The organism is Streptomyces sp. NBC_01016 (assembly GCF_026341035.1).
Classification (GTDB): Bacteria; Actinomycetota; Actinomycetes; order Streptomycetales; family Streptomycetaceae; genus Streptomyces.
On the sequence record NZ_JAPEOQ010000002.1, the window covers coordinates 3,717,986 to 3,774,747 of the forward strand.

Annotated in this window: 53 protein-coding genes (2 of these 53 running past the window's edge); 35 read left to right on the plus strand and 18 right to left on the minus strand. The window is 70.9% G+C overall.

What is annotated here, in order from left to right; genetic code table 11:
- Positions 1–235 carry the 5' portion of a nuclear transport factor 2 family protein gene (locus OG746_RS43665; RefSeq protein WP_266724905.1) on the minus strand. 167 nt of this gene lie to the left of the window's left edge, so 235 of the gene's 402 nt are visible here — the first part of the coding sequence; its start codon is at positions 233–235; its stop codon lies beyond the left edge, outside the window.
- Positions 236–326: 91 nt separating this feature from the next.
- Between OG746_RS43665 and OG746_RS43670 the strand changes: the two genes are divergently transcribed.
- A complete protein-coding gene (locus OG746_RS43670) occupies positions 327–938 on the plus strand; it encodes a PadR family transcriptional regulator (protein ID WP_266724907.1) in 612 nt (203 codons plus the stop codon).
- Here the strand turns inward: OG746_RS43670 and OG746_RS43675 are convergent.
- On the minus strand, positions 887–1,564 hold the full coding sequence (locus OG746_RS43675) for a TetR/AcrR family transcriptional regulator (RefSeq protein ID WP_266724909.1): 678 nt from the start codon (positions 1,562–1,564) through the stop codon (positions 887–889). The genes OG746_RS43670 and OG746_RS43675 overlap by 52 nt on opposite strands.
- An 80-nt stretch (positions 1,565–1,644) precedes the next feature.
- Positions 1,645–2,586 (minus strand): alpha/beta fold hydrolase, encoded by a 942-nt coding sequence (locus OG746_RS43680; protein ID WP_266724910.1) that lies wholly within the window; start codon positions 2,584–2,586, stop codon positions 1,645–1,647.
- A gap of 160 nt (positions 2,587–2,746) precedes the next feature.
- Between OG746_RS43680 and OG746_RS43685 the strand changes: the two genes are divergently transcribed.
- From OG746_RS43685 to OG746_RS43730, 10 genes are all read left to right on the plus strand, one after another.
- A complete protein-coding gene (locus tag OG746_RS43685) occupies positions 2,747–4,141 on the plus strand; it encodes an MFS transporter (RefSeq protein ID WP_266724912.1) in 1,395 nt (464 codons plus the stop codon).
- Complete coding sequence (locus OG746_RS43690) at positions 4,138–4,941, plus strand: enoyl-CoA hydratase-related protein (RefSeq protein WP_266724914.1); 804 nt, start codon at positions 4,138–4,140, stop codon at positions 4,939–4,941. The genes OG746_RS43685 and OG746_RS43690 overlap by 4 nt, the downstream gene beginning before the upstream one ends.
- Positions 4,942–5,125: 184 nt before the next feature.
- The gene (locus tag OG746_RS43695) at positions 5,126–6,631 is read left to right on the plus strand and encodes a long-chain-fatty-acid--CoA ligase (RefSeq protein WP_266724916.1); all 1,506 of its coding nucleotides are present in this window, start codon (positions 5,126–5,128) and stop codon (positions 6,629–6,631) included.
- A gap of 112 nt (positions 6,632–6,743) precedes the next feature.
- Positions 6,744–7,556: an SDR family oxidoreductase gene (locus tag OG746_RS43700; RefSeq protein WP_266724918.1), complete on the plus strand. Its 813-nt coding sequence runs from the start codon at positions 6,744–6,746 to the stop codon at positions 7,554–7,556.
- Positions 7,553–8,182 (plus strand): HAD family hydrolase, encoded by a 630-nt coding sequence (locus OG746_RS43705; protein ID WP_266724920.1) that lies wholly within the window; start codon positions 7,553–7,555, stop codon positions 8,180–8,182. The genes OG746_RS43700 and OG746_RS43705 overlap by 4 nt, the downstream gene beginning before the upstream one ends.
- 32 nt (positions 8,183–8,214) lie before the next feature.
- Positions 8,215–9,435: an acyl-CoA dehydrogenase family protein gene (locus OG746_RS43710; RefSeq protein ID WP_266724921.1), complete on the plus strand. Its 1,221-nt coding sequence runs from the start codon at positions 8,215–8,217 to the stop codon at positions 9,433–9,435.
- Positions 9,432–10,193 (plus strand): SDR family oxidoreductase, encoded by a 762-nt coding sequence (locus OG746_RS43715; protein WP_266724922.1) that lies wholly within the window; start codon positions 9,432–9,434, stop codon positions 10,191–10,193. Before OG746_RS43710 ends, OG746_RS43715 begins: the two co-directional genes overlap by 4 nt.
- Positions 10,194–10,247: 54 nt before the next feature.
- The gene (locus OG746_RS43720) at positions 10,248–10,598 is read left to right on the plus strand and encodes a luciferase domain-containing protein (protein ID WP_266724923.1); all 351 of its coding nucleotides are present in this window, start codon (positions 10,248–10,250) and stop codon (positions 10,596–10,598) included.
- A gap of 34 nt (positions 10,599–10,632) precedes the next feature.
- Entirely contained in the window at positions 10,633–11,211 is a 579-nt protein-coding gene (locus OG746_RS43725) for a dihydrofolate reductase family protein (RefSeq protein ID WP_266724925.1), read from the plus strand.
- A gap of 71 nt (positions 11,212–11,282) precedes the next feature.
- A complete protein-coding gene (locus OG746_RS43730; protein ID WP_266724927.1) occupies positions 11,283–11,657 on the plus strand; it encodes a helix-turn-helix domain-containing protein in 375 nt (124 codons plus the stop codon).
- A gap of 7 nt (positions 11,658–11,664) precedes the next feature.
- Here the strand turns inward: OG746_RS43730 and OG746_RS43735 are convergent, their stop codons facing one another.
- Positions 11,665–12,066 (minus strand): DUF488 domain-containing protein, encoded by a 402-nt coding sequence (locus tag OG746_RS43735; RefSeq protein ID WP_266724928.1) that lies wholly within the window; start codon positions 12,064–12,066, stop codon positions 11,665–11,667.
- Positions 12,067–12,193: 127 nt separating this feature from the next.
- Here OG746_RS43735 and OG746_RS43740 point away from each other — a divergent pair, with 127 nt between their 5' ends.
- On the plus strand, positions 12,194–12,820 hold the full coding sequence (locus tag OG746_RS43740; protein WP_266724930.1) for an HdeD family acid-resistance protein: 627 nt from the start codon (positions 12,194–12,196) through the stop codon (positions 12,818–12,820).
- An 86-nt stretch (positions 12,821–12,906) separates the two neighbouring features.
- Here OG746_RS43740 and OG746_RS43745 read toward each other — a convergent pair whose 3' ends face one another.
- From OG746_RS43745 to OG746_RS43760, 4 genes are all read right to left on the minus strand, one after another.
- On the minus strand, positions 12,907–13,971 hold the full coding sequence (locus OG746_RS43745) for a hypothetical protein (RefSeq protein ID WP_266724932.1): 1,065 nt from the start codon (positions 13,969–13,971) through the stop codon (positions 12,907–12,909).
- A gap of 129 nt (positions 13,972–14,100) precedes the next feature.
- Positions 14,101–14,598, minus strand: coding sequence for a response regulator (locus OG746_RS43750; RefSeq protein WP_266724934.1), 498 nt, complete (start codon positions 14,596–14,598; stop codon positions 14,101–14,103).
- Between the two features lie 66 nt (positions 14,599–14,664).
- Positions 14,665–14,823, minus strand: coding sequence for a hypothetical protein (locus OG746_RS43755; protein WP_266724936.1), 159 nt, complete (start codon positions 14,821–14,823; stop codon positions 14,665–14,667).
- A gap of 111 nt (positions 14,824–14,934) precedes the next feature.
- Positions 14,935–15,336: a VOC family protein gene (locus OG746_RS43760; protein ID WP_266724938.1), complete on the minus strand. Its 402-nt coding sequence runs from the start codon at positions 15,334–15,336 to the stop codon at positions 14,935–14,937.
- A 134-nt stretch (positions 15,337–15,470) separates the two neighbouring features.
- Here OG746_RS43760 and OG746_RS43765 point away from each other — a divergent pair, with 134 nt between their 5' ends.
- Positions 15,471–17,270 (plus strand): thiamine pyrophosphate-requiring protein, encoded by a 1,800-nt coding sequence (locus OG746_RS43765; protein ID WP_266724940.1) that lies wholly within the window; start codon positions 15,471–15,473, stop codon positions 17,268–17,270.
- A gap of 56 nt (positions 17,271–17,326) precedes the next feature.
- Complete coding sequence (locus OG746_RS43770) at positions 17,327–17,566, plus strand: hypothetical protein (RefSeq protein ID WP_266725807.1); 240 nt, start codon at positions 17,327–17,329, stop codon at positions 17,564–17,566.
- A gap of 12 nt (positions 17,567–17,578) precedes the next feature.
- Here the strand turns inward: OG746_RS43770 and OG746_RS43775 are convergent, their stop codons facing one another.
- The gene (locus OG746_RS43775) at positions 17,579–18,514 is read right to left on the minus strand and encodes a cation diffusion facilitator family transporter (RefSeq protein WP_323179750.1); all 936 of its coding nucleotides are present in this window, start codon (positions 18,512–18,514) and stop codon (positions 17,579–17,581) included.
- 72 nt (positions 18,515–18,586) lie between these two features.
- Here OG746_RS43775 and OG746_RS43780 point away from each other — a divergent pair, with 72 nt between their 5' ends.
- The 5 genes from OG746_RS43780 to OG746_RS43800 all read left to right on the plus strand — a co-directional run bounded on the left by OG746_RS43780 (position 18,587) and on the right by OG746_RS43800 (position 22,961).
- Positions 18,587–18,757, plus strand: a complete 171-nt coding sequence (locus tag OG746_RS43780) for a hydrophobic protein (RefSeq protein ID WP_266724941.1) — start codon at positions 18,587–18,589, stop codon at positions 18,755–18,757.
- A 181-nt stretch (positions 18,758–18,938) separates the two neighbouring features.
- Entirely contained in the window at positions 18,939–19,931 is a 993-nt protein-coding gene (locus OG746_RS43785) for an LLM class F420-dependent oxidoreductase (protein ID WP_266724943.1), read from the plus strand.
- Positions 19,932–19,950: 19 nt separating this feature from the next.
- Positions 19,951–21,078 (plus strand): enolase C-terminal domain-like protein, encoded by a 1,128-nt coding sequence (locus OG746_RS43790; protein ID WP_266724945.1) that lies wholly within the window; start codon positions 19,951–19,953, stop codon positions 21,076–21,078.
- Positions 21,079–21,233: 155 nt separating this feature from the next.
- On the plus strand, positions 21,234–21,662 hold the full coding sequence (locus tag OG746_RS43795) for a four-helix bundle copper-binding protein (RefSeq protein ID WP_266724947.1): 429 nt from the start codon (positions 21,234–21,236) through the stop codon (positions 21,660–21,662).
- 120 nt (positions 21,663–21,782) lie between these two features.
- A complete protein-coding gene (locus tag OG746_RS43800) occupies positions 21,783–22,961 on the plus strand; it encodes an acyl-CoA dehydrogenase family protein (RefSeq protein ID WP_266724949.1) in 1,179 nt (392 codons plus the stop codon).
- On the opposite strand, the gene OG746_RS43805 is transcribed toward OG746_RS43800, so the two are convergent.
- Complete coding sequence (locus tag OG746_RS43805; RefSeq protein WP_266724950.1) at positions 22,918–23,946, minus strand: endonuclease/exonuclease/phosphatase family protein; 1,029 nt, start codon at positions 23,944–23,946, stop codon at positions 22,918–22,920. The two genes, OG746_RS43800 and OG746_RS43805, sit on opposite strands and share 44 nt — an antisense overlap.
- Before the next feature lie 115 nt (positions 23,947–24,061).
- Here OG746_RS43805 and OG746_RS43810 point away from each other — a divergent pair, with 115 nt between their 5' ends.
- Genes OG746_RS43810 through OG746_RS43820 form a run of 3 tightly spaced genes read left to right on the plus strand, consistent with a single transcriptional unit; the run spans position 24,062 to position 28,893 of the window.
- Positions 24,062–24,943, plus strand: coding sequence for an oxygenase MpaB family protein (locus OG746_RS43810; RefSeq protein ID WP_266724952.1), 882 nt, complete (start codon positions 24,062–24,064; stop codon positions 24,941–24,943).
- Positions 24,944–24,969: 26 nt separating this feature from the next.
- Complete coding sequence (locus tag OG746_RS43815) at positions 24,970–27,282, plus strand: serine/threonine-protein kinase (RefSeq protein WP_266724954.1); 2,313 nt, start codon at positions 24,970–24,972, stop codon at positions 27,280–27,282.
- Positions 27,283–27,333: 51 nt separating this feature from the next.
- Positions 27,334–28,893 (plus strand): phytoene desaturase family protein, encoded by a 1,560-nt coding sequence (locus OG746_RS43820; RefSeq protein ID WP_266724956.1) that lies wholly within the window; start codon positions 27,334–27,336, stop codon positions 28,891–28,893.
- A gap of 49 nt (positions 28,894–28,942) precedes the next feature.
- Here OG746_RS43820 and OG746_RS43825 read toward each other — a convergent pair whose 3' ends face one another.
- The gene (locus OG746_RS43825; protein WP_266724958.1) at positions 28,943–30,757 is read right to left on the minus strand and encodes a serine hydrolase domain-containing protein; all 1,815 of its coding nucleotides are present in this window, start codon (positions 30,755–30,757) and stop codon (positions 28,943–28,945) included.
- A 180-nt stretch (positions 30,758–30,937) separates the two neighbouring features.
- Here OG746_RS43825 and OG746_RS43830 point away from each other — a divergent pair, with 180 nt between their 5' ends.
- Together OG746_RS43830 and OG746_RS43835 are read left to right on the plus strand one after the other, a co-directional pair.
- Positions 30,938–32,038, plus strand: coding sequence for an NAD(P)H-dependent flavin oxidoreductase (locus OG746_RS43830; protein WP_266724960.1), 1,101 nt, complete (start codon positions 30,938–30,940; stop codon positions 32,036–32,038).
- A gap of 9 nt (positions 32,039–32,047) precedes the next feature.
- Positions 32,048–33,628, plus strand: a complete 1,581-nt coding sequence (locus OG746_RS43835) for an acyl-CoA synthetase (protein ID WP_266724962.1) — start codon at positions 32,048–32,050, stop codon at positions 33,626–33,628.
- Positions 33,629–33,655: 27 nt separating this feature from the next.
- On the opposite strand, the gene OG746_RS43840 is transcribed toward OG746_RS43835, so the two are convergent.
- Positions 33,656–36,067: a penicillin acylase family protein gene (locus OG746_RS43840; RefSeq protein ID WP_266724964.1), complete on the minus strand. Its 2,412-nt coding sequence runs from the start codon at positions 36,065–36,067 to the stop codon at positions 33,656–33,658.
- Between the two features lie 375 nt (positions 36,068–36,442).
- On the opposite strand from OG746_RS43840, the gene OG746_RS43845 reads away from it, so the two are divergent.
- Positions 36,443–37,990, plus strand: coding sequence for an acyl-CoA synthetase (locus OG746_RS43845; RefSeq protein WP_266724966.1), 1,548 nt, complete (start codon positions 36,443–36,445; stop codon positions 37,988–37,990).
- 27 nt (positions 37,991–38,017) lie between these two features.
- On the opposite strand, the gene paaK is transcribed toward OG746_RS43845, so the two are convergent.
- Both paaK and OG746_RS43855 read right to left on the minus strand, forming a co-directional pair.
- A complete protein-coding gene (gene paaK / locus OG746_RS43850; protein WP_266724968.1) occupies positions 38,018–39,319 on the minus strand; it encodes a phenylacetate--CoA ligase PaaK in 1,302 nt (433 codons plus the stop codon).
- Between the two features lie 108 nt (positions 39,320–39,427).
- Positions 39,428–40,216 (minus strand): GNAT family N-acetyltransferase, encoded by a 789-nt coding sequence (locus OG746_RS43855; protein ID WP_266724970.1) that lies wholly within the window; start codon positions 40,214–40,216, stop codon positions 39,428–39,430.
- Positions 40,217–40,300: 84 nt separating this feature from the next.
- Between OG746_RS43855 and OG746_RS43860 the strand changes: the two genes are divergently transcribed.
- Entirely contained in the window at positions 40,301–40,690 is a 390-nt protein-coding gene (locus tag OG746_RS43860; protein ID WP_266724971.1) for a VOC family protein, read from the plus strand.
- Positions 40,691–40,720: 30 nt separating this feature from the next.
- Here OG746_RS43860 and OG746_RS43865 read toward each other — a convergent pair whose 3' ends face one another.
- Positions 40,721–42,340: an acyl-CoA synthetase gene (locus OG746_RS43865; protein ID WP_266724972.1), complete on the minus strand. Its 1,620-nt coding sequence runs from the start codon at positions 42,338–42,340 to the stop codon at positions 40,721–40,723.
- A gap of 199 nt (positions 42,341–42,539) precedes the next feature.
- Here OG746_RS43865 and OG746_RS43870 point away from each other — a divergent pair, with 199 nt between their 5' ends.
- The 6 genes from OG746_RS43870 to OG746_RS43895 all read left to right on the plus strand — a co-directional run bounded on the left by OG746_RS43870 (position 42,540) and on the right by OG746_RS43895 (position 48,206).
- Positions 42,540–43,340, plus strand: coding sequence for a crotonase/enoyl-CoA hydratase family protein (locus OG746_RS43870; RefSeq protein WP_266724974.1), 801 nt, complete (start codon positions 42,540–42,542; stop codon positions 43,338–43,340).
- 277 nt (positions 43,341–43,617) lie between these two features.
- The gene (locus OG746_RS43875) at positions 43,618–44,580 is read left to right on the plus strand and encodes a Zn-ribbon domain-containing OB-fold protein (RefSeq protein WP_266724976.1); all 963 of its coding nucleotides are present in this window, start codon (positions 43,618–43,620) and stop codon (positions 44,578–44,580) included.
- Positions 44,580–45,641, plus strand: a complete 1,062-nt coding sequence (locus OG746_RS43880; RefSeq protein ID WP_266724977.1) for a thiolase family protein — start codon at positions 44,580–44,582, stop codon at positions 45,639–45,641. Before OG746_RS43875 ends, OG746_RS43880 begins: the two co-directional genes overlap by 1 nt.
- A gap of 8 nt (positions 45,642–45,649) precedes the next feature.
- On the plus strand, positions 45,650–46,816 hold the full coding sequence (locus tag OG746_RS43885) for a thiolase family protein (RefSeq protein ID WP_266725783.1): 1,167 nt from the start codon (positions 45,650–45,652) through the stop codon (positions 46,814–46,816).
- A 94-nt stretch (positions 46,817–46,910) separates the two neighbouring features.
- Positions 46,911–47,153 (plus strand): DUF397 domain-containing protein, encoded by a 243-nt coding sequence (locus OG746_RS43890; protein WP_266724979.1) that lies wholly within the window; start codon positions 46,911–46,913, stop codon positions 47,151–47,153.
- Between the two features lie 144 nt (positions 47,154–47,297).
- Entirely contained in the window at positions 47,298–48,206 is a 909-nt protein-coding gene (locus OG746_RS43895) for a universal stress protein (RefSeq protein ID WP_266724981.1), read from the plus strand.
- Positions 48,207–48,227: 21 nt separating this feature from the next.
- Here the strand turns inward: OG746_RS43895 and OG746_RS43900 are convergent, their stop codons facing one another.
- Positions 48,228–48,950 (minus strand): leucine-rich repeat domain-containing protein, encoded by a 723-nt coding sequence (locus OG746_RS43900; protein WP_266724983.1) that lies wholly within the window; start codon positions 48,948–48,950, stop codon positions 48,228–48,230.
- A gap of 159 nt (positions 48,951–49,109) precedes the next feature.
- Here OG746_RS43900 and OG746_RS43905 point away from each other — a divergent pair, with 159 nt between their 5' ends.
- Positions 49,110–51,992 carry an ATP-binding protein gene (locus OG746_RS43905; RefSeq protein WP_266724985.1) on the plus strand — a complete coding sequence of 961 codons (2,883 nt, stop codon included), beginning with the start codon at positions 49,110–49,112 and terminating at the stop codon, positions 51,990–51,992.
- Between the two features lie 133 nt (positions 51,993–52,125).
- A complete protein-coding gene (locus OG746_RS43910) occupies positions 52,126–52,623 on the plus strand; it encodes a hypothetical protein (protein ID WP_266724986.1) in 498 nt (165 codons plus the stop codon).
- A gap of 27 nt (positions 52,624–52,650) precedes the next feature.
- On the opposite strand, the gene OG746_RS43915 is transcribed toward OG746_RS43910, so the two are convergent.
- Together OG746_RS43915 and OG746_RS43920 are read right to left on the minus strand one after the other, a co-directional pair.
- Positions 52,651–54,579 carry an N-acetylmuramoyl-L-alanine amidase gene (locus OG746_RS43915; RefSeq protein WP_266724987.1) on the minus strand — a complete coding sequence of 643 codons (1,929 nt, stop codon included), beginning with the start codon at positions 54,577–54,579 and terminating at the stop codon, positions 52,651–52,653.
- Between the two features lie 257 nt (positions 54,580–54,836).
- Complete coding sequence (locus OG746_RS43920) at positions 54,837–55,991, minus strand: aminoglycoside phosphotransferase family protein (RefSeq protein WP_266724989.1); 1,155 nt, start codon at positions 55,989–55,991, stop codon at positions 54,837–54,839.
- Positions 55,992–56,224: 233 nt separating this feature from the next.
- Here OG746_RS43920 and OG746_RS43925 point away from each other — a divergent pair, with 233 nt between their 5' ends.
- On the plus strand, positions 56,225–56,762 hold the beginning of the coding sequence (locus tag OG746_RS43925) for a DNA-binding protein NsdB (protein WP_266724991.1). Its footprint extends 962 nt past the window's final position; the window shows 538 of its 1,500 coding nt (coding positions 1–538); its start codon is at positions 56,225–56,227; its stop codon lies off the right edge, out of view.

Below are 56,762 nucleotides of genomic sequence, written 5' to 3' on the forward strand. Positions count from 1 at the left end.
CGCCGACCCGCGCCTCGAAGACGAGCACGTGATCCCGCCCGCCGGGCTCGCCGATCTCCCGCACGTAGTGGAAGTCCTCGAAGACGCGGGTGACGCCGCGCAGGATCGCCGCGGTGATCGCCTTGCCCGGGTAGGGCTTGAACACGACCGGGCTGGTGAAGACCACGTCCTCGGCCAGCATGGCCTCGACCGCGTCGAGATCGTCCTTCTCCACGGCTGCACGGAAGGGATGCACGGGTGCCACCTCGGTTCCTCGCCCACTGGGTCATAGGCAACAAGTTGAATAGGTGCGGGTGACAGTAATCGCATCGCTGTATGGTGTCCACATGTCGCTCAAGTACGCCGTCCTGTCCGCCCTGCTGGAGGGCGAGGCCTCCGGGTACGACCTGGCGAAGATTTTCGACGTCTCGGTGTCGAACTTCTGGGCGGCGACGCCGCAGCAGCTCTACCGGGAGCTGGACCGGCTGACCGCCGACGGGCTGATCGACGCGCGGATGGTGTCGCAGGAGCGCAGGCCGAACAAGCGGATGTTCACGCTGTCCGGGGCCGGCCGCGCCGACCTGGCCGCGTTCACGCAGCGGCAGCCCAAACCGCTCGCGCTGCGCGACGAACTCATGGTGAAGGTGCAGGCCGTCGACGTCGGCGAGCTCGATGCCGTCCGCGCGCACATCGAGGAGCGCATGGACTGGGCGCGCGGGAAGCTCGCCCGCTACGAGCGGGTGCGGCGGCATCTGCTCGGCGAGCTGGACGAGGACGACTTCCTCGCCGACGGGGAGCGCGTCGGACCGTATCTGACGCTGCTGCGCGGCATCTCCTTCGAGGAGGAGAACCTGCGCTGGGGGCGGCGCGTCCTGGAGATCCTGGAGCGCCGCACCGCCCGCGCGGCTCAGGCCTCGGGCGCCCCGGGTTCCTTGAGGGAGTCGGGCTCCCTGAGCTGAAGCCCGTTCTCCCAGATCTTGTTGAGCGTCGTCACCAGCTTCTCGTACGGGATGCGCTGGCCGAGGACGAACACCATGTACGCCATGCGGCTCACCATGACGGACAGGGCGTGCGCCGTCACCAGCGGGTCGAGGGCCGGGTCGGCGGCGCCGGAGTCCTGCAGGGAGCGGATCAGCTTGGCGTTGCGGCGCGCGAACGCGTTGCCCCGCTCGATGCGCAGCTGCTTGAACGTCTCGTCGACCTGGGCGACCTGCTCGAAGAGTGCCATGAGGCGGGCGTTCTTCTTGTAGGCGCGCAGGTACTCGCGATTCGACGCGTCGATCATCTCGCGCGGATCGGTGATGCCCGTGCGCTCGCGCAGATGCGGGTGGAGCATCTCCTCCTGCACCTGCGCGACGAGTGCCTGGAAGATCTCTTCCTTGCTGTTGAAGTACGTGTAGAACGAGCCGGACGCGACATGCGCGGCCTTGGAGATGTCCGTGATCCGGGCGTCAAGATACCCGTCGCGCTCGAACACCTCACGGGCGGCGACGACCAGCGCGTTGCGCGTGCGGACGCCTCGGGCGCTGCGTGGTGTGATGGGTTGCTTCTGTCCGCCGTCTGCGGCCGGGGCGTGGGCAGCCAACGCGGGTCCCTTCGTTCGTGTTTCCACTGGTGGACGAGCATCCGTCAGGAGTGTGCACCCACCGGTGGCTGCGGATCGTATCAGCAGGCAGCCGCGAGAAACTCCAGGAGAGCGGCGCTGACCGCACCGGCCCGCTCCTGCTGGATCCAGTGCCCCGCCCCGTCGAGCACGACGCGCCCGCGCAGATCGGTCAGCACCTCCTCAAGCCGGTCGGCGGGCATGAACTGCCCCACCGGGTCCGCGGATCCGGTGACGAACAGCGAGGGGCAGTCGATGGTGCGTCCGTCGAGGTGCTCCGTCAGCTCCCAGGTGCGGTCCATGTTCCGGTAGTAGTTGAGGCCGCCGGTGAATCCGGTGCGCTCGAACTCCGTTACGTAGTAGGCGAGTTCCTCCTCGCTCAGCCACGCAGGCGGCGGGAACTTCTCGTCCGGGCGCTCGGCCCACTCGGCCGACCAGATCTCCCGCGTCACCAGCGTCCTGCGCACGTTCTGCGCGAGGGCACGGTCGGCGACACCCGGCTCCTGGAACCACACGATGTAGAAGGCGTCACCGAGCCGTCGGTGCATGACGGGCACGGGCGCCACGGGGGAGCGCGGAGTCGCCGGCACACTCATCCCCACGACGCCCCGCACCCGCTCCGGGTGCGCCAGGGCCATCTGCCACACCACCATCGCACCCCAGTCGTGCCCCACGAACACCGCGTCGTCCGCGCCCACGGCGTCGAGCAGCCCGACGAGGTCCGCGCAGATGGTGAGTGTGTCGTACGCGTCGACATCCGCGGGACGCGAACTCCCGCCGAACCCTCGCATGTCCGGGGCGAGCACCCGGTACCCCGCCGCGCCGAGCGCGAGCACCTGGTGGCGCCACGAGAAGGCCAGCTCCGGGAAGCCGTGACAGAGCACCACCAGTGGCTTGTCCGTATCGGCCGGGCCGTGCTCGAAGACGCGCAGCGAGATCCCGTTCACATCGACCTGTCGCGCGCTCACGCCCTTCCACTCGGTCAGGGCTGTGGGGGCACTCATATGGGCATCTCCTCGATCTCGGCACCGGGTGACAACTTGAACAGTGCCTGTTCAAGGGCGTGTTCAAGGTATTGAAGTTGACGTTGGGTTCAAATATACAGGGGGCGGCCGCAGGGCCGCAGCGGTCGTGACATGTTTGGACGACGGAGGAGCCCCGCACGTGAATCCGCCCACCGCACAGCCCAGAAAAGGCGCCGAGCAGGCAGCCGCCGAGACAGCTCCGGCGCGCGCCTCGGGCAAGCTACTTGCCGCGGGACTCATCGGCAGTTCCATCGAGTGGTACGACTTCTTCCTCTACGGGACGGCCGCCGCGCTGGTCTTCCCGCAGGTCTTCTTCCCCGACTCGTCGGCGCTGACCGGCACCCTGCTGTCGTTCAGCACCTTCTGGGCGGGCTTCGTCGCCCGGCCGATCGGCGGTGTCGTCGCGGGACACCTCGGCGACCGGCACGGCCGCAAGGCCATGGTCGTCCTCTCCATGGCGCTCATGGGCGCCTGTACCTTCCTGATCGGCTGCCTGCCGGGAGCCGGGGTCCTCGGCGGCGCCGCACCGCTGCTCCTGGTGCTGCTCCGCTTCGTGCAGGGCCTCGCCTGCGGCGCCCAGTGGGGCGGCATCGCGCTGCTGCTCACCGAGTCGGCGTCACCCAAACGCAAGGGGTACGCGGGCACCTTCGGGCAGATGGGCGTCTCGCTCGGTGTGTTCCTCGGCAACGGGGTCTTCCTGCTGGCCGGCACGGTCACCTCGGACGAGGCGTTCATGAGCTGGGGCTGGCGCATTCCGTTCCTGGTCAGCGCGGTGCTGCTGCCCGTCGTGATGTACGTGCAGAACAAGGTGGAGGACTCGCCGGAGTTCCGGCGGCTCTCCGAGGAGGCCGCAGCCAAGAGTTCCAAGGCGAAGGTGGCACGGGCGCCCGTCGTCGAGGTGCTCCGCACCAAGTGGCGCACCGTGCTGCTCGCGGCCGGACTCCTCGCCGGCACCAACTGCCTCTTCTACATCAGCATCGCGGGCGTCATCAGCTACGCCGCCGAGCACCTCGGCCTCGACAAGGACTCCATCCTCCTGGTCGCGATGCCGGTCACCGCGGTCGGCGCCCTGTTCGTGCTGTGGGCGGGATGGCTGTCCGACCGGGTCGGGCGGCGGCCCACAGTGCTCGTCGGGGCCGCCATCATCGTGCTGTGGGCGTTCCCCTACTTCTGGCTGGTCAACACCGCTTCGCTGCTGTGGCTCGGCGTCGCCGTGCTGATCGGCGGCTTCGGCCAGTCCCTCACGTACGGGCCGCTCGCCGCGTACATCGGTGAACTCTTCGAGCCGCGGGTGCGCTACTCCGGCGCCTCGCTCGCCTACCAGATCGCCGCCCTGACCATCAGCGGCGGCACCCCGCTCATCATGACCGCGATCATCGGCGGCACCGGCGGCACCACCTGGGTGTCCGTGTTCATCGCGGTGATGGGCCTGCTCACCTTCGGCTGCGCCTGGGTGCTGCGCGAGACCAACCCGCGCGAGGTGCGCGAGGACCCGACAGCGGTGCCGGGCGCCGCGGAAGGAGCGCGATCGTGACGACGAGCGAGAAGGACCTGGCGTACGCCGAGCGGCGCGGCGCCGTGACCGTGGTGACACTCAACCGCCCCGACCGGCTCAACGCCTGGACCAACGAGCTGGAGGACCGCTACTTCGCGCTCCTCGACGAGGCGGAGGCCGACCCCGAGGTGCGCGCGGTCGTCGTGACCGGGGCGGGCCGCGGGTTCTGCGCGGGCGCCGACATGGCCGAGCTGGAGCGGATCGGCTCCGCCGACGCGGCGAGCGAGGAACGACCGAAGAGGGAGCGGCCCCGCTGGTTCCCGCTGAGCCTGCGCAAGCCGCTGATCGGCGCGATCAACGGGGCGGCGGCGGGGCTCGGCCTCGTCGAGGCCCTGTACTGCGACATCCGGTTCAGCACGCCGGACGCCAAGTTCACCACGTCGTTCGCGCGCCGCGGGCTGATCGCCGAGTACGGGATCGCGTGGCTGCTGCCCCGCATCGTCGGGCCCGCGCGCGCGGCGGACCTGCTGTTCTCGGGGCGGGTCGTGCGCGGCACGGAGGCGTACGAGATGGGGCTCGTCAACCGGGTCGTCGAGCGGGACGCGCTCCTCGACGAGGCGGTCGGCTACGCCACGGAGCTGGCGACCTGGTCGTCGCCGACGTCGATGAGTGTGATGAAGCAGCAGCTCAGCGAGGCGTTCGACACGGACTTCGAGGGGGCGGCGAGGCGGGCCGAGGCGCTCATGGAGGAGTCGTTCGGGCGGGCCGATGCGGCGGAGGGTGTGCGGAGTTATTTGGAGGGGCGGGAGCCGGCGTTCAGGCCACTGGGGCCGGCCTGAGTGTTGTTGCGGTCACCCCGGCGCGGGGTCGCGGGGCTCTGCCCCGGGCCCCGCGCCTCAATCGCCGGCGGGGCTTGAATGATCGGGGCTCTGCCCCGGACCTCGCTGGCTCTCGTCCAAGCGCGGGACTTGATATGCCGATGGCCCGGTCCCGAGGTTTTGAACTACATACGGAAGGTTCCGCATGCCCAACGCCTCCGCACCCGTCTGGGCCCACGCGGCCGTCGCCCCGGACCGGATCGCGTTGCGCGGTTCGACGGTGGCTACTTGGACGTACGGTCAACTGCGTGAACGCGCCTCCGCCGTAAGGGAGTTGCTGGACGCGCACCACGTCGGGCCCGGTGACCGGGTGCTGCTTGTCGCGCCGTCCGTGCCCGAGTTCGCCATGGCGTACTACGGGATCCTCGGCGCGGGCGCCATCGCGGTCACCGCCAACACCATGGCCACCGAGCGCGAGTTGACGTACATGGCGCGGGACGCGGACGTTCGGCTCGTCCTGGCGTGGACCGCGCTCGCCCCGGCGGCCCGGCGCACGGCCGACGAACTCGGGGTGCCGTTCCGGGAGATGAGGGAAGGGCTGGCAGGCATCGCGCATGCCTCCGCCACGCCCGAGCCGCACCCCGTCGACGCCGATGACACCGCCGCGATCCTCTACACCTCCGGCACCACGGGCAAGCCCAAGGGTGCCCAGCTCACCCACGGAAATCTCGCATCGTGCGCCGCCATCTTCTGCGACATCCACGCCATCGGCGCCGACGATCGCGCCGTCACGGGGCTTCCGCTCTTCCATGTGTTCGGGCAGGCCTGCGTGATGGGGACGACCATGCGTGCGGGTGGCTCGCTCACCCTGCTCGAGCGGTTCGATGCCGGTTCGATGATGGCGCTCATCCGGCGGGACCGGCCCACCTTCATCGCGGGCGTGCCGACCATGTGGAACGCCCTGCTGCGGGCCACCGACGAGGCGGGAGCCGACTTCGCGGGCCTGCGTCTCGCCTCCTCCGGCGGGGCCTCCCTGCCCGTCGAGGTCATGCGGGCCTTCGAGAAGCGGTTCGGGTGCACCATCGTCGAGGGGTACGGCCTCACCGAGACCACGGGCGCCGCCACCTGTCATCTCGCGGGGGAACCGGCCAGGCCGGGGACCGTGGGGCGCGCGCTGCCGGGCTGCGCGGTCGCCGTCCGCGACGACGAGGGAGCCGAGCTGCCGCAGGGGGAGGTGGGCGAGGTGCACATCAAGGGGCCCGTCGTGATGAAGGGGTACTGGAACCGGCCCGACGCGACCGGGGAGGCCCTCGACGCCGACGGCTGGCTGCGCACCGGCGACCTCGGCTCCCTCGACGCCGAAGGCGATCTGCGCATCGTCGACCGCAAGAAGGACCTCGTCATCCGAGGCGGCTACAACGTGTACCCGCGCGAGGTCGAGGAGGTGCTGTACGAGCACCCCGACATCGTCGAGGCCGCCGTCATCGGCGTGCCCGACCCGCACTACGGCGAGGAGGTCGCGGCCGTCGTCGCCCTGCGCCCAGGCGCCGCGCTCGACATACAGGCGTTGCGGGCCTGGGCCAAGGAGCGGCTGTCCGCCTACAAGGTTCCCCATCTGCTCGCCGTGGTCGACGAGTTGCCGAAGGGTGCCACCGGCAAAATTCTCAAGCGTGCCATCGACCCGGCTGTCGTCACCGGGGGCCGGGTGTGACATCGCCGACCTCCTCGGCACTCCAGAAATCTCTAGAACTTGACGTCGGATTCAAGTACGGTGAGTGCCACGCACCGGGTGGGACGAAGGAAGCGAAGGAGCGGACAGCGGGATGTTGATCAACGACAAGGTCGCGATCGTGACGGGAGCCGCCGGAGGCATCGGTGCCGCCGTCGCCCAGCGCCTCCTGGAGGCCGGCGCCCGAGGTGTACTGCTCACCGACCTCGACGCGGCCCGCTTGGACGAGACCGTGCAGCGGCTCGCCGAGAGCCATGGGGAGCGGGTCGCGGGCCGGGCGGGGGATGCCGGTGACACCGAGCACCTGCGCGGCCTCATCGCGGCGGCGGAGGAGGACTTCGGACCCGTCGACCTGTACTTCGCCAATGCCGGGATCAGTGGCGCGGCGGGCCTCGACGCGAGCGAGGACGAGTGGAGCCGCGCACTCGACATCAACGTGATGGCGCACGTGCGCGCCGCGAAGCTGCTCGTGCCGGGCTGGGTGGAGCGCGGCGAGGGCTACTTCTTCAGCACCGCGTCGGCGGCGGGCCTGCTCACGCAGATCGGCTCGGCGACGTACGCGGTCAGCAAGCACGCCGCGGTTGCCTTCTCCGAGTGGCTCTCGGTCACGTACGGGGACGAGGGTGTGCGTGTGAGCTGCCTGTGCCCGCAGGGCGTCGAGACCGAGCTGCTCATGGCGGGTACCCGCTCCTCCGACCCCACCGAGCAGGCCGCGGCGCGCGCCGTGCTGGACGCCGGGAACCTGCTCAAGCCGCTCGACGTGGCCGACGAGGTGGTGGCGGCCGTCGGTGACGAGCGCTTTCTCGTGCTGCCGCACCAGCAGGTGCTCGACTTCTACCGCCACAAGGGCAGCGATTACGACCGGTGGCTGCGCGGAATGCGCCGCTACCAGAAGTCCGTGCGATGACCGCACGCAGCGCCGTCCTCTTCGACTTCGGCGGCGTCCTCACCACGAGCCTCGCCGAGGGCTTCGAGGAGCTGGGGCGCGAACTCACCGGTGATCCCGGCCTGTTGCGCCGACTCCTGACGCAGGACAAGGAGAGCAGCGCGCTGCTCGTGGCGCACGAGAAGGGGCTCATCGGGCAGCGGGAGTTCGAGGACGGCCTCGCGGCGCGGCTGCGGAGCCAGGGCGCCGACGTCGAGGGGCCCGGACTTGTGGACCGCATGATGGGCGGGTTGAAACCCGACGAGGAGATGGTCGCGCTCGTCGCGAAGGTGCGCGCGCACGGACTCCGCGTCGGCCTGCTCTCCAACTCCCTCGGCGACAACTGCTACGCGGGCTTCGACCTGCCCGCGCTGTTCGACGCCGTCACCATCTCCGGCGAGATCGGAGTCCGCAAACCCTCGCGGCGCGCCTACGCCATCGCCTGCGAACGCCTCGGCGTCGCACCCGAACAGACCGTCATGGTCGACGACCTGGAACAGAACATCACCGGCGCCGCACGCATCGGCATCGCAGGCATCGTGCACCGCGACGCCGCGACCACGAGCGCCGAGCTGGGCCGCCTGCTGGGGCCTTCGGGCCGCATGTGACACCGTAAGAAAAGACTTGGGAGGAACCACTCGTGTACGAACAGTCCGCCAGGGGCCAGGAGTACCAGGACAAGCTGCTCGCCTTCATGGACGAGCACATCTACCCCGCGGAGGCGGTCTACGCCGCGCAGATGGCCGAGTCCGGCGACCCGCACTTCCACCCGCCGGTCATCGAGGAGCTGAAGACCGAGGCGAAGAAGCGCGGCCTGTGGAACCTCTTCCACCCGCACCCCGAGTGGGGCCCCGGACTCACCAACCTCGAGTACGCGCCGCTCGCCGAGATCATGGGCCGCAGCGCGGGCCTGGCACCCGAGGCCACCAACTGCAACGCGCCGGACACCGGCAACATGGAGGTCCTCACGCTCTTCGGCACCGAGGAGCACAAGGAGAAGTGGCTCAAGCCGCTGCTCAACGGTGAGATCGCGTCCGCGTTCGCCATGACCGAGCCCGCGGTGGCCAGTTCGGACGCCAGTAACATCCAGATGCGGATGGAGCGCGACGGCGACGACTACGTACTCAACGGCCGCAAGTGGTGGACCTCCAACGCCCTGCACCCCAACTGCAAGGTCCTCATCGTCATGGGCAAGACGGACCCCGACGGGCCCGCCTTCCGCCAGCAGTCGATGATGGTCGTGCCGATCGACACCCCCGGTGTCACGATCGTGCGCGGACTGCCCGTCTTCGGCTACCAGGACCGCGAGGGCCACGCCGAGGTCCTCTTCGAGAACGTACGGGTCCCGGCCACCGCCCTGCTCTCCGGTGAGGGCGACGGATTCCTGATCAGCCAGGCCCGGCTCGGCCCCGGCCGCATCCACCACTGCATGCGCTCCATCGGCATGGCCGAGCGCGCCCTCGACCTGATGATCGACCGGGCCCAGTCCCGGACGACCTTCGGCTCCCCGGTCGCCGACCGCGGCAACATCCAGGACTGGATCGCCGAGGCCCGCATCGAGATCGACATGGCGCGGCTGCTCACCCTCAAGGCCGCATACCTGATGGACACCGTCGGCAACAAGGAAGCGCGCACCGAGATCGCCGCGATCAAGGTCGCCGCGCCGAACGTCGCGCTCAAGGTCGTCGACCGCGCCATCCAGGTGCACGGCGGCGGCGGCGTCTCCGACGACTTCCCGCTCGCCAGCATGTACGCGCACCTGCGCACCCTGCGCCTGGCCGACGGCCCCGACGAGGTGCACAAGCGGACGATCGCCCGGCGCGAGCTGCGCCGTCGGCAGAAGGAACGGGGTGAGAAGTGACCTCTCCGGAGGCCTCTTTGCACGGACGGGTCGCGCTCGTCACCGGCGCGTCGCGAGGCATCGGCCTCGCGGCGGCCGGCGCCCTGCGCGACCGCGGCGCCCGCGTCGTGGTGACCTCGCGCGACGAGGAGCGTGCCAAGGACGCGGCCCGTCAACTCGGCGACAATGTCGAGGGGTTCGGGGCGCACGCCACCGACGAGGACGCCGCGCGCGCCTGTGTCGAGCACGTCGTGGAGACGTACGGCCGCCTCGACATCCTCGTCAACAACGCCGGTACGAACCCGGCGTACGGCCCGATCGTCGACCAGGACCACGCGCGCTTCGCCAAGACCATGGACGTCAATCTGTGGGCGCCGATCCTGTGGACGTCGCTCGCGGTGAAGGCGTGGATGGGCGAACACGGCGGCGCCGTCGTCAACACGGCCTCGATCGGGGGACTTTCGGTCGCCAAGGACGTCGGGATCTACCACGTCTCGAAGGCCGCCCTGATCCACCTCACCAAGCACCTCGCCCTCGAACTCGGCCCCAAGGTACGGGTGAACGCCATCGCCCCCGGCATCGTGCGCACCCGCCTCGCCGAGGCGCTCTGGCAGGACAACGAGGAGGCCGTGGCGGGCGCGACACCGCTCGGCCGGATCGGCGAACCCGAGGACATCGGCGAGGCCGTCGCCTTCCTCGCCGGTGAGGGCGCCCGCTGGATCACGGGGGAGACCCTCGTCGTCGACGGTGGCCAACTGGTCGGATCCGGCCCGCTGTAAAGGCGTGATGGATGGGGGTGGTCCTCCAGGTGAAGCGTGCGCGAGGATGGAGGCATGACCGCGGCCCAGCGCGCCATGACCGAGCTCGGGACATGGCCCACCCTGGTAAGTGGCCCGCCCCGGTGCTCGGTTGGGCACGCGTTTCGCGCGGCGGGCCACGACCTCGTGCACTTCCACGCCGACGACTGCGCCGATCTGTACCTGACGTCGCCGGTCGTGCAGCGACTGCTGCCCCAACTGCGACACAACAGCGCCATCAGGGTGCAACCGGGGGCCTCCTGGATTACCGTGCTTCTCGAATGCGACACGGATGTGCAGCTGTTGCTGAGCCTGGTGAGCGTCGCTCTGAAGGAACACGATGCGCACGCCTGCCCCTCACCTCCGTGTGACTGGGAGCGCGGCTAACGGCTAGCGGCTGACGGCGAGAGGCGAGCACCTGATGCGCAAGATCGTTTTCATGATGGGCGTGTCCCTCGACGGCTATATGGAGGGCCCCGACCGCGAGATCGGCTGGCACCGGGTCGACGAGGAACTGCACCAGCACATGAACGACGTGTGCCGCACCTTCGGCGGCATCCTCAGCGGGCGCGTCACGCACGAGCTGATGGCCGAGTACTGGCCCACGGCGGACAAGGACCCCGAGGCCTCGCCGGCCACCGTCGACTTCGCGGGTGTCTGGCGCGAGGTGCCGAAGATCGTGTTCTCCCGGACGCTGAAGCCCGGGCCCGCGGAGTGGCACACCACCGTCATGCCGGAAGTGGTGCCCGAGGCGATCCGCGCCCTCAAGGAACAGCCGGGCGGCGACCTGGTCATCGACGGGGCGAACCTGGCGACGACGTTCCTGGAGCACGACCTCGTGGACGAGTTCCGGGTCTACGTCCATCCGGTCCTGGTCGGCGCGGGCACCCCGATGTTCCACCCCGGCAAGACCCTCACCGAGCGCCCGCTGCGCCTCGCGGAGACGCACACGTTCGGGAACGGTGTCGTCCTGCTGCGGCACGAGCGCGACCGGGACTGAGGGCCTCTGAGCGATATCGCCGTGGGCGAAGTGCCGGGCGCGGCCGTCACGGGCGCTCGTACGGTGGGCCGATGAGCATCCAGGAGAGCCGCCGCCCCCGTTCCGCTCCGGCCCAGGAATCCGCCCCGGCCCAGGAGCCGCTGTGGCGCCATGTCGTCGGCGGGGTGCTGCGGCGGCGCAGGCGGGCGCAGGGGCGGACGTTGCAGGACGTGGCGGACGTCGCCGGGATCTCGATGCCCTACCTGTCGGAGATCGAGCGTGGCCGCAAGGAGGCCTCGTCGGAGATGCTGGCAGCCGTGGCAGGTGCGCTCGGGCTCGGGCTCGTCGACGTACTCGTCCTCGCGCAGGGGGAGTTGGCGCAGGCGGTGCGGCCGGTCCGGCTGGTCTCCACGACCGGCGTGACCTCAGGCCAGGGCTCGCGGGGCACCGTCTGCCTCGCCGCCTGAGGCGGGCTCAGCCCTCTTCGAGGCCCTCTTCGAGGCCCTCTTCGAGGTGGCGCCGCAGCACAGGGACGTGGCTGTGCTCGATGTCCTTCACCGACGTCACGAGCGTCACCCGCCCGTGCCCGGCCAGCTCGCGCACGCGGTCCACGAGTTCGGCGCGCTCCGGTTCGGCGAGCTCCGCCGCGTAGCGCTCGGCGAACGTGTCGTACCGGTCCGCCTTGTCCTCGTGGTACCAGGAGCGCAGCTCCCTCGACGGCGCGATGTCCTTCAGCCACGCGTCGACATCGGCGCGCTCCTTCGAGATGCCGCGCGGCCAGAGCCGGTCGACCAGCAGGCGGGTGCCGTCGGCCGGGGCGGGCGGGTCGTAGACCCGGCGGACGGCGAAGGGGCCGGAGCCATGATGCTCGGTCATGGACCCATTGTGCTGCTTTCCTCCGCTTTGCGTCATTGGGTGCGTTGGTGCGCCGGAGCGCGCCCGGTGTCAGCCGTTCGGCTCACGCGCGATGGCGGAGCCCGGCGTTCCGTAGCGACAGTCGAGCATGACCCAAGCACCGTACGACCCGCAGACTCCCCACCGGACGCCCGGCGGTGACGCCCCGCAGGGGCAGGGCCCGCTCGGCAGACTCGCCCAATCCGCCTGGCAGGCCGTGCTGCTCATGGGTGTCGCCTCGGTGATCCTCGGGGTGCTCGTCCTGGTCTGGCCGGGCGTCTCGCTGCGCGTGGCGGGTGTTCTGTTCGGCGTGTATCTGCTGGTGAGCGGCATCTTCCAGCTCGTCGCCGCGTTCGGCACGCACGCGACGGCCGGGATGCGCGTCATCGGCTTCATCAGCGGCGCCCTGTCGGTGCTGCTGGGCCTGTTCTGTTTCCGCGATGCGATGGAGTCGACGCTGCTGCTCGCTCTGTGGATCGGCATCGGCTGGCTGTTCCGCGGCATCACGCAGACCGTCGCCGCGGCCTCCGACCCCGCGATGCCCACCCGCGGCTGGCAGATCTTCCTCGGCGTCATCACCGCGCTCGCCGGTGTCGTCCTGATCGTGTCGCCGTTCGAGACGCTCGCCGTCCTCACGCTGGTCACCGGCATCTGGCTGCTCGTGGTCGGCGTCGTGGAGATCGGCACGTCGTTCGCGGTGCGCAAGCGGGCGAAGGACATCCCGGCCGGGGTGTGACCGGAACCGCAGCCACGTAACGCATACGGCGAGGGCCCCGCTGAAGCAGCGGGGCCCTCGCCGTATGCGGGGTGGGGGAGTGCGCCTCAGACGCCCACGGCCTCCTCCAGCTCCTCTTCCTGTTCCTGGTCGCGCGCGGCCTCCCGCTTGTGCTTGTGCGCGGGGGCCGGCTCGACGGCCGCCGGAGTGTGGCGTCGGCGCTCGGCGAGGCCCGCCACCGTGATCATGGCCGCGCCCACGAGCAGCCAGGCCACGAGCGTCCAGATGTTGCGGGCCAGATCGTGCTGGCCGAAGTAGAGGAGGCTGCGGGCGCCCTCGACGTACCCCGCGCCGTTCCAGAAGCTGTGCAGGCTCCCGAAGAAGCCGTTCTGCAGCTCGGGCCGGAAGATCCCGCCGGAGCTGGTGAAGTTCAGCATCACGAACAGCACCATCACGCCGAGCGTCGTCCACTTCTTCAGGAACGTGTGCAGTCCTACGCCGATCAGCAGGACGCCCGCCGAATACAGCCACGTCATGCCCCACAGGCCCCACAGGTGGGTGTGCGCCAGGTGGAAGACGGGTCCCGCGAACGCCGCGCCGATCAGGCTGACCACGCCGGACGCGCCGACGACGAGCAGGGCACGGGTGCGCATCCGCAGCACGCCGCCCGCGCCGCCGATCACCGCGACCGAGGCGTACGAGCCGATGCTGACCGCCACGAGCAGGAAGAACAGGCCCTGCCCCGTCGGGTCGTCGTCCACCGAGGGCACCACGTCGGTCACCTTCAGGGGCGCGCCCTGCTCGGCGGCGACCGGCGTGAAGATCTTCTGGACGACGGAGACGGTGGTGTCGGACCCGGCCGAGGCCACGACGAGTTCGGGCTTGTCGCCGAGTACGTAGGCGCCGTCGATGTCCCGGGTCTCGAGCTGGTCGACCGCGGTGGAACGGGAGGTGAGCGTGCGGACGTCGAGCGCGTCGCCCGCCTTGTCCTTCACTGTCTGAGCGAAGACCTTCGCCTCCGGGCCCGAGCCGACGACGGCGATCGGCAGATGGTGCGGCTCGGGCGAGGCGAAGGCGCCGAGATAGGCGAGGCCCATGCCGACGCACATCAGGAGCGGGGTGAGCAGATGCGTCAGAACGTGGCGCAGCGCAGGTTCGCGCGTGCCGCTCATGAGCAGGACCTCCACGGTCGAATCGGTTGGCTTTTACAACTCTGGGAGCAGTTGTACTCTACAACCATGGAGAGGGTCGGAAGTCCCTGAGCGGGTGTGACCATGGACACCCGGAAGTGAAGCGGCAGGTCAGGCGGGGCGTGACAGGGGACGGCCCGCGGCGGCGTGCGCCGGTGGCGCGGACTCTTTGGCGTCGCCGTTCTCATACGTCCGAAGGCGCTCGCGCAGCGCGTTCATGCGCAGGCTCGTCTCGTACAGATAGCGGACCTTCGTCCGCATCATCCACGGCTCGATCGGCTTCACCACGTAGTCGGCGACGCCGAGCTCGAAGGCCCTGGCGGCGAGCTTGGTGTCCTGGCCCGCGCCGGTGATCAGCATGATCGGTATGTCCTGCGTCTGTTCGAGGCGCGTCATGTAGTGCGCGACCTCGAAGCCGCCGACGTCGGGCATCAGCACGTCGAGCAGGACCAGGCCGATGCCGCCGCGCAGGACGGTCTTGAGTGCGTCGTCCCCGGTCTGGGCCCGGACGATCGGATAGCCGAGCGGAGCCAGCGCACTCTCCATCGCGAAGAGGGTGTCGTCCCGGTCGTCGACGACGAGGATCCTCGGCCGTGCAGCGGTGGGCATCGCGGGGCGCCTCCCCTCGTCGGCACCGACAGCATATGCCCGAATCAACGGGAGGGAAGGGCTCGCTCAGTCCTCTCCGCGCACCAGATTCCAGTCCGTGTCACGGTCGTTGGCGTCACCAGAGGGCTCGCGTCCGTCGCGCCGCGCGGCCCTGCAGGTGCGGATCCTGCCCTTGACCTCGCGCTTGGTCTCTGCGGGGTACGGAGCGCGCTCCTTTGTGTTCATGATCGGATCCCTCTCCGACCGATATCCGATGGATTTCGGTCGAGTTCGGCTGTAGACGGTTCTGTAGACGCCACGTTCGGGGCTGCTCTGCGCGCCTTCTCGGCGGCCGGCTCAGTCGGTCTTCGGCGCCGGACGCGCGGCGCAGTGCGTCGCGAACGGATGCCCGGCCGGGTCGGAGTACAGGCGCATCTCGTTCGGGCCGCGCGCACCACGGGTCTCCAGCGGGCGGGCGCCCAGGCCGATGAGATGGCGCTCCACCTCGTCGAGGTTCTCCTGGTCCACCACGAAGTCGAGATGGGCCTGCTGCGAGTCGTCGGGGCGCGGCCAGCTGGGCGGGGCGGCGTTCAGATCGCGGCGGAAGGCCATGCGCATGCCCTGCTCGCCGACGATGTCGATGCGGTTGCTGCCGGGCAGTGTCTCGATCTCGCCGCCCAGCAACGTTTGGTAGAACTCGGCCAGTTCCTCGGGTTCCGCACAGTCCAGAACCAGCACTCCAGCCCGCACCAAACTCATGTCTCCTCCTCCGTCGCACCCCCGTGGCGCGTCGGTGCGCCGAGTACCCCGCGAGGGCGGTGCCAACCGGGTTTCCCCGGTGCCCGACTGGTCACCCGGCCTCCGGCAGTTTCCTCGAAGCGAAAGGTCCCGGCATGAGCACCAAGGTCGCCGATCACGTCCTCGACCGCCTGCGCGCCTGGGGTGTGGAACAGGTCTTCGGGTATCCGGGCGACGGCATCAACGGCCTGCTCGCCGCCTGGGGACGGGCCGACAACCGGCCCGAGTTCGTGCAGGCGCGGCACGAGGAGATGGCCGCCTTCGAAGCGGTCGGCTACGCGAAGTTCAGCGGCCGCGTCGGCGTCTGCGTCGCCACGTCAGGACCCGGCGCGATCCACCTCCTGAACGGTCTGTACGACGCCAAGCTCGACCACGTACCGGTCGTCGCCATCGTCGGGCAGACCGCGCGCAGCGCCATGGGCGGCTCGTACCAGCAGGAGGTCGACCTGCACACGCTGTACAAGGACGTCGCCTCCGACTTCGTGGAGACCGTCAACGTCCCCGAGCAGCTGCCCAACGTCCTCGACCGGGCCGTCCGCACCGCATACGCGCGCCGCGCCCCCACCGCCGTGATCATCCCGGCGGACGTGCAGGAACTCGACCACACCCCGCCCCCGCACGCGTTCAAGATGGTGCCCTCCAGCCTCGACCGCAGCTCGTGGACCGCCGAGCCCGCGCAGGAAGCGGTGGAACGGGCCGCCGAGGTGCTCAACGCGGGCGACAAGGTGGCCATCCTCGTCGGCCAGGGCGCGGCCGGCGCGAAGGACGAGGTGCGCGAGGTCGCCGAACTCCTCGGCGCCGGAGTGGCCAAGGCCCTGCTCGGCAAGGACGTGCTCTCCGACGAACTCCCGTACGTGACCGGGGCGTCGGGCCTGCTCGGCACCCGCCCCTCCTACGAGCTGATGCGGGACTGCGACACCCTCCTCACCATCGGCTCCAGCTTCCCGTACGCGCAGTTCCTGCCCGAGTACGGCAAGGCGCGCGGCGTGCAGATCGACATCGACCCGCACATGATCGGCATGCGCTACCCGTACGAGGTGAACCTCGTCGGCGACGCCCGCGCGACGCTCAAGCGCCTGCTGCCGCTGCTGCGCCGCAACGAGGCCCGCGACTGGTTCGACGAGACCTGCGCCGGCGTCCGGCGCTGGCACGAAGTCATGGACCGCCGCGCCGGGTTGAGCGCCGACCCGATCAACCCGGAACACGTCGCCCGCGCCCTCGACCCGCTGCTCCCGGACAACGCGATCCTCACCTCGGACTCCGGCTCCGCCGCCAACTGGTACGCCCGCCACATCACCATGCGCGGCACGATGCGCGGCTCCCTGTCCGGCACCCTCGCCACGATGGGCTGCGGTGTCCCGTACGCGATCGGGGCCAAGTACGCCCATCCCGACCGGCCCGTCGTCGCGCTCGTCGGCGACGGTGCGATGCAGATGAACGGGCTCGCCGAACTCATCACCGCCGCCAAGTACCGGCACCGCTGGACCGATCAACGCCTCGTCGTCGGTGTGTTCAACAACCGGGACCTCAACCAGGTGACCTGGGAGCTGCGCGCCATGGGCGGCGCGCCGTCCTTCGAGCCCTCGCAGGAGCTCCCCGACGTCGACTACGCCGCGTTCGCCCGACAGTTGGGCCTTACCGGCATCCGCGTCGAGAAGCCCGCCGACGTCACCGAGGCCTGGAGCGCGGCGCTCGCCGCGGACGGGCCCGCCGTCGTCGATTTCCGCACCGACCCGTCCGTGCCGCCGATCCCGCCGCACGCGACGTGGGAGCAGATGGAGTCCACGGCCGAGGCGATCCTCAAGGGCGACCCGCAGAGCACGCACGTGGTCAAGCAGGGCTTCAAGGCGAAGATGCAGGAGTTCATGCCGGGCGTCGGCAAGCGCGGCCACTGACGTAGTTCGGGGTCCGACCTGAGACCGGTGGGGCCTTGCGGGCAGGGGGAGCGGCAGTGGACGCGCGGGACGCGCTGGGGGAGCGGGACGGCACGGCCGGGCAGGACGACACGGCCGGTCCGAGCTGGCCCGCGACGGCCAAGCACCGTCTGGGATTCCGTGTATTCGGCGTGGCCGTCGGCGGGCCGTGCGCCGCAGAGAGCGATTCCGTCCTCGACGCGCTGTGCGACAACCTCCGCTCAGTGGAGGACTTCACCGACGTGCATGCGGCCGCCGACCTGTTCCGCGTGATCTGACCCGCGCCCCGCTCAGCGCTCATGTACCGGCTTCGGCGCGTCCACCACATCCAGGAACACCTGATCGGCCTCGGGCCAGCGATCTCGCACCGCCCGCTTGACGCGCTCGAAGACCAGCTCCAGGCGCTCGCTCTCGATGCCGGGCGCGAGATCGACCCGCGCCGCGACCAGCGTCGAGTCCGTTCCCAGCTGCATCGTGTGCAGCGCCGCCACATTGTCGATCTCGGGCTGCTCGGCGAGGAGTTCGCGGATGCCGCGGTGCATCTCGGGGTCGCCGGCCTCGCCGATCAACTGGTCGCGGGCGCTCCTGCCGAGCCGGTACGCCACGTACACGAGCAGCACCCCGATGGAGAACGAGGCGGCCGCCTCCCACTCGATCCGCCCCGTCACCATGTGCAGCGTCATCCCACCCGCGGCGAGGAGCACGCCGATCACCGCCGTGCCGTCCTCGGCGAGGACCGTACGGAGCGCGGGGTCCGAGCCGATGCCCTCGCCCGGCTGGGTGCGCACCTGGTGCACGGCGCGGATCAGCGAGCTGCCCTCCGCGAGCAGTGCCACACCGAGGACCGCGAGCCCGGCGACGTACCCGCTGTGGGACTCCTCCTGGCCGCCCGACGTCAGCGCTTCGAACCCCTGGAAGAACGAGAAGCAGCCGCCCATCACGAAGATGCCGACGGCGGCGATCAGCGACCAGAAGAACCGCTCCTTGCCGTACCCGAACGGATGCCTGTGGTCGGCGGGCCGGCGGCTGCGCCGCAGCGCGGCCAGCAGGAACACCTCGTTGAGGCTGTCGGCCACCGAGTGCGCCGCCTCCGAGAGCAGCGCGGGTGACGCGGCGAACAGACCGCCGACGGCCTTGGCCACGGCGATCAGCAGATTGGCGGCGAGCGCCACCAGAACGGTGATCCGGGTCCGCCGGTCGTCTTCCTTGGAATTCTTCGCGGTCACGTCAACTCGCAGAGGGTGAGTGGAGTACAGGGGGAATTCTCGGGAACTCGGCGCCCCGAGGAGGTATTTACCGTGATTCCTGTTCTGCTGGTTCTGTTGCTCGCACTGTTGCTTTTCGGCGCGGGATTCGCCGTGAAACTGCTGTGGTGGGTGGCCATTGCCGTGCTGGTGGTGTGGCTGCTCGGATTCGTGATGCGCAGTACGACGGCGGGTGGATCGAGGTCACGATGGTACCGGTGGTGAGTAACCGAACCAGGTATCGATAAACCCCGGGACGAAACCTTTGAAGTGCCGTCCGGGCCGGTGGGAATGATCCGCGAAATACCGGCCCGGACGGCACTTGTGTGGTGTCACGGCGGGTTTCCCTGCGGGGGCCTGGGTTACCCGGAAGGCCTGGCACAAACCACACCCCCGGGAGGGCGTCATGCCCGAGTACGGCTACTTTCTGGCATCGGAGGAATTCGGGCCGCGCGAGCTCGTCGAACAGGCCCGGATGGCGGAACAGGCGGGCTTCGACTGCCTGTGGATCTCCGACCACTACCACCCGTGGAACGACGCCCAGGGCCAGAGCCCCTTCGTGTGGAACGTGATCGGCGCCCTCGCGGAGGCCGTGTCGCTGCCCGTGGAGACCGCGGTCACCTGCCCCACCGTCCGTATCCACCCCGCCGTCCTCGCCCAGGCCGTCGCCACCAGCGCGGTGCAGTTGGAGGGCCGTTTCCGGTTCGGTGTCGGCACCGGGGAGGCGCTCAACGAGCACATCCTCGGCGGGCCCTGGCCCTCCGCGCACGTGCGCATGGAGATGCTCGAAGAGGCCATCTCGGTCATCCGCAGGCTCCTCGACGGCGGCGAGGTCACCCATCGTGGCGAGCACTACACCGTGGAGAACGCCCGCATCTACACGCTGCCCGAAGGCCCCGTGCCCATCGACATCTCCGGCTTCGGCCCGCAGGCCACCGCGCTCGCCGCCCGCGTAGGCGACGGCTACATCACCATGAGCCCCGACGAGGAGCTGGTCACCCAGTTCCGTAAGGGCGGAGGCGGTGCGAAGCCCGTCGCCGGTGGCCTCAAGGTCTGCTACGGGATCGACCGGGCGGAGGCCGTGCGCCGCGTGCACGGGCTGTGGGCCAACCAGTTGCTACCCGGCGAACTCGGCCAAGTGCTGCCCACGCCCCGCCACTTCGAGCAGGCGGAGAGCCTCGTCACCGAGCAGATGGTCGACGGCGCGCTGCCCTGCGGCCCCGACGTCGACGAGCACGTGGGCGCCCTCGACGCCTTCGCCCGGGCCGGCTTCGACCGTGTCTACGTCAACCAGATCGGCCCGGACCAGCAGGAGTTCTTCGACTTCTACCGGACGAAGGTGCTGCCGCAGCTCAAGAACGACACACCCATCGGTGCGACCAGCGGCTCGGCAGGGTGAGGCACGGCAGACGACGATGATGACCGACACCCCGAAGTCCCCGAGCACCTGCCTGCCCGTCGAACGCCTCGACGTCAGCGCCTACACGGTGCCCACCGACGCCCCCGAAGCCGATGCCACCCTCGCCTGGGACACCACGACGATCGTCTTCGTCGAGGCCAGGGCCGGCGGTCTCACCGGCATCGGCTGGACCTATGCGCCACCGGCCGCCGCCGATGTCGTCCGCGACCAACTCGCCGGGCTCGTCGAGGGACGCGACGCCTTCGACATCCCCGCCGCCCACGTGGCGCAGTGCCAGGGCGTCCGCAACGCGGGCAGGCCCGGCATCGCGTCCTGCGCGATCTCCGCCGTCGACCTCGCCCTGTGGGACCTCAAGGCCCGCCTCATGGACCTCCCGCTCGTCCGCCTCCTCGGCGCGGCACGGGACACCGTCCCCGTCTACGGCAGCGGCGGCTTCACCACGTACCACGACAGCCACCTGGCCGCCCAACTCGGCGGCTGGGTGCACGGCCAGCACATCCCCCAGGTCAAGATAAAGATCGGCGAGGCCTGCGGCCGGTCGGTGCCCCGCGACCTCCAAAGGGTCCGCAGTGCCCGCAAAGTCATCGGCGGGGACGCCGAGTTGTACGTCGACGCGGCCGGCGGCTACAACCGCAAGCAGGCGATCCGCGTCGGCGAGGCGCTCGTCCCCCACGGCGTCGGCTGGTTCGAGGAACCCGTCTCCTCCGACGACCTCACAGGACTCCGCCTCGTCCGCGACGCCCTCGTCTGCGACGTCACCGCCGGCGAATACGGCTACGACCTCCCGTACTTCGCCCGCATGATCGCCGCGGGCGCCGTCGACTGCCTCCAGGTCGACGTGACCCGCTGCGGAGGCATCACCGAATTCCTCCGCGCCGCCTCCCTCGCCCACGCCCACGGCCTGGAGATCTCGGCCCACGGCGCCCCGCACGCCCACGCGGACGTGGCGGCAGCGGTCCCGAACCTCCGCCACGTCGAGTGGTTCCACGACCACGTCCGGATCGAGTCGATGTTCTTCGCGGGCGTCCTGGACCCCTCGGGCGGAACGGTCCGCCCGGGCCAGAACGGCCCGGGCAACGGCCTGATCCTGCGAAGCGAGGAGGTGGAGGAGTACCGGGTGGCTTGAGCACTTCAAGCCCCCGGTGACCGGTTTGACGCTCCCCGATCCGGCTACCCGCCCCCAAGCCGTACGTCCCCTGGAAAGGAGCCGGGCCGGTGACCTCCCTGGCGAAGCATCCACACCCATACGCCGAGGACTCCCCGGGCGCCGACCGTGCCCTGATGACCGAACCACCCAAGGACGACCTCGTCCGCTTCCTCGAGGACCGCTTCGCCTGCGCGCAGTCGTGCACGGAGTGCGCCCGCGCCTGCGCCCTGCTGGTCAGCTCCACCGACCTGGGCCCCGCCGCCCCGCACGTGCACGGCCCCGTGCGCCCGGTCCCGGACGAGGGCCCGGAGAAGGCCGACGCACCGCACGGCCTGCGGCGCGCGCTGCTCCTCAGCGTCGAGGTGTGCGACGCGACCTGCCGACTGCTGTCGGAGGAGGCACACCAGGACGAGTACGGGATCCGGCTCCAGGTCGAGTGGTGCCGGGCCGTCGCCCTGGAGTGCGCGCACGTCTGCGACCGCACGCGCGACGCGGCCGACTGCGCCGAACAGTGCCGGGCCTGCGCGCGGGCATGCACGGACTTCCTCGCGACCCTCGGCTGACGTCCCATCAGTTCCCGCGGTCCACGGCATTCCCTATTTCTGGAACGCGTTCTACTGTGTGCGCCGTCAGGCTGGCGCAAGCCGGCTCCCGGACCACGCAGTCGAACGCCAGGAGGGGCCGTGCACCTCGAATACACGCCTGAGCAGCAGCAGTTGCGCACCGAGCTGCGTGCCTACTTCGCCGAGCTCGTACCCGAGAACGCGTACGCGCGCTACGAGGACCCGGCCGCGCAGAAGCGGTTCTACCGGGAGACGGTGCGCAGGCTCGGCAGCGACGGATGGCTCGGCGTGGGCTGGCCGAAGGAGTACGGCGGCCGTGGCCTGTCCCCGATGGAACAGTTCATCTTCTTCGACGAGGCGGCGCAGGCGGGCGTGCCGCTGCCGCTGATGGCGCTGAACACCGTCGGTCCGACGATCATGCAGTTCGGGACCGACGAGCAGAAGGATTTCTTCCTCCCGAAGATCCTCTCCGGCGAGCTCGACTTCGCGATCGGCTACAGCGAGCCGGACGCGGGCACCGACCTGGCGGCGCTGAAGACCCGTGCGGTCAGGGACGGCGATGACTATGTCGTCAACGGCCAGAAGATCTGGACGACGAACGGCGACACGGCCGACTGGGTCTGGCTCGCCGTCCGCACCGACCCGGACGCGCCCTCGCACAAGGGCATCACCATGCTCCTCGTCCCGACGAGCGACCCCGGCTACTCCTGCACCGTCATCAACACCCTCGCCTCGCACGACACCACGGCCAGCTACTACGAGAACATCCGCGTCCCGGTCTCCCGCCGGGTGGGCGAGGAGAACAAGGGCTGGCGGCTGATCACCAACCAGCTCAACCACGAACGCGTCACGCTGGCCGCCCACGGCACCATGGCGATCCGCGCCCTGCACGACGTGCAGCGCTGGGCCATGGAGACGAAACTCGCCGACGGCCGCCGCGTCATCGACCTCGGCTGGGTCAGGAAGCGCCTCGCCCAGACCCACACCAAGCTCGACGCGATGAAGCTCCTCAACTGGCAGATGGTGAACGCCGTTCAGCAGGGCACCCTCCTCCCGCAGGACGCCTCCGCCGTCAAGGTCTACGGCTCCGAGGCCCGCAGGGACGCGTACGCCTGGCTGATGGAGGTGGTGGGCGCGGCGGGCGCGCTCAAGGAGGGCAGCGCGGGCACCGTCCTGCACGGGGAGCTGGAACGCGGCTACCGGTCGGCGGTCATCTTCACGTTCGGCGGCGGGAACAACGAGATCCAGCGGGAGATCATCTCGTGGATCGGTCTCGGGATGCCGAGGGTGCGGCGCTGACCGGATCGTCCAGGGCGATCCGGGCGAGAACGGGAAGGTGGTCACTGCCGGTCGCGGGCAGGGTGCGGATGGGGCCGACGTTCGCCGAGCGGGCCATGATCTGGTCGATCCGGGCGACGGGGAACGCGGCGGGGTAGCTGAAGGCGAACCCACGATCCGGCACGTCCAGTTGTGAGGTCAGCGGGGCGAGGCCGCGGTCGTCCACCGTTCCGTTGAAGTCGCCGACGACGAGGACCGTGTCCGTCTTCTCGGCGGAGACCTCCGCACCGAGCCGGCGGGCGCTCTCGTCCCGCCACGCCGACTCCAGGCCGCCGACATCGAGCCGTACCGAGGGCAGATGGGCGACGTACACGGCGATGTCGCGCTGCGGGGCCTCGACGACCGCGCGCAGGCCGCGGTTCCACGGCTCCGTGATCCCGGCGGGCTTGATGTCCGCGGCCCGGACGCCGGTGAGCGGGTACCTCGACCAGAGGCCGACGGTGCCGACCACCGCGTGGTGCGGATGGCTCGCGGCGAGACCGCGCTCGTACACCGCGCGGGCCTTCGGCAGCAGCTCTTCCAGGGCGATGAGGTCGGGGGACGGCCCGGACAGCGAGCGCGGCGTGCCCTGCGGGTCGGTGTTCTCGTCACTGACGTTGTGCTGCACGACGACGAGGTCGTGCCCGTCGGACCGGGGCTCGGGCAGCAGTACGCCGCATTGGTGGGCCCAGACCGCCGTCGGCAGCAGTGCGGCCAGCATCGCGAGCGGCGCTCGGCGCAGCAGCCCCAGGCCGAAGAGGACGACCAGGACCACCCAGGACCACGGCAGGAACGACTCCACCAGGCTCCCCAGACGCCCCGGCGTGTTCGGGATCTGCCGGTGGAAGAGGAGGACGAGCGCCGTCAGGACGGCGAACGCCGCGAGCACCCGGCCGCGACGCCACCGCGGGCGTCTGTCGCCCCCACCGTCCGTGGATGCCGTCGCCCCGTCGCCCCGCTCGCTCATGTCTCCCCGCCCGCTCGCCCGTTGTCCGCCCCCTGATCGTCAGGACGAGTCCGCCGTTGATCGGGTTCCGGCCCGTCCCATGTGCGTACGCTGCGAACAGGAGGTGCTGTGCGACATGAGCGAAGCGGACCCCGGGCTCTTCGGCCCCGACTCGGTGACCTGGCAGCTGCACGCCGACCCCATGATGTGGATCGCGGGCGTGCGCGCCCTGTACTTCCAGGCGCTGCACCCGCGCGCCGTGCGCGGCGTCATGCAGAACTCCGACTTCCGGCGCGACGCCTGGGGACGGCTGATGCGGACCGCGGGCTTCGTCGGCACGACGACGTACGGGACGAGCGAGGCCGCCGAGAAGGCCGGCGCGCGCGTGCGGCGGATCCACAGCCACCTGGGGGTGACCGACCCGGACACGGGGGAGCGCTACGGCGTCGACGAACCCGAGTTGCTGCTGTGGGTGCACTGCGCCGAGATCGACTCCTATCTGCACGTCGCGCGCCGCTCCGGCTTCCGCCTCACCGAGGCGCAGGCCGACCGGTACGTAGCCGAGCACCGGACCAGCGCCCGGCTCGTCGGCCTCGACTCGGAGAAGGTTCCGGGCAGCCAGGCGGAGTTGGCGGCGTACTTCGAGTCCGTACGCCCTGAGCTGGCCGCCGGGCCCGAGGCGCGCGACGTCGACGCCTTTCTGCAGCGGCCGCCCACCCACCTGTTGCTGATCCCCGCGCGCGAAGTCCTCTGGCGGCGCGTGGCCGGCCTCGCGTACGCCTCCCTGCCGCCGTACGCCCATGAGTTGTACGGCAGACGAGCCCCCGATCCGGGCGCCGTCACGCGCCGAATGCGCGCCACGGGCACCGCGCTGCGCCTGATTCCCGCCCGTGTGCGATGGCAACTGCCGCCGAAACACATCCTGCGGGCCATGGGGAGACTCGGTGTGGACGCCCGCCCTGCCCCGTACAAAGTCGACAGAGGGGAAGCCATACTGGACGGGCCGGGGAGGGCGTAGCGACGCGACGGGGGCGACGGCGGGAGATGCCAGGGGTGGGGGAGACGCGGGACGTCAGGCTGATCCACGGGCGGTATCAGCTGCTCGACCTGATCGGCAGAGGCGGCATGGGCGAGGTCTGGCGGGCGCGCGACGAGGCGCTCGGCCGGCACGTCGCCGTGAAGTGCCTCAAGCCGCTCGGACCCGAGCGCGACCAGAGCTTCACCCGCATCCTGCGGGAGCGCTTCCGCAGGGAGGCGCGGGTCGCCGCCGCGCTCCAGCACCGGGGCATCACGGTCGTGCACGACTTCGGCGAGTACGAGGGCATTCTCTATCTCGTCATGGAGCTGCTCGACGGGAAGAACTTGAGCCAGCTCCTCGACGACAATCGGCACCTCCCCCTGCCCGTGGGCGAGATCGTCGACATGGCCGAACAGGTCGCCTCCGCCCTCGCCTACACCCATGAACAGGGCGTCGTGCACCGCGATCTGAAGCCCGCGAACATCATGCGGCTCGGCGACGGCACCGCAAAGATCTGCGACTTCGGCATCGCCCGGCTCGGCCACGACATCGGGTTCACCGCACGCCTCACCGGCACCGGCGTCGCCATGGGGACCCCGCACTACATGTCGCCCGAACAGATCGGCGGCGACCAGGTCGACGAGCGCAGCGACCTGTACTCGCTGGGATGTGTGCTCTACGAAGTGGCCACGGGCGCACCGCCGTTCGACCTCGAGGACGCGTGGTCCGTGCTCGTCGGGCACCGCGACACCGAGCCCGCGGCGCCGCGCGGGCACCGGCCCGAGCTGCCCGGCTATCTCGACCGGATCATCCTGGACCTGCTCGCCAAGGACCCCGAGGAACGGCCGCGTGACGCCCGGGAGTTGGAGCGCCGGATCACGCAAGGCGCGCGGCCCGGACCCGGAACGTACGTGCCGACGGTGCGGGCGCCACAGATCGAGCCGCGCACGGACCCGCCCGTACGTGAACAGCCGCAACTGCCGCAACAGCCCGTACGGGAGCAGCCCGGGCAGCCCCGCGAGCCCCGGCTGCCCTCCTGGACCCGCGGCATGACCACAGGACACAAGGCCACCGCGGGCCCCGGCCCGCGCGTCACACCCCCGGACACCGCGGCCGGGCTCTCCGGAGAGTGGATCCCGCGTGACGGCGACCACACGCCCGCCGCGCCGGAGGTGGTCCAACGCCCCACACCCGCCCCGGAACTGCTCGCCACCCTCGCCTCCCGGCACAACGCGGGGCTCAGCCTCGGCCGGCTCGAGCGCTGGGCCGAGGCGGGCGAGGTGCACCGCTCGGTCGCCGCCGAGCGGGAGCACGCCCTCGGGCCCGACCACCCCGACACCCTCGCCAGCCGGTACGAGGTCGCCTTCACCCTCAGCCGCACCGGGCGGGCCGCCGACGCGCTGCGCGAGTACCGGGGCGTCGTCGAGGGACGCGAGCGGGTGCTGGGACCCGAGCACCCCGACACGCTCGGGGCGCGCCAGGAAGTCGCGTACGTCCTGGGGAAGTTGGGGCGGCACTTCGAGGCGCATCAGGTGTACAGCACCGTCCTCGGCGCCCGTGAGCGGGCCATGGGGCCCGAGCACCCGGACACGCTGCGCTGCCGCCACAACCTCGCCTTCAACCTCAGCAGGCTCGGCCGCCTCGAGGACTCGTACCGGATGGCGGAGGAGGTGGCGGACGCGCGCGGCCGCGTGCTCGGCGCCGACCACCCCGACACGCTCGTCACACGCTGCGAGGTCGGCTACGCGCTGGGGCAGTTGGGGCGGTGGAGCGAGGCCCTCGGGACGTATCAGGAGGTCGCCCGGGCCAGGGCGCGGGCCCTCGGCGACGACCACGCGGACACCCTCTCCGTCCGCTACGAAGTGGGCATCAGCCTCGGCCGGCTCGGCCGCAGCGCCGAGGCCCTGACGCTCTACCGCGACCTGATCGACGACCGTACGCGGGTCAGCGGGCCGCAGCACCCCGAGACGCTGCGCGCCCGGCACGGGCTCGGGGTGAACCTCGGGCGGCTGGCCCGCTGGGAGGAGGCCCTGTCGGAGGCCCGCGACGTGTGCGCGATCCGCGGGCGCGTGCTCGGCGCCGACCATCCGGACACGCTCGTCAGCCGCCGCGAGGTCGCCGTCGGCCTGGGCTGGCTCGGACGCTGGCAGGACGCCCTCGGGGAGTACCGCGCGGTGTCCACCGCCCGTGAGCGCGTCCTCGGCGAGGCCCACGCCAGCACCCTCGCCAGCCGCAACGACGAGGCCCACTGCCTGGAGCAGCTCGGCCGCACGGCGGACGCGGTCGCCCTGTACCGAAGGGTGGCGGTGCTGCGCCAAGAAGGTGCGCCGCGCGCGTGACCGTGGGCCCGCCCTCTGGTCCACCGCGCGCGGCCCGTGTTACCAAGGGCCATGCCCGCACATGATCTCCGCGCCCGCTACGACACGGTCGTCGTCGGCGGCGGCCACAACGGCCTGGTGGCCGCCGCCTATCTGGCCCGCGCAGGACAGTCCGTCGCCGTCGTCGAACGCCTCGGCACCACCGGCGGGGCCGCCGTCTCCACCCGCCCCTTCGCCGGTGTCGACGCCCGTCTCTCCCGCTACTCGTACCTCGTCAGCCTGCTGCCCAAGAAGATCGTGGCCGACCTGGGGCTGCGCTTCGCGACCGCGACCCGCGACGTCTCCTCGTACACCCCGACCGTCCGGGACGGGCGGCCGACGGGGCTGCTCGTCGGTGGCGGGGAACAGCGGACGCGCGGCGCGTTCCGTGAACTCACGGGCAGTGACCGGGAGTACGAGGCGTGGAACTGCTTCTACGAGACGACCCGGCGCGTCGCCGAGCGGGTCTTCCCGACGCTGACCGAGCCGCTGCCGTCAAGGGACGCGCTGCGCGAGCGGGTCGGTGATGAGGATGCCTGGCGGCTGCTGTTCGAGGACCCCATCGGCGTCGGCATCGAGGAGCACTTCACCGACGACCTGGTGCGTGGCGTCGTCCTCACCGACGCCCTGATCGGTACCTTCGCCGACGCCCACGACGTGTCCCTCGCCCAGAACCGCTGCTTCCTGTACCACGTGATCGGCAACGGCACGGGCGACTGGGACGTCCCCGTCGGCGGCATGGGCGCCCTCACGGACGCGCTCGCCGCCGCGGCCCGCTCGGCCGGCGCCGACCTGGTCACCGGGCACGAGGTGACCCGGATCGAGACGGACGGCGCCGAGGCCGAGGTCACGTACAGGACGGCCGACTCCGAGGGCACCGTCGCCGCCCGCAACGTCCTCGTCAACGCTTCACCGCAGGACCTCGCCCGGCTCACAGGCGACATCCCGCCGGCCCCCGCGGAGGGCGCCCAGCTCAAGGTCAACATGCTGCTGAAGCGGCTGCCGCGCCTCAAGGACACCTCCGTCGACCCGCGTGAGGCGTTCGCCGGAACCTTCCATGTCGCGGAGGGGTACGGCCAGTTGGCCACGGCGCACGCCGAGGCCGCCGCGGGCGCCCTGCCCGGTGCGCCGCCCTCCGAGATCTACTGCCACTCGCTGACCGACCCGACGATCCTCGCCCCGGACCTGGTCGAACGCGGCTACCAGACGCTCACCCTGTTCGGCCTGCACACCCCGGCCCGGCTCTTCGCCGCCGACAACGACACGGCCCGCGCGGACCTCCTGAAGGCCACGCTCGCCCAGCTCGACACCCACCTCGCCGAACCGATCGAGGACTGCCTGGCCGAGGACGCGGACGGCCGGCCGTGCATCGAGGCGAAGACCCCGCTCGACCTGGAGCGGGACCTGCGGCTGCCCGGCGGCAACATCTTCCACCGGGAGCTCTCGTTCCCGTACGCCTCGGAAAACACCGGCCGTTGGGGTGTGGAGACCGGCCACGCGAACGTCCTGCTGTGCGGCGCGGGCGCCGTGCGCGGCGGCGGGGTCAGCGGGATTCCGGGGCACAACGCCGCGATGGCGGTGCTCGGCCACTGACCCCGGCCGCACGCGCGTAGACGCTAGGGCCTGTCGTTTGGATCAGGCCCTAGTCCTGAGACGCCGTCCATCCCTTCGCCTCGATGCGGGACGCGTCCGCCGGGCGCGCGTCGTCGAACGCCACCGCGTCCCCGTCGAGGACGCGGATGCCGTCGACGTACGCGCCACGGCCGACGTACAACTGGTCCGTCGCGTAGCGCCAACGGAGCCGGAGCGGCGCCGCGACGAAGGGGCCCAGGTCGGCGGTGAGGCGGTGCCAGGTGCGGTCGGCGTAGCCGTCGACCGCACCGGACGGGTGGGCGTCGGAGCGGCCCGAGGTGAACGGCAGCGGCTTCCAGTTCTTGCCGCCGTCCGTCGACGTCTCCAGGAACAGGAAGTCGGAGTGCGGCTCCGTGTCCCACCACAGCTCGCAGCCGAGCCGCGCCCTGTCCGAGGCGAGACGCAGATCCGGCAGCGTCAGCGTCGCCGACGTGGCGCTCGCCATGCCGGAGAACCAGGCGGTGCGGCCGTGCTGGGGTCGGACGGCGACCGCGCGCGCCATGTTGTCGCCCGCGGCGACCCGGGGAGCGGAACCGGATCGCCAGCTGCGCACGGGGTGCACGGAGTTGCCGAGCACGATGAGGAACGAGTCGGTCGTCGGGTCGAGCACGAGCGAGGTGCCGGTGAACCCGGTGTGGCCCGCCGTGCGTGGCGTCGCCATCGCGCCCATGTACCAGTGCTGGTAGAGCTCGAAGCCGAGGCCGTGCTCGTCGCCGGGGAAGTCCGTGTTGAAGTTGGTGAACATCAGGTCCACGGACTTCTGGGACAGGATCCTGGCCTTGCCGTAGATCCCGCCGTTGAGCAGCGCCCGGCCGAGCACCGCCATGTCCCAGGCGCAGGAGAAGACGCCCGCGTGGCCCGCGACGCCGCCGAACGCGTACGCGTTCTCGTCGTGCACCTCGCCCCACACCAGGCCCCGGTCCAGGCCCGACCAGGGCGCGCGGGCGTCCTCGGTGGCCGCGACCTTGGGCTTCCAGGAGGCGGGCGGGTTGTAGCGGGTGCGGGTCATGCCGAGCGGCCGCGTGATCCGCTCGGGGAGCAGCACGTCCAAGGGCTTGCCGGTGAGCTTCTCGACGACGAGCTGCAGCGTGATGAGGTTGAGGTCCGAATACAGGTACGTCGTGCCCGCCGGGTTGAGCAGCGCCTCCTTCCACAGGAGGGCGAGCTGCGCGTCGTGCTCCGACTCCTTGTAGAAGGCGATGTCGGGCCGGAACCCGGAGGTGTGAGTGAGGAGTTGGCGGATCGTGACGTCCTGTTTTCCGCCGCCGGTGAACTCGGGCAGGTACGTGACGACCTTCGCCTCGAGTTCCAGCGCGCCGCGCTCCAACTCCTGCACCGCGAGGATGGAGGTGAACAGCTTGGAGATCGAGGCGAGGTCGAAGACGGTGTCGTCGGCCATGTCGATCTGCTGGTCCGCGGGGAACTCGATCCCCGTGTCCGTCTTGTCGTCGTAGTGGGAGTAGCGCACGGCCTTGCCGATCGGCTGGTGCAGTGCGACCGTGCCGCCGCGGCCCGCGAGCAGCACCGCGCCGGCGTACCAGGGGTGTTTGGGGCCGCCGGGGAAGGTTCCGAGGAACTTCTCGGCGTCGGCGACGAGTTGGCGCAGATGGCCCGCGAGCAGGCCCGCGCGCTCGGGCGAGCCGCGCCGCAGGGTCGGTCGGCCCGCCGAGGCCTCGGCGGCGGCCGCGGCGGGGCCCGCGGGGAACGGGGTGAGGGCCAGGGCGCCGCCCAGCGCGAGGCCGGCCGCGCCGAACTGGCGCCGGGTCGGGCCGGAGCCCGTGGCGCCTCTGTGTGGTCTGTCCGCTGCTTCGGGTGCTCCGCTCATGAACGAGGCCCTTCTGAAAAATACTTTCGGGATCTTCCGAGTCGGATGAAATTTCTCTGTCAGCGCTGCCTCGTGTCAACACCCTTGCGCCACCCGCGCGTCATGACCGGCCGGTGAAGAATCTGACGCCGCATCAGAAAACCCCTTCCGTCGTCCGCCGCGCTGCGGCATCCTGCGCGCATGCAGACGGAGCTGAGCAAGAAACTGGGGATCGAGCACGCCGTCTTCGGCTTCACGCCGTTCCCTGCGGTGGCCGCGGCCATCAGCAGGGCCGGAGGCTTCGGCGTGCTCGGTGCGGTCCGCTACGCGGCACCCGACGAACTCAAACGCGATCTCGACTGGCTCGACGAGCATGTGGACGGCCGGCCCTACGGCCTCGACGTCGTCATGCCCGCCAAGAAGGTCGAAGGCGTCACCGAGGCCGACATCGAGGCGATGATCCCGCCGGAGCACCGGCAGTTCGTCCAGGAGACCCTCGCCAAGTACGGCGTCCCGGAACTCGCCGAGGGCGAGGCGTCCGGCTGGCGCATCACGGGCTGGATGGAGCAGGTCGCCCGCAGCCAACTCGACGTCGCCTTCGACTACCCGATCAAACTCCTCGCCAACGCACTCGGATCGCCGCCCGCCGACGTCATCGCCCGCGCGCACGAGCACGACGTCCTCGTCGCCGCGCTCGCCGGCAGCGCTCGCCACGCCCGCAAGCACGCGGACGCGGGCATCGACGTCGTCGTCGCGCAGGGCTACGAGGCCGGCGGCCACACCGGTGAGATCGCCTCCATGGTGCTCACCCCGGAGGCCGTGGAGGCCGTCGACCCGCTGCCGGTCCTGGCCGCGGGCGGCATCGGCAGCGGGCAGCAGGTCGCGGCCGCGCTCGCGCTGGGCGCGCAGGGGGTGTGGCTGGGCTCGGTGTGGCTGACGACGACGGAGGCCGACATGCACTCGCCCGCGGTCACCCGCAAGCTGCTCGCCGCGGGCTCCGGCGACACGGTGCGCTCGCGTGCGCTGACCGGGAAGCCCGCGCGCCAGCTGCGCACCGAGTGGACGGACGCGTGGGACGACCCTCAGGGCCCCGGCACCCTGCCGATGCCCCTCCAGGGCCTGCTCGTCGCCGAGGCCGTGTCCCGGATCCAGAAGTACGAGGTGGAGCCGCTGCTCGGCACGCCCGTGGGGCAGATCGTGGGGCGGATGAACGAGGAGCGCAGCGTCCAGGCGGTCTTCGACGACCTGACGCGCGGCTTCGAGAAGGCGATCGACCGCATCAACAAGATCGCAGGACGGTGAGTGACCAGCATGAGCACACCCCCCAACAGCACACCTTCCAACAGCACACCGGCCAACGGCTTCTGGGCGCAGGCCGCCGCCGATCCCGACCGCACGATCCTGATCGCCCCTGACGGTGAACCGTGGACGGCGGGACGCCTGCACGCCGCGTCCAACAAGATGGTCCACGGCCTGCGCGCGGCGGGCCTGGAGCGGGGCGACGCGTTCGCCGTCGTGCTCCCCAACAGCGTCGAATTCTTCATCGCGTACCTCGCCGCCTCACAGGCCGGCTTCTATCTCGTGCCGGTCAACCACCACCTCGTGGGGCCGGAGATCGCCTGGATCGTCTCCGACTCGGGCGCCAAGGTGCTGATCGCGCACGAGCGGTTCGCCGACGCGGCGAGGTCCGCCGCCGACGAGGCGGGCCTGCCCGACAGCCACCGGTACGCGGTCGGGGACGTCGCGAGCTTCCGCCCGTACGCCGAACTCCTCGACGGGCAGAGCGAGTCGGCGCCCGAGGAGCGCACGCTCGGCTGGGTCATGAACTACACGTCCGGGACGACGGGCCGCCCCCGCGGCATCCGCCGCCCGCTGTCCGGAAAACTCCCCGAGGAGTCGTACCTCGGCGGGTTCCTCGGCATCTTCGGCGTCAAGCCGTACGACGACAACGTCCACCTGGTCTGCTCGCCGCTCTACCACACGGCGGTCCTCCAGTTCGCGGGAGCGTCCCTGCACATCGGGCACACGCTCGTCCTGATGGACAAGTGGACGCCCGAGGAGATGCTCCGCCTCATCGACACCCACAAGTGCACGCACACGCACATGGTGCCGACCCAGTTCCACCGGCTGCTCGCGCTCCCGCAGGAGGTCAAGGACCGCTACGACGTCACGTCCATGCGGCACGCGATCCACGGCGCCGCGCCGTGCCCCGACCACGTCAAACGCGCCATGATCGACTGGTGGGGGATGTGCGTCGAGGAGTACTACGCGGCGAGTGAGGGCGGCGGTGCGTTCGCGACGGCCGAGGACTGGCTGAAGAAGCCGGGAACCGTCGGAAAGCCCTGGCCCATCAGCGAGTTGGCGATCTATGACGACGACGGCAGCAAGCTGCCGGCCGGTGAACTCGGCACCGTCTACCTCAAGATGAACACCGGCGGATTCTCGTATCACAAGGACGAGGGCAAGACGAAGAAGAACCGCATCGGCGACTTCTTCACCGTCGGTGACCTCGGGGTGATCGACGAGGACGGCTATCTCTTCCTGCGGGACCGCAAGATCGACATGATCATCTCGGGCGGGGTCAACATCTACCCCGCCGAGATCGAGTCCGCGCTCCTGACACACCCCGCCGTCGCCGACGCGGCTGCCTTCGGTATCCCGCACGACGACTGGGGCGAGGAGGTCAAGGCGGTCGTCGAGGTCGCGGAGGGCCGAACCGCCGGTGACGCGCTCGCGGCCGAGATCCTCGCCCACTGCGAGACCCAACTCGCGGGCTACAAGCGGCCCAAGAGCGTCGACTTCATCGAGACGATGCCCCGCGACCCCAACGGCAAGCTCTACAAGCGGCGCCTGCGGGACCCGTACTGGGAGGGACGGACCAGGGCGGTCTGAGACCGCCCTGGTCCTGGGGGGCGTCCGTCAGTCGCGCACCCGCACCACCTTCAGTGCGGGCGACCTGAGGATGTCCTTCTCGCAGAAGCGCTCCGTGACCCACTTCTTCTTTGAGAAGAGGTGGGTCTGGTCGCTGTAGTGCGGCGAGTTCGGGTTCGACGACTGGGAGTACGTGAGGAGGGTGCGCGCCACCGGGCAGCGCCCGCCGTCCCAGCCGACCGCCTGGATGTAGCTCGACCCGGTCGTGACGTCGGTGTAGCCGCCGCCCGCGGCGTTCCACACCGGCTCGACCTTGTTCCACACGCCGAGCGACTCCGTGCCGCCGTGCACCGGGATGCGCTCGCCGCCGCGTGTCACGAACTGGTGGTCGCCGAGCTTGGCGTCCAACGGGATTCTCGCGGCCTTGAGTTCGGCCACCGCGTCGGCGAGCGCCGTGGCGAAGCCGGGCGCCTGCGTGTTCAGTGTGTTCGGCGTACGCACCGGATCCGCCGCGGAGAACGGCACCTTCCACAGCTGGGCCGCGGGTACCGCCGCCGTCAGCTTCCGCCAGAACCGGTCGAAGAGCAGGGCGCCCCGGCTGTCGGTGTTCATGGTGCGGTCCCACGCGCCGATCACGTCACAGGCCTGAGAGACGTCAACCGGCTTGCCGTCGCTGCCCGTTGCCGAGTCGCCGGGCAGGGCCGCGCACGCCTTCGCGGTGTCGGCGGCCGTCGGATCGGCGGCGGGCACCCGGTCGGCGAACTGCTGCCGCTGCAGATCCGCGACCGTCAGACCGCCCTTGTCCGCCATCCCCGCGACGTCCTCGACGGCGCCGCGCGTCCGCATCGAACGCTGCGTTCCGACGTTCCCGAAGACCCGCTCGTAGCCGGTGATCGGGTGGTCCGCATTGGCGAGCCAGGCGCTGTCGTTGGAGTTCTCCGCGTACGGGGCGTCCTTGAGGACCGGCATCTTCGACGGGCCGAAGATGCCCGGCTGCACGGCGTCCTTGTCCCTGCCCAGCCCACAGTCGCTCTTCGAACCATCGAGGATGGCAACACCCGAGGCCGGATACGTCGACTTGCCGAGCGGCGTCGAACAGCGGCCCGCCAGCTCGTCGGTGATCCTCGGCAGCACCTGCGACTGCGTGAACAGCGAGTGGCCCGAGGAGTCCGCGGCGATCGTGTTCACCCACGGCAGGCCCTGTGTGCGGCGCAGCGACGTGCGGATGTCGGCGGTCGAGCGGGCCTTGCTGAAGCCGAGCGCGGTGTCGGAGGCGCGCAGGTTGACCGCGTTCGGGTCGTTCAGGGCGTAGGCCGTCGTCGCGGTCCAGGGGAGCGGGAGCTGGGCGCCGAGGTTCGTGACGACGGGGCCGTAGCGGGTCCACCACTGGGTGCGGGTCACGTCGTCGCCGCCCTTGACGGGCACGCTCACGGACCGCTTCGTCATCCTCTCCTTCTTGCCGTCGACCACGTACGTCGTCGGGTCTGAGGGGTCGAGGGTGAGCTGGTGGAGGTTGAGCGTGACGCCCGTCGCGACCGTGTGGCTCCACGCGATGTTCGCGTTGTGCCCGATGGAGATCCCGGTCGTGCCGAGCAACGAGCCGCCCATGACGTTGAGTTCGCCCGGGATCGTCTGCTGCGACTGCCAGAAGCGGCGGCCGCCCTGCCACGGGTAGTGCGGGTTGCCGAGCAGCAGGCCCCGCTTGTTCGCCGTCGCCGCGCCGCTGAACGCGACCGCGTTCGAGCCCATGTCGGAGTCGTCCTGCGCGAACAACTCGCGGGCGGCGCGGGCGGTATCGGCCTTGTCCGGCCCGGTCCGCGCGGCACCGGAGGTCGGCGGCTGCGCGGCCGTGATGCCCTCGATCGCGCGCCCCTGCCCGCCGAGTACCGCGATCGCGAAGCCGCGCGTCGCCACGTCGAGCGAGGTCACCGGCTTCACCCAGTCCGCGCCCTTGCACGCCGGGTCGGTGATCCGGTTCTGCTTCAGCCACGCGTTGTACCCGGCGGCCCAGCCCCGCATCGAGTCCTTCACGTCGCGGCTCGGGCCCGCGGGCGCGGGGACATCGAGCAGCTTCTCCACGGTGTGCGCCTCGCGAACACCCTTGAAGTACAGGTCACTTGAGAGGTTCTTGGTCGCCGACGACAGCGAGCCGTCGGGCGCCGCGTCGGGCCCGAAGACGCGCGAACGCTCGCCGCGCAGCGTCACGAACCCGTCGGCGAGTGTGCACACCTGGTCGGCGGCCTGCGCCCACCCCGTGCCGAAACCGAGGTTCGCGTAGTCCTTGGCGGCGATGTGCGGGATCCCGTACTCGGTGTAGCGGATGGTGGCGGACAGGCCACCGCCGTGCGGATGTGTGTCACGGTCGGCCGCGGCGGACGACACCGAGGCGGTGCCGCTGAGCGCGGTCAACAGGGCGACCCCGAGGGCCGCGAGGCGTCTGTGTCCCGGACGAGTGCGCATCGTGCTCCCAACTGCAGTGCGGGCTGAGGTGGTTGAGCTGCGTGAGAGCGCTGAGCGTACCAACGGGTATGTCCGGTGCGGAGAGGTCGGCGGGAGCGGAGCCCGCACGGGAAGTTCGCCCTGAGCCGAGACCGGGCATGTCCGGTACCGGCAGGCTGGCCATGACCGGTACCGGCAGGCCGGCGATGAGGGCCGCTGACACCGAGGCGAGCAGGCACCCGGGGTCAGCGGCGAAGGGGATCAGCGGGCGAGGTGGAACCCGCTGCCTCACTCCTCCCTTCGCTCCGAACGGCCGGATCGGATGCACCGCCTCGGTCGTCGACCCGCGGCATCCGCCGCCTTGACCCCGCGCCCGTCACCACACAGGATCACGCCATGACGAGGTCACCTTTCCCCAAGCTCTCGGCTCCGCTCGAGCAGGGGAGGCCCCATTCCGAGGCCGCCAGCAGCACCGTCGACGGAGTCCTGCGCCGCAGCGCGCGCCGCACCCCGGAGCGCGTCGCCCTGCGCTACGGGCCGCGCTCATGGACGTACGGGGAGCTGGACGACGCCGTGTCCCGCGCGGCCGGGGTCCTGCGCGGCGAGGGCCTCGCGCCGGGCGACCGGGTCGGCGCCTACGGGCACAACTCGGACGCGTACCTGATCGGCTTTCTGGCCTGCACCCGCGCCGGGCTCGTGCACGTCCCGGTCAACCAGAATCTGACCGGCGACGACCTCGCGTACATCGTGCGGCAGTCCGGCGCCTCGCTCGTCCTCGCCGACCCCGGCATCGCGGACCGGCTCCCCGGCGACGTACCGGTGCTGCCGCTGCGCGACGCGGACGAGGCACTGCTCACGCGGCTCGCGGCTAGCGCGCCGTACGACGGAGAGTCTCCGGGCGCCGACGACCTGGCGCAGCTCCTCTACACGTCCGGGACCACCGCACTGCCCAAGGGCGCCCGGATGACGCACCGCGCGCTCGTCCACGAGTACGTGAGCGCCATCCACGCGCTCGACCTCAAGGAGACGGACCGGCCGGTGCACGCGCTGCCGCTGTACCACTCGGCGCAGATGCACGTGTTCCTGCTGCCGTACCTGGCGGTGGGCGCCACCAACACGATCCTCGACGCGCCGGCCGCCGACCGGGTCTTTGACCTCGTGGAGGCGGGGGACGCGGACAGCCTGTTCGCGCCGCCGACGGTGTGGATCGGGCTCTCCCAGCACCCCGAGTTCGCCGCCCGCGACCTGAGCGGGCTGCGCAAGGCGTACTACGGAGCCTCGATCATGCCGGTCCCGGTGCTCGAACGGCTGCGGGCCCGGCTGCCGGGACTCGCCTTCTACAACTGCTTCGGGCAGAGCGAGATCGGTCCGCTCGCCACCGTCCTCGGGCCCGACGAGCACGAGGGGCGGATGGACTCGTGCGGGCGTCCGGTGCTGTTTGTCGAGGCGAAGGTCGTCGACGACGAGGGCAAGGACGTGCCCGACGGCACGCCCGGCGAGGTCGTCTACCGCTCCCCGCAACTGTGCGACGGCTACTGGGACAAGCCGGAGGAGACCGAACAGGCCTTCCGGGACGGCTGGTTCAGGTCCGGAGACCTCGCGGTGCGCGACAGCGAGGGCTACTTCACCGTCGTCGACCGGGTGAAGGACGTCATCAACTCCGGCGGCGTGCTCGTCGCCTCACGCCAGGTCGAGGACGCCCTCTACACCCACCCGGCCGTCGCAGAGACCGCCGTCGTCGGACTGCCCGACGAGCGCTGGATCGAGGCGGTCACGGCGGTCGTGGTGCGGTCCGCGGACGTCACGGAGGAGGACCTGATCGCCCACGCGCGCGAGCAGCTCGCCCACTTCAAGGCACCCAAGAGGATCGTCTTCGTGGACGAACTCCCACGGAACGCCTCCGGCAAGATCCTCAAGCGGGAGCTGCGGGACCGGTTCGCGTGACGGAGCGGGGGAGTGGCGCAGGCCCGCTCAGGACTTCCGCTCGTCCACGATCCGCCTGATCTTCCCCACTGACCGCTCCAGCGACTCCGGCTCCACGATCTCCACGGCCACCGACACCCCCACCCCGTCCTTCATCCCGGCCGCGATGGCGCGTGCCGCAGCCTCCCGCTCCTGAGACGTCGCGTCGGGCCGGGCCTCGGCGCGCACGGTGAGCGCGTCCATGCGGCCCTCGCGGGTGAGGCGGAGCTGGAAGTGCGGAGCGACGCCGGGCGTGCGCAGCACGATCTCCTCGACCTGCGTGGGGAACAGGTTCACGCCCCGCAGGATCACCATGTCGTCACTGCGCCCGGTGATCTTCTCCATGCGCCGGAACGCCGGCCGCGCCGTCCCCGGCAGCAGCCGCGTCAGGTCCCGCGTCCGGTACCGGACCACCGGCATCGCCTGCTTGGTCAGCGAGGTGAAGACCAGTTCGCCGTGCTCGCCCTCCGGCAGCACCTCACCCGTGATCGGGTCGACGATCTCCGGGTAGAACTGGTCCTCCCAGATGTGCAGCCCGTCCTTGGTCTCCACGGCTTCTTGAGCCACGCCAGGGCCCATGACCTCCGACAGACCGTAGATGTCGACCGCGTCGATCCCCGCCCGCTCCTCGATCTCACGCCGCATCTCCTCGGTCCACGGCTCCGCGCCGAAGATCCCGATCTTCAGAGAGCTGGTGCGCGGATCGACGCCCTGGCGCTCGAACTCGTCGAGGAGCGTGAGCATGTACGAGGGCGTCACCATGATGATCTCGGGCTTCAGGTCCAGGATCAGCCGCACCTGGCGCGACGTCATGCCACCGGACGCCGGAATCACCGTGCACCCGAGCCGCTCCGCCCCGTAGTGCGCGCCGAGACCGCCGGTGAACAGGCCGTACCCGTACGCCACATGGACCTTGTGCCCCGGCCTGCCGCCCGCCGCGCGGATCGCCCGCGCCACCATGTCCGACCACATCGACAGATCGGCCTCGGTGTACCCGACGACCGTGGGCAGCCCCGTCGTGCCGCTCGACGCGTGCAGCCGCCGCACCTCGCTCTGCTCCACGGCGAACATCCCGAAGGGATAGTTGTCCCGCAGGTCCGCCTTGGTCGTGAACGGGAAGCGCCCCAGGTCCGCCAGCGTGCGGCAGTCCTCGGGCCGCACCCCCGCCTTGTCGAACGCCTCCCGGTAGAACGGCACCCGCTCGTACACCCGGTGCAGCGTCGAGCGCAGCCGCTCCAGCTGCAGCGCGCGCAGCTCGTCCGCGCCGAGCCGCTCTCCCTCGTCCCGCCAGTCCGTCGCCATCGACGCCATCGCACGCTCTCCCGAAACTCCCGACCGATCATTCGGTTGCCCTGCTGTCGATCAGTAATTCAAGGAGTGACCGCAGTCGTCAAGACATGCGACGCTCCGGTTCCGGTGTCAGCGGGTGGCCGGGGGCTCCCAGACGTACGGCGTGGTGGTCCCGAGCGCCACGAACCCCAGGCGCTCCAGGATCGGCCGGCTGTACGGCGTCGCGTCCACCTGGACGTACGCGAATCCGCGCTCGGCGGCGATGCGGACGCGGAACGCGACGAGCGAGCGGTAGATCCCGCGACCACGCCACTCGGGCACCGTGCCGCCGCCCCACAGGCTCGCGAAGGCCGTCCCCGGATGCAGCTCCATGCGGGCGGCGCTCACCGGCTCGTCGCCGTGCAGCGCCACGACCGCGGGGACCGTGTCCGGGTCCTGGGCCAGCTGGGTCCGAAGCTGGTGGCCGATGACCGAGCGGCCGGAGTCGAAGGCCAGCTCGTGCACCCGCTCCACCAGCTCGACCTGCTCCTCATCGGTGACCGGGAGCAGCCGGATCCCTTCGGGCGGCGCGGTGTCGACAGGTAGCGCGGCCGTCTCCGCGACGAGCAGCGTCTCCGGCTCCTCCGGTACGAACCCGGCGGCCTTGAGCCGGTCGGGAAGGTCGGAGGGGCGGTCGTGCGCGTACGTCTTCCACTCGAAACTCCGGCCCAACTCGCCGAAGAAGTCGACCTGTTCGGCGATCGCCGCGTCGGCGGAATCCTCGTCGAGGCCCGACCACAGCACCCCGTTCCACCCCGCCGCCGGGCCGACATGGCGCACGACGGCGCCGACGCGCTCGACCCGCGCCCCGGGCTCGTCGGGCCCCGCCTCGCGCCGCATCTGCTGATCGAACAGGTCCCTGACCGTTGCGTGATTCATGCGCGAACTTCAGCACCGGGGCGACGGCCGGGCAACCGAGATAAATCCGACCGTGCCAAGGAACGCCCTTGCTATGGTGCGCCGATGACATCGATCAAGAAGGTCCAGATCACCTTCGACTGCGCGGAGCCCGTGCGGGTCGCCCGTTTCTGGTGCGAGGTACTCGGATACGTCATGCCGCCCGGGGCCGACGAGGACGAGGCGTGGTCCGCCTGCGCCGACCCCCAGGGCGAGGGGCCCCGCTTCTTCTTCCAGCGCGTTCCGGAGGGGAAGGTCGTCAAGAACCGGGTGCACGTCGACGTGCGGGCCGGGGTCGGCCTCGTCGGCGACGAGCGGCTCGCGGTGCTCGAAGCCGAGGCCGAGCGCCTGTACAAGCTCGGCGCGACGCACGTCCTGACGCAGCGCGCCGACGAGGAGAACGAGTCCTGCATCACGCTGCAGGACATCGAGGGCAACGAGTTCTGCCTCGACTGAGCCCCCTTGCGGAGGGGGTGCGGAGGGGGCCTACGCGTTCCCCTCCGCCGCCACCGACCGCGCCCACCGGTAGTCCGCCTTGCCGCTCGGCGAGCGCTGGATGGTGTCCGTCACCACCAGCTGGCGGGGGATCTTGTAACCGGCGAGGTGGCTGCGGCAGTGCGTCTGGACGGTGTCCAGGGTCAGCGGGTCCGCCCCGGCCATGAGTTGGACGACGGCCGCCACATGGTTGCCCCACTTCTCGTCCGGCACGCCGGCCACCAGCGCGTCGTAGATGTCCGGGTGGGACTTGAGTGCCTGCTCGACCTCCTCCGGGTACACCTTCTCGCCGCCCGTGTTGATGCACTGCGAGCCGCGCCCGAGGACCGTGACGATGCCCTGCTCGTCGACCGTCGCCATGTCACCGAGCAGTACCCAGCGCTCGTCGCCCTTCTGGAAGAACGTCTCGGCGGTCTTCGCGGGGTCGTTGTAGTAGCCGAGCGGTACGTGCCCGCGCTGCGCGATCCGCCCCACCTCGCCGACCGCGACCGGCTCGTACGTGATCGGGTCCACCACCTGCGTACGGGAGTTGACCCGGACATGGAAGCCGGCGCCCGCGCCCGAGCCGGCCGTCGCCGTGCCGTTGAAGCCGGACTCGGACGAGCCGAAGTTGTTGAGCAGCATGGTGTTCGGCACCAGCTCCTGGAACTGGGCGCGCACCGTGTCCGACATGATCGCGCCCGAGGACGAGACGCTGAACATCGACGAGCAGTCCGTGCCCTTCAGTGGCCCCTTCAGCGCGTCGATGAGCGGGCGCAGCATCGCGTCGCCCACGAGGGACACGCTCGTCACCTTCTCCTTCTCGATGGTGCGCAGCACGTCCTCAGGGGCGAACTTGCGGTGGATGACGACGCGTTGGCCGAAGTTGAAGCCGATGAAGGCCGTGAGGGTCGATGTGCCGTGCATCAGCGGGGGAGTGGGGAAGAAGGTGATGCCGTCGCCGCCCGCCGCCACGCGCTCGGCCAGCTCCTCCGGCCGTGACACGGGCTCGCCCGTGGGTGCCCCGCCGCCGAGGCCCGCGAAGAACAGGTCCTCCTGGCGCCACATCACACCCTTCGGCATGCCCGTGGTGCCGCCGGTGTAGATGATGAACTGGTCGTCGGGGGAGCGCGGCGCGAAGCCGCGTTCGGGGGAGGACTGCGCGGTCGCCTCCTCGAAGTCCACCGCCTTCAGCGGCGGCGCGTCCGCCTCGGGGGCGCCTACGCGCACCAGGTGACGCAGCTTCTCGGCGCGCGGCAGCGCCGCCGCCACGCGCGGCGTGAACTCCGTGTCGAAGACGAGGGCCGTGAGATCCGCGTCCTGGTAGAGGTAGGCCAACTCCTCCTCCACGTACCGGTAGTTCACATTCACCGGGACGGCCCGCGCCTTGACGCAGCCGAGCGCCGTCTGCAGGTACTCGATGCCGTTGTAGAGGTGCAGGCCCACGTGCTCGCCGGGGCGTATCCCGGCCGCGATCAGGTGGTGTGCGACCCGGTTGGCCGCCGCGTCCAGCTGGGCGTACGTGAGCCGGCGCTCCGCGCCCGTACCGGGATGATCCACGTAGACGAGCGCCTCGCGGTCGGGGACCACGTCGACGACCGACTCGAACAGGTCGGCAAGGTTGTACTCCACCGCGCTCCTCCTGATCCAGATGATCCAGGGCCGGATGTCTCCCGGGCGCCTTCTGGCCGTCATCAGAACAGAACCGGGAGTAAGGGGGAAGGGCCTCCGCACAAGAAAACTGACTGAGTGTCAGAAAACTCTTGAACTGGCACGTGCCCTACTGCAACCTGTTCCAGGTCCGAGGCTGCGGCTGACTGGAGGACCCCTCATGGGTGGGACCGAACATCTCGACGTCCGGCGCGAGGGCGCCACGCTCGTACTGACGCTCAACAGGCCGGAGGCCAAGAACGCGCTGTCCCTGCCGATGCTCGTCGGCCTCTACGACGGGTGGCTGGAGGCCGACGCGGACGACTCGATCCGCTCCATCGTGCTCACCGGGGCGGGCGGTGCGTTCTGCGCCGGCATGGACCTCAAGGCCCTCGCGGGCAAGGGGATGGAGGGCGAGCACTACCGGGACCGGCTCAAGGCCGACCCCGACCTGCACTGGAAGGCGATGCTGCGCCACCACCGGCCGCGCAAACCCGTCATCGCGGCCGTCGAGGGACACTGCGTCGCGGGCGGCACCGAGATCCTCCAGGGCACGGACATCCGGGTGGCGGGGGAGTCGGCGACGTTCGGGCTCTTCGAGGTCAAGCGCGGCCTGTTCCCCATCGGTGGCTCGACGGTGCGGCTGCCGCGCCAGGTTCCCCGTACCCACGCCCTGGAGATGCTGCTGACCGGGCGGCCCTACCCGGCGCCGGAGGCCGCGGCGATCGGGCTCGTCGGGCGTGTGGTGCCCGACGGCACCGCGCTGGACGTGGCGCTGGAGATCGCCGAACAGATCAACGCGTGCGGCCCGTTGGCCGTCGAGGCGGTCAAGGCGTCCGTCTACGAAACCGCCGAGATGACCGAAACGGACGGTCTCGCCTCGGAGTTGAAGCGCGGCTGGCCCATCTTCGACACCGCCGACGCGAAGGAAGGCGCCCGCGCGTTCGCGGAGAAGCGGCCCGCCGAGTTCCGGCGCGAGTGAGGCCCCTAGGGCCCTTCTGGCGGATCTTGCCGGAGTCGCGTGCCCTGGCACGCACATCTGCGGCGTTGTCGTCGGTTGCCAACGCTCCGCGTTGTCGCCCTCCTCCGCCTTGCAGCTGCACGCTTCCCCAAGCTCTCGGCTTCGCTCGAGCAGGGGAGGCCCCATTACCCCGCTCACCGGCACCGAACATTCACGGCCGCCCGCATCCAGCCTGATCCGTCAGAAGGACCCTAGCCGTGCCATTCCGTCCCGTACGCCCATACGTCAAGGAGGCCTCATGACATCCACCGCCCAACCGGAGGTGCTGCGCGCGCCGTTGGTCGTGGAGTTCCCGTTCACCCGCTCCCTCGGCCCCGTCCAGTCCGCCTTCCTCAGTGGTCTGCGCGACCGCACCGTCCTCGGCGTGCGGACCGGCGACGGGAAGGTCCTGGTGCCGCCGGTCGAGTACGACCCCGTGACCGCCGAGGAGATCCGCGACCTCGTCGAGGTCGGCGCCACCGGCACCGTCACCACCTGGGCCTGGAACCCCGAGCCGCGGCGCGGCCAGCCCCTCGACACCCCCTTCGCCTGGGTCCTGGTGCAGCTGGACGGCGCCGACACCGCCCTGCTGCACGCCCTCGACGCCCCGGGTCCCGACGCCGTGCACTCCGGCATGCGTGTGCGCGTCCGCTGGGCCGAGGAGCGCGAGGGCGCCATCACGGACATCGCGTGCTTCGAGCCGTACGAGGGTGACGACGCGCCCTCCCAACCGGTGCCGCACAGCGGCGAGTTCGAGGACGCCGTCACCGGCATCGTCGCCCCCGCCCGCCTCGACTACACCTACAGCCCGGGCGGCGCCCAGACCCGATACATCAACGCCCTGGCCGAGCGCCGCACCGTCGGTGAGCGCTGCCCCTCCTGCCGCAAGGTCTACATCCCGCCGCGCGGCGCCTGCCCCACCTGCGGCGTCGCCACCGAGGAAGCGGTCGAGGTCGGGCCCGGCGGCACCGTCACCACGTACTGCATCGTGAACATCAAGGCGAAGAACCTCGACATCGAAGTCCCGTACGTCTATGCCCACATCGCCCTCGACGGCGCCGACCTCGCCCTGCACGGCCGCATCGGGGGCATCCCGTACGACCAGGTGCGCATGGGTCTGCGCGTCGAGCCCGTGTGGACGGAGGGCGGGCGCTACCCGGACCACTACCGGCCCACCGGTGAACCCGACGCCGATTACGAGACGTACAAGGAGATGATCTGATGCGGCCGCCGATCCGGGACATCGCCGTCGTCGCCTTCGGGCAGACCGACCACACACGTACCTCCGACGAACAGTCGGAAGTCGAGATGCTGATGCCCGTCCTGCACCAGGTCCTCGACGCCACGGGCCTGAAGACCAGTGACATCGGGTTCACCTGCTCGGGATCGAGCGACTACCTCGCCGGGCGCGCCTTCTCGTTCACCATGGCACTCGACGGCGTCGGCGCCTGGCCGCCGATCTCCGAGTCCCACGTCGAGATGGACGGCGCGTGGGCCCTGTACGAGGCGTGGACCAAGCTGCTGACCGGCGAGGCCGACACCGCGCTCGTCTACGCGTACGGGAAGTCCTCACCGGGCTCCGTACGTGACGTCCTGACGCGTCAGCTCGACCCGTACTACGTCGCCCCGCTGTGGCCCGACTCCGTCGCGCTCGCCGCCCTCCAGGCGCAGGCGCTGATCGACGGGGGACACACCGACGAGCCCGCGCTCGCCGGGGTCGCCGCCCGCAGCCGGGAGTCCGCCACGGGCAATCCGCACGCCCAGCTGCGCGGGAGCGTGCCGCACGGCGATTACGTCGTAAATCCGCTGCGGACCGGGGACTGCCCGCCGATCGGGGACGGCGCCGCGGCCGTGATCCTCGCCGCGGGCGACCGCGCCAGGGAACTGTGCGAGCGGCCCGCCTGGATCCGCGGCATCGACCACCGCATCGAGGCGCACAGCCTCGGGGTGCGCGACCTCACCGACTCGCCCTCCACGCGGCTCGCCGCCGAGAACGCCGGGGCCTTCGAACGGCCCGTGGACACCGCCGAGTTGCACGCCCCGTTCACCTCGCAGGAAGTCGTCCTGCGTCGCGCCCTGAGCCTCGGCGGCGACGTCGACGTGAACCCGTCCGGCGGCGCGCTCGCCGCCAACCCGGTGATGGCCGCCGGGCTCATCCGCATCGGCGAGGCCGCCGCCCGCATCCACGGCGGGAACTCCCGGCGCGCCCTCGCCCACGCCACCTCCGGGCCCTGCCTCCAGCAGAACCTGGTCGCCGTACTCGAAGGGGAGGACCAGCGATGAGCAAGGCCGTGTCCAAGGAGCCGGTAGCGGTCGTCGGGATCGGGCAGACCAAGCACGTCGCCGCCCGCCGGGACGTGTCGATCGCGGGCCTCGTCCGCGAGGCTGCCCAACGGGCCCTGGAAGACGCCGAGTTGACCTGGGCCGACATCGACGCCGTCGTCATCGGCAAGGCGCCCGACTTCTTCGAGGGCGTCATGATGCCGGAGCTGTACCTCGCGGACGCGCTCGGCGCCGTCGGCAAGCCGATGCTCCGCGTACACACCGCGGGATCCGTGGGCGGGTCCACGGCGCTCGTCGCCGCCAACCTCGTCGCGGCCCGCGTCCACGGCACCGTACTCACCCTCGCCTTCGAAAAGCAGTCGGAATCCAACGCGATGTGGGGGCTCTCGCTGCCCATCCCGTTCCAGCAGCCGCTGCTCGCGGGCGCAGGCGGCTTCTTCGCTCCGCACGTGCGTGCCTACATGCGACGCACCGGGGCTCCCGACACCGTCGGCTCCGTCGTCGCCTACAAGGACCGCCGCAACGCGCTGAAGAACCCGTACGCACACCTTCACGAGCACGACATCACCCTGGAGAAGGTCCAGGCCTCGCCGATGCTCTGGGACCCCATCCGCTACTCCGAGACCTGCCCCTCGTCCGACGGCGCCTGCGCGATGGTCCTCACCGACCGCGCGGGGGCGGCCCGCTCGTCGAAGCCGCCGGCCTGGATGCACGGCGGCGCCATGCGCAGCGAACCGACCCTCCACGCGGGCAAGGACTTCGTCTCCCCGCAGGCCGGCAAGGACTGCGCCGCCGACGTGTACCGACAGGCCGGAATTGCAGACCCGCGCCGCGAGATCGACGCCGTCGAGATGTACGTGCCGTTCTCCTGGTACGAGCCGATGTGGCTGGAGAACCTCGGGTTCGCGGACGAGGGCGAGGGCTGGAAACTCACCGAAGCCGGCGTCACGGAACTCGACGGGGACCTCCCCGTCAACATGTCGGGCGGCGTCCTGTCGACCAACCCCATCGGCGCCTCCGGGATGATCCGCTTCGCCGAAGCGGCGCTCCAGGTACGCGGACAGGCCGGAGAACACCAGGTCGACGGCGCGCGGAAGGTCCTCGGGCACGCCTACGGAGGCGGCTCGCAGTTCTTCTCCATGTGGCTCGTCGGTGCCGAACCACCCAACCGATGAACGCGCGTTGACCTTCATCCCCTTCGCGGCCTGTGCGCGGCACGGACCGATCGCTAGGCTGGCGCACGGACGACGAACCGGGAGGAGCACGGACGTGGCCGAAAGCACCATCGACCAGCACCCGCTCATGGGGTGGGAGAAGCCGGACCTGGACCTCAGCAAAGCGGATTGGCGGTCCAGCAGCGGGGGGCAGGGCGATGTCCAGATCGCCTTTGTCGAGGGCTTCATCGCGATGCGCAACAGCGGACACCCAGAGAGCCCGTCCCTGATCTTCACGCCGGCCGAGTGGGGGGCGTTCGTGAGCGGTGCCCGAGAGGGCGAGTTCGATCTCACGTAGCCGCTTTCGCGGCTCTTTGCTCACGCGGTTCCGACACGGGACCAACGGCCCTGTCCTGTGGCCCCGGCATTTGCGAGCCTGGCCACAGGAACAGCCGGTCAATGAGGGCGCGGCGACGCGCCCGGTGTCGGAGGCGAAGAGATCATGGCAACACCGCACCACCTGCCCGTCCTCGCCGCGGTGGACGGTTCCGACGACAGCCGCCGCGCCCTGGAATGGGCGCTCGCCGAGGCGGTCCGGCGCGGCGCCGAGCTGCGCGTCGTACATGTGCAGCAGTACGCGCCGTTCCTCCAGGCCGAGGTGCTCGTGGCGGACTTCGACGAGGAGCCCGAGAACGACACGGTGCTCGCGGAGCTGCGCAAGGACCTGGAGGGGCGCGAGGGGCTGCCGCCGCTCGAGTTCATCAGCCGGATCGGTCTGCCGGCCGTGGTGCTGTCCGAGATGAGCGCCGAGGCTCAACTCCTTGTCGTCGGCTCGCGCGGGCGCGGCGGCTTCGCGGGCCTCGTGCTCGGCTCGAACAGTGTGTCGACGGCGCGTGACGCGACCTGCCCGGTCGTCGTGGTGCCGCCGCCGGGGCGCGAGGTGCACGGCGACGCGGAGGTGACGGCTGGGCCGCGCGTCGTGGTCGGGCTCAAGGCGGACGCGCCTGACCATGCGGCGCTGACCTTCGCGTTCGCGCACGCGGCCCGTACGGGCGCCCGGCTCCAGGTCGTCGTCGCGTATCCGTGGCCGGTCCTGGCCTGGACGGCGTACGGGGACTTCACCCCCACGGCCGTCGACCAGGAGGCGACCGAGCGCGACACGCTTCGAGTGGCCGATGAGACTCTCACGGAACTACGGGACTCTCACCCTAAAGTTGAGGTTGAGACTTTGGTGGTGCCGGGCGACGCGGCGGGCCATCTCGTCGAGAACTCGCGCGACGCGGAACTGGTCGTCGTCGGTCGCCACCGCCGCCGCCTCACCCGCCCCGCCCCGATGCTCGGATCGGTCACGCACGCGGCCCTGCTGCACGCGGCCGGCCCTGTCGCGGTGGTCCCGCCCGAGGACGACTGAGCTCTGACGGCCGCGTCGCGCTCAGCGCAGCACGACACAACCGCGCCCGGCCAGCTCGTCGAGCAGACCGGGCGCGAGCCGCACATCGTTCCAGCGCAGATCGAGCTTCTCCAGGCAGGGCAGCTCCGCGACCCACCCCGGCACCTCACGCAGCCGATTGCCGCGCAGATCGAGCCGGCGCAGCCGAGGAAGACCGCGCAACGCCTCGGGCGCGACGGCGAACACGTTGTCCCGCAACTCCACCTCCCGCAGCTCCGCCAGATCCCCAAAGGACGCGGGGAGCACGGAGAGCCGATTGCCGCGCAGCCACAACTCCCGGAGCGCGGTGAGCCCGCCGATGCCGTCCGGCAGCGCGTCGAGCCGGTTGTGCTGAGCGCGCAGCTCCACGAGGCCGGTCATCGCGCCGAGCGTGGAGTGCAGCGCCGTCAGTCGGTTCTCGCCGACATTCAGATACGCGAGCCGGTCGAGGGCGCCGAGCGATTCCGGCAGTTCGGTGAGCCGGTTGTCGTGCAGATACAGGAAACGGCTCAGGCCGGTGAGGCCGCCGAGTTCCGGCGGGACCGAGGTGAGCAGGTTGTGCCCGAGGTCGAGGGTGTGCAGGCGTGTCAGCGTGCCGATGCGTTCGGAGAGGTGTGCGAGCCGGTTGTCGGCCAGCAGCAGCACCTCAAGTGCGGGATGCCGCCACACCTCCTCGGGTACGGCGTCCAGGTCGCCCCGCCAGTGGTCGAGCACCGTCCCGTTCATGAACCCGCACCCTAACCGCCCCGGAACCGCAAACCGCATCGGAACCGCACCGATTTTCGTACCGAGAATGCCGCATCACGCTCCGGCGGGGGCGCCCCGGCGTACGCTGAGGTGCCTGGAAACCGTGGTGCGCGACCGTGCCGCGGGTGGGGGTGCGCCATGGTGCGGAGCGCTGGCCGGGGCAGGCGGAAGCTGTTCGAGCGGGACAGTGAACTCGCCGTCGTGGACGCGGTGTTGAACGAGCTGACCGGACTCCCGCAGGGCGGCGGGGAGCCCCCGGACCGGCCGCACGGCGCGCTGCTCGCCGTCGCCGCGACCGCCGGACTCGGCAAGACCAGCCTCCTCGCCGAAGTGCGCCGCAAGGCCTCCGCCAAGGGCTGCACCGTCCTGTACGCACGCGGCGGCGACCAGGAGCAGGGCGTCGCCTTCCACGTCGCCCGCCAGCTCCTCCAGCCACGCCTCGCGGGCGCCTCCGCCGCCGATCTCCGCGCCACGCTGGGCAGTTGGTACACGATCGTGGGTCCCGCCCTCGGCCTCTGCGCCCCCACCGAAGGCGCGCCGCCCGACCCGCAGGGCCTGCGCGACGGCCTCGACTGGGTGCTCACCCACCTCGCCGTGCAGCAGGCCCCCATGGTCCTCGTCCTCGACGACGCCCACTGGGCCGACCCGGAATCCCTGAGCTGGCTCGCCGCGTTCGCTCCACGCGCCGAGGAACTGCCGCTCCTGCTCGTCGTCGCCTACCGCCCGGAAGAACTCCCGGACCACGCCGAGGCCCTGCGCGGCCTGCCGGGCCGCTCCGGCCGGCGCGCCCTCGGACTCGAACCGCTCAGCGCCTCCGCCATCGCCGGACTCGTCCGCGAATCCCTCGGCGGCCATGCCGACGACGCGTTCTGCCGCGAATGCTGGGCCGTCACCGCCGGCAACCCCTTCGAAGCGGTCGAGCTGACCGCGAAGGTCCGCGACCGCGGCCTCGTCCCCACCGAGACCGGCGCCCACCTGCTGCGCGACCTCGCCGCCGCGGCCAAGGGCAGCGGCCTCGTCGCCCGCATCGAACGCCTCGGCACCTCCACCGTCCGCTACGCCTGGGCCTGCGCCGTGCTCGGCACCGAGATCTCACCCGAACTCGCGGCGAACGTCGCCGGGTTGGGCCCGGAAGAGGCCGCCGACGCCACCGACCGGCTCAGGGCGGCGCGCGTACTCAAGGGCGTGGACTCGCTCGAATTCGTCCACCCTCTGATCGCCACCGCCGTCTCCCGCGCCATCCCCGGCGGCATCCGCGTCGCCCTGCACGGACAGGCCGCCTGGACCGTCCTCGACGCGGGCCTCGGCCCCATCGCCGCCGCCCGGCACCTCCTCGAGACCCACCCCGAAGGCGACGCGTGGGTCGTACGGCAGCTGCGCGCCGCAGCCGCCGAGACCGTCCGCGCGGGCGCCCCCGACGCCGCCCGCCGCTACCTCGCCCGCGCCCTGCGCGAACCCCCGGCCTTCGACGACCGCGCCGCCGTCCTCTACGAACTCGGCAGCGCCTCCCTGCTCACCGAGCCCGCCACCACCGTCAACCATCTGCGCGCCGCCCTCGAGGAGCCCATCACCGACCCGGCCCTGCGCCACGGCATCGTCTACCGCCTCTCCCAAGTCCTCGCCCACACCGACCGGCTTGCCGAGGCCTCCGAGACCCTCGCCCGCGAGATCCGCGTCACCGACGACCCGCGCGTACGCCTGCGCATGCAAGCCGAACAGTTCATGTGGGACGCCTTCCGCGCCGACGAACCCGACTCCCCGGCCCGCTCCCGACGCCTCGCCAAACTCGCCGACCGACTCACCGGCCGCGACCTCACGGAGCGCTACCTCATCGGCCTGCGCACCTGGGACGCCACCCTGCGCGGCGAGCCCGTCGACACGGTGATCCAGCACGCCGAGCGGGCCCTGGCCGGCGGACTGCGCTGGGCCGCCGACGAGGACCGCGGCTTCGAGGTCCCCGTCCTCGTCGCCATGGCCTTCCTCTACGCTGACCGGCCTGGCCGCACCGAGGAACTCTTCGTCGAGGGCATCGCCGACTTCGAGCAGGCGGGCTGGCGCGGCGCCCACCTCTCCTTCGCGTACACGCTCCTCGGCTACATCCGCTACCGGCGCGGGCGGCTCGCGGAGGCCGAGGACTTCGTGCGCGCGGGCCTGCGCCTCGCCCGACGCGTCGGGCCGGGCACCCCCGCCCACTGGTACGCCGTCGGCACCCTCGTCGAGGTGCTGCTCGCGCGCGGCCGGGCCCCCGAGGCCAAGGAGGTGGCGGACGAGCACGCCTTCGGCCCACCGTTCCCCGCCGCCGTCGTCTTCCCCGACGCACAGACCGTGTACGGAGAGCTCCTCCTCGCGCTCGGCCGCACCGAGGACGCCGTCGAGGAGCTCGCCGCGGCGGGCCGCCGCCTCGACCCGCGCGGCATGCGCAACCCCGCATGGTGCCCCTGGCAGCTGCACCTCGCCCGCGCCGAGGCGCCCGACGCGCCCGAGCGGGCCCGGGCGCTCGCCGAGGACGCCGTCGAGCGGGCCCGGCACTACGGGGCGCCGTCCGCCGTGGGCCAGGCCCTGCGCATCGTGGCCGAGGTCTCCACCGGTACCGAGCGCGCCAAGCTCCTGGAGGAGTCCGTCGCCCACCTGGAGCGCTCACCCGCGGGCTACGAGCTGGCCTGCTCCCTCGTCGCCCTCGGCACGGAACAACGCCGCAAGGGCCGCTCCAAGGAGGCGGCGGACCACCTCTACCGGGGGCTCGACGCGGCGATCGGTTGCGGCGCCGACGGCCTGGCGCAGCACGCCAGGGACGAGCTGGCCGCGGCAGGCCTGCGGCCGAGGCCCCTGCACGGCGCGGTCACGGACACGCTCACCGCGCGTGAGCGGGCGGCGGCGTCCGGCGCGGCGCGCGGCTCGTGCCCCTCGGAGATCGCGCGGGACCTCCACGTGGACGAGTCCACGGTCGTCCGCCTGCTGTCGTCCGTCTACCGCAAGCTGGGCACGGATGTGAAGGGGCTGGCGGCGGCACTGGGAGAGTAGGCCACTGCTGTGCCCGCCGTTCCGTACGGCGGAACCGGCGGGTACAGCCCTCGGCGCAGCGAAACGAGAACGGCCGCGTCAACCAGGACGACCCGAGCCCGATCCATGCGGAGCGTGGACGTACCATTGCGGCATGTCCTTCCTCCGCCGCCGCGCTGCGACCCCCGCGGGTCCCGACTTCGACGTCCTGGCCATGGATCCGGGCGACTGGCCGGGCAACCTGGGCGCCGGTCTGCTGCCCGCCCCCGACGGAACCTGCCAGGGTGTCTTCCTGCGCTACGACCTGTTCGGCGGCCGCGGCCCCGCGATGGTCATCGGCAATCTGCCCGAGGGCTCCCCGGCCCGAGAGGTGGACGACGGCGAGATCCCCTTCGAGGTGGCCCAGCTCCTCGTGGCTCTCGAGAACGACGAGGAAGTCACCGTCACCGACGTGGAGGACGTCCCGGTGATGCAGGGCGACAACCTCCTCGTGGTGCGCCGCCTGAAGCTCTCCGAGACGCGGATCTCCTGCGTCCAGTTCGACCGCAGTGACAACGTGCTCGTGACCATCGCGTCCTGGGACCGCCCGATCACGGACGACCTGTACGCGCTGCTCAAGCCGCTGCCGGCGGAGCTGTTCCAGCAGGGCTGAGCAGCACGACGGGTCAGTACCCGCGTCCTACGAGACCTTCGACGGCAGCACCTGCACATCCGCCGCCCGCACATACGCGACGCGGTGCCCGAACTGGATCTCGTAGTACACGTCCTTGCCCTTGACCACCTTGTGCGACGAGGTGTCGAACGTGGGGGAGTAGAAGTACTCGCCCCTGGTCGCCCCGCCCGTCGCGTAGCGCTGGCCCGACAGCAGCTTGTACGGCAACGGCGAGATCGCCTGCGGCGTGATGCCCGACGGGTAGGCCTCCTTCTCCGGGTAGGCCCGCCCGTACACCGGGACCTCGCTCGCGCCCGGCTTCGGCGTGACCACAAGTCCCTTGGCCGGTACGGCGGTCGGCTGCGCGGACGGGTTCTTGAACCAGGCCTTCTGGCCCAGGTACCAGATGGCCGTCCAGTCGCCCTCGCGGCCCGCGACCGCGTACTGCTGGCCCGCAGAGGCCCGCGACGCCATGTCGTTGACGTCGATCGTCGAGGGTTCGCCGCCCGGACGCAGCCCGATGTCCTTGATCAGCGGGGCGTCCTCACTGGGCTCCGAGTAGAGACGCACGGCGCTCGAACCGTGCGGTGCGCAGGCCACGCCCGCCTTCTCGCAGCCGGTGAACTCCGGCTGGTTCTCGTCGAATTCGGGGGCGACGGTCACCAGGCCACCGTTCGGCCCCGCCGTCTGGTGGAACGGCTTGCCCATCAGGGCGAAGTAGTGCGACCAGTCCCAGTACGGGCCCGGGTCCGTGTGCATCGACTTGATGGTGGACGCCGTCGTGCCCGGCACCGTGTCATGACCCAGGATGTGCTGCCGGTCCAGCGGGATGCCGTACTTCTTCGACAGGTACTTCACCAGGCGCGACGAGGACCGGTACATCTCCTCCGTGTACCAGGAGTCCGGCTGCGCGAGGAAACCCTCGTGCTCCAGGCCGATCGACTTCGCGTTGACGTACCAGTTGCCCGCGTGCCAGCCGACGTCCTTGTTCTTGATGGACTGCACGATGTGCCCGTCCGTCGAGCGCAGCGAGTAGTGCCACGCCAGATACGTCTTGTCCTGGACCAGCTTGAGCGTCTGCTCCCACGTCGCCTCCGTGTCATGGATGACGATGTAGTCGATGCTCTGGTCCTTCGGACGGTCCGCGAGATCGTGGTTGCCGTAGTCGCCGTCGCCGAACTCCTCGTACGGCGCCGGAATCCACTCGCACGACACGGTCTTCGGGCACTCGGTCCCGCCCGCGTCCGCCTTGCGCAGGCCCATCTTCTCGATCTGCGCGGCCTGCGGTTCGGCGTCCGGCCGGGCGCGGAGGGTGACCTCCTGGCCGGCGTCCGTGGTGCGCCGCTCGCCGTCGCGGATCACCGCGAACACATCGTTCGCGTATGTGCCGGCCGTCGCGGCGTCGTCCGCGCCGGAGAACGCCGCGACCGCCCCGTACCAGTCGGCGGGCCGGTCGCTGAGCGGCTTGCCGAGCTTCTTCTGGGCGGCCGCGAGGAGGGCGGCGCCACCCCGCACATTCGCCGCCGAGTCGTCGCGCAGCTGCTCCGCGGACAGGCCGGTGAGCTGCGCCGCACGCGGCAACGTCCTTAGCCGCGCCGGGAGTTGTGAGTTCTTCGGGACGGCATCCGAGGCCCTGAGCGGGGCCCGTGAGTCGTCGCCGCGCGGGTCGCCCGCCGCCTCGCTGTGCCGTGTCGCGTCCGCGAGCGCGGTGCGCGCGTCCGTCAGGTGCATGGGGCCGTAGCCGCCGGTGACGCTCGGCGCCCCGTCGTGCGCGTCCCATCGCGACTGCAGATACGACACACCGAGGAGCACGCTCTGCGGCACCTGGTACTCGGCCGCCGCCGAAGCGAACGCGTCCTGCAGCCGGGCCGACGGGGCCTCGGCCGAAACGCCGGGTGGCGCCGCGCCGAGCAACGGCAGCAGCAGCGCCGCCACTCCGAGGGTGCCACCCGCCATCCGCACACCGGCACGGGAACGTCTTTCGCTCAAGAATCGGGACAAGGGTGCCTCCTGGGAACGCCGGGTTCGGGATGCTGCGCGGTGCCTGCGGGGCCGATGATGGCTCAGTGCTATCGGCCCGCCGACGATCCGTCAATCATGCGGTGCACAGCGGAGTTTCCCCCGGATTTCCGGCCCATGCCCATGGCTGCGGACATACGAAGATCCGCGGTGCGCCCTGTTCCTTCCGGGCGCACCGCGGATCTTCGTCCCCGTCAGCGAGTGCCGACTGCCGCTCGCACCGCCTTGCGGGCCATATTGCAGTCGTCGTGCAGGCGGCGCAGCAACAGCCGCTGCTCCTCACCGGACGGCGCAGCACCGGCGTGGGCCTGAACCGACGGTGCCGCCGGGGTCTGTTCGTGCAGGGAACGCTGCACGGCCGTCTCGTACGTACGGATCTCCCGTGTCAGTACGAGCATCAGGTTGACCAGGAACGCGTCGCGCGCCACGGGCCCGCCGGACTGCGCGAGCTGACTGATCTGACGCCGCGCCACCGGAGCGTCGCCGAGCACGGACCAGAGCGTCGCCAGGTCGTAGCCCGGCAGGTACCAGCCCGCGTGCTCCCAGTCCACGAGCACCGGGCCGGTGGGAGCCAGCAGCACGTTCGACAACAGGGCGTCGCCGTGGCAGAACTGGCCCATGCCGCCGCGGCCCGCGGTGTGCGCGATCCCGTGCAGCAGCTTCTGCAGGTCACCCATGTCCCGGTCCGTGAGCAGGCCCAGGTTATGGAAGCGGTTGATCCGCGCCGCGTAGTCCAGCGGTGCGTCGAAGGTGCCCGCCGGCGGCCGCCACTGGTTGACCCGGCAGATCGCGCCGAGCGCGGCACGCACATCCGCCCGGGGCGGTGCCTCGACCGGGTGGCGCTGCAGGGCCGCCACCCGACCGGGCATCCGCTCGATCACCAGCGTGCCGTTGTCGGGGTCCGCGGCGATGAGCCGGGGCACCCGCACCGGGGGCCGGTGTCGGACGAACGAGCGGTATGCGGCTATCTCGTGCCGGATCCGCGCCGCGTAGGCGGGAGCAGGGTCGAGTAGACACTTCGCGACGGCGGTGCTGCGCCCTGTCGTACCGACGAGGAGCACGGAGCGCGGGGAACGGCGCAACACCTGCACCGGATGGAACTCCGGGCAGATCCGGTGCACCGACGCGATCGCCGTGCGCAGCTGGGCGCCCTGAGGGCCGGACAAGTCGAGTCTCCCGCTGAGCGGTTGCGTGCCGAGCCCCGGGGCGCGACGCGGCCGGGCGATGCCGTTCAGCGTCGGAGCCGCGGGCCGCGCGGGGTCGAGGTACGGGCCGCTTCCGCCGACCGCCGGACGGGCGGGGCGCAGCGGCCGGGGCGGGGCGGACACGGAGGACGATGCTGCGTACATGGGCGAAACAGATCCCTTCGTGTGCCAGTGAGTGCCTGCGCCGTCCCGGCCCGGCCGATTCGGTACACCCTGGGGAATGCCCTGTGGCGACCGGGTCGGGGTGGCGCACTCCTACCTGACACCAGGCGCCCAAGAGCACAACAGCTGGCGCACCCTGGCGAACCCTGGCGAATAGTCGCCCTGCAACTGACAGAGGGCTACTGTCAATTTCAGCCGAGAACCTGGGGGCTTACGTGAACGGACAACCCAACACCCGTCTGAACGACCTGTTCGGCCTGGCCGGCTGGTCCAAGGGCGAGCTCGCGAGGATGGTCAACCGGCAGGCGGCGGCCATGGGCCACGCACAGCTGGCGACCGACACCTCGCGGGTGCGGCGGTGGATCGACACGGGAGAGATCCCGCGCGATCCGGTGCCGAGGGTGCTGGCGGCGCTGTTCACCGAGCGACTCGGCCGTGTCGTGACCATCGAGGACCTCGGTCTCGTCCGACACGGGCGCGTAGGGAAACGGCAAGGCGGCGGCTTGGAAGAACAAGGCCCCGACGGAGTGCCGTGGGCGCCCGGGCGGACAGCGGCGGTCCTCACCGAATTCACGGGAATGGACCTCATGCTCAACCGACGCGGCTTGGTGGGCGCGGGTGCCGCGCTCGCCGCAGGCTCCGCACTCAGCAGCGCCATGCACGACTGGCTGCACACCGACCCGGCCCTCGTGGCCGATGCCCCCAGGGCCAACGATCCGCTGTCCCCTCCGGCAGGCGCCGACGCTGCCGGGT

Bases quoted from the DNA above. Each gene is read 5' to 3' on its own strand.
- OG746_RS43670 (WP_266724907.1), top strand. From the start codon at position 327: ATGTCGCTCAAGTACGCCGTCCTGTCCGCCCTGCTGGAGGGCGAGGCC.
- OG746_RS43680 (WP_266724910.1), bottom strand. From the start codon at position 2,586: ATGAGTGCCCCCACAGCCCTGACCGAGTGGAAGGGCGTGAGCGCGCGA.
- OG746_RS43695 (WP_266724916.1), top strand. From the start codon at position 5,126: ATGCCCAACGCCTCCGCACCCGTCTGGGCCCACGCGGCCGTCGCCCCG.
- OG746_RS43700 (WP_266724918.1), top strand. From the start codon at position 6,744: ATGTTGATCAACGACAAGGTCGCGATCGTGACGGGAGCCGCCGGAGGC.
- OG746_RS43705 (WP_266724920.1), top strand. From the start codon at position 7,553: ATGACCGCACGCAGCGCCGTCCTCTTCGACTTCGGCGGCGTCCTCACC.
- OG746_RS43720 (WP_266724923.1), top strand. From the start codon at position 10,248: ATGACCGCGGCCCAGCGCGCCATGACCGAGCTCGGGACATGGCCCACC.
- OG746_RS43725 (WP_266724925.1), top strand. From the start codon at position 10,633: ATGCGCAAGATCGTTTTCATGATGGGCGTGTCCCTCGACGGCTATATG.
- OG746_RS43730 (WP_266724927.1), top strand. From the start codon at position 11,283: ATGAGCATCCAGGAGAGCCGCCGCCCCCGTTCCGCTCCGGCCCAGGAA.
- OG746_RS43735 (WP_266724928.1), bottom strand. From the start codon at position 12,066: ATGACCGAGCATCATGGCTCCGGCCCCTTCGCCGTCCGCCGGGTCTAC.
- OG746_RS43740 (WP_266724930.1), top strand. From the start codon at position 12,194: ATGACCCAAGCACCGTACGACCCGCAGACTCCCCACCGGACGCCCGGC.
- OG746_RS43745 (WP_266724932.1), bottom strand. From the start codon at position 13,971: ATGAGCGGCACGCGCGAACCTGCGCTGCGCCACGTTCTGACGCATCTG.
- OG746_RS43750 (WP_266724934.1), bottom strand. From the start codon at position 14,598: ATGCCCACCGCTGCACGGCCGAGGATCCTCGTCGTCGACGACCGGGAC.
- OG746_RS43755 (WP_266724936.1), bottom strand. From the start codon at position 14,823: ATGAACACAAAGGAGCGCGCTCCGTACCCCGCAGAGACCAAGCGCGAG.
- OG746_RS43760 (WP_266724938.1), bottom strand. From the start codon at position 15,336: ATGAGTTTGGTGCGGGCTGGAGTGCTGGTTCTGGACTGTGCGGAACCC.
- OG746_RS43765 (WP_266724940.1), top strand. From the start codon at position 15,471: ATGAGCACCAAGGTCGCCGATCACGTCCTCGACCGCCTGCGCGCCTGG.
- OG746_RS43785 (WP_266724943.1), top strand. From the start codon at position 18,939: ATGCCCGAGTACGGCTACTTTCTGGCATCGGAGGAATTCGGGCCGCGC.
- OG746_RS43790 (WP_266724945.1), top strand. From the start codon at position 19,951: ATGACCGACACCCCGAAGTCCCCGAGCACCTGCCTGCCCGTCGAACGC.
- OG746_RS43795 (WP_266724947.1), top strand. From the start codon at position 21,234: ATGACCGAACCACCCAAGGACGACCTCGTCCGCTTCCTCGAGGACCGC.
- OG746_RS43805 (WP_266724950.1), bottom strand. From the start codon at position 23,946: ATGAGCGAGCGGGGCGACGGGGCGACGGCATCCACGGACGGTGGGGGC.
- OG746_RS43810 (WP_266724952.1), top strand. From the start codon at position 24,062: ATGAGCGAAGCGGACCCCGGGCTCTTCGGCCCCGACTCGGTGACCTGG.
- OG746_RS43815 (WP_266724954.1), top strand. From the start codon at position 24,970: ATGCCAGGGGTGGGGGAGACGCGGGACGTCAGGCTGATCCACGGGCGG.
- OG746_RS43820 (WP_266724956.1), top strand. From the start codon at position 27,334: ATGCCCGCACATGATCTCCGCGCCCGCTACGACACGGTCGTCGTCGGC.
- OG746_RS43825 (WP_266724958.1), bottom strand. From the start codon at position 30,757: ATGAGCGGAGCACCCGAAGCAGCGGACAGACCACACAGAGGCGCCACG.
- OG746_RS43830 (WP_266724960.1), top strand. From the start codon at position 30,938: ATGCAGACGGAGCTGAGCAAGAAACTGGGGATCGAGCACGCCGTCTTC.
- OG746_RS43835 (WP_266724962.1), top strand. From the start codon at position 32,048: ATGAGCACACCCCCCAACAGCACACCTTCCAACAGCACACCGGCCAAC.
- OG746_RS43840 (WP_266724964.1), bottom strand. From the start codon at position 36,067: ATGCGCACTCGTCCGGGACACAGACGCCTCGCGGCCCTCGGGGTCGCC.
- OG746_RS43845 (WP_266724966.1), top strand. From the start codon at position 36,443: ATGACGAGGTCACCTTTCCCCAAGCTCTCGGCTCCGCTCGAGCAGGGG.
- paaK (WP_266724968.1), bottom strand. From the start codon at position 39,319: ATGGCGTCGATGGCGACGGACTGGCGGGACGAGGGAGAGCGGCTCGGC.
- OG746_RS43855 (WP_266724970.1), bottom strand. From the start codon at position 40,216: ATGAATCACGCAACGGTCAGGGACCTGTTCGATCAGCAGATGCGGCGC.
- OG746_RS43860 (WP_266724971.1), top strand. From the start codon at position 40,301: ATGACATCGATCAAGAAGGTCCAGATCACCTTCGACTGCGCGGAGCCC.
- OG746_RS43870 (WP_266724974.1), top strand. From the start codon at position 42,540: ATGGGTGGGACCGAACATCTCGACGTCCGGCGCGAGGGCGCCACGCTC.
- OG746_RS43875 (WP_266724976.1), top strand. From the start codon at position 43,618: ATGACATCCACCGCCCAACCGGAGGTGCTGCGCGCGCCGTTGGTCGTG.
- OG746_RS43880 (WP_266724977.1), top strand. From the start codon at position 44,580: ATGCGGCCGCCGATCCGGGACATCGCCGTCGTCGCCTTCGGGCAGACC.
- OG746_RS43895 (WP_266724981.1), top strand. From the start codon at position 47,298: ATGGCAACACCGCACCACCTGCCCGTCCTCGCCGCGGTGGACGGTTCC.
- OG746_RS43900 (WP_266724983.1), bottom strand. From the start codon at position 48,950: ATGAACGGGACGGTGCTCGACCACTGGCGGGGCGACCTGGACGCCGTA.
- OG746_RS43905 (WP_266724985.1), top strand. From the start codon at position 49,110: ATGGTGCGGAGCGCTGGCCGGGGCAGGCGGAAGCTGTTCGAGCGGGAC.
- OG746_RS43910 (WP_266724986.1), top strand. From the start codon at position 52,126: ATGTCCTTCCTCCGCCGCCGCGCTGCGACCCCCGCGGGTCCCGACTTC.
- OG746_RS43915 (WP_266724987.1), bottom strand. From the start codon at position 54,579: ATGGCGGGTGGCACCCTCGGAGTGGCGGCGCTGCTGCTGCCGTTGCTC.
- OG746_RS43920 (WP_266724989.1), bottom strand. From the start codon at position 55,991: ATGTACGCAGCATCGTCCTCCGTGTCCGCCCCGCCCCGGCCGCTGCGC.